This window comes from Pseudomonas sp. LB3P58 (genome assembly GCF_054897895.1).
Genome location: NZ_JBUBVE010000001.1, coordinates 5,675,324 through 5,731,570 on the forward strand (window position 1 = coordinate 5,675,324; position 56,247 = coordinate 5,731,570).

Consider the following 56,247-nt stretch of genomic DNA (forward strand, 5'->3'; position numbering starts at 1 on the left):
TTCCACACTTCGAAAATCAGCAGTGGATTGGCGATGTAGGCGCTCAGGTCGTAAAACAGCACATAACCCAAGCGACCACCGACGATGACGCCCATCGACATCCAGAACACCATGTCGGAGAGTTTCTCCTTGGTCCAGGTCGGGTCGAAGCGGTTCAGCCGGCGCGATGCCAGCAGCCAGGCGCCGCCGATGCCGATCAGGTACATCAAGCCGTACCAGTGGATTTTCAGCGGACCGATGGCCAATGCCACCGGGTCGATCTGCGGGTAAGGCAGCATTGCGACTCCTTGTTAGAGTTGAAACTTTCAAAATTCCCGGGCGACGCTGTCACGCCAGGATTAAGTCAGGATTGCGGTACACGTCAGAGCAAGAAGTTCAGGCCCACGCAGAACAGCAAAGCGGCGAACAGTCTTTTCAGCAACTTCGGCGACAGGCTGTGGGCCAATCGTGCGCCGAGACGGGCAAAGAACATGCTGGTCAGGGCGATCCCCAGCAACGCCGGCAAATAAACAAAACCGAGACTATGGGCCGGCAGCAATGGATCGTGCCAGCCCAGAATCATGAAAAATAATGCACTGGACAAGGCAATCGGCAGGCCGCAGGCGGATGAAGTCGCCACGGCTTGCTGCATCGGTACGCTGCGCCAGGTCAGAAACGGCACCGTCAGCGAGCCGCCACCAATCCCGAAAATCGCCGAGGCCCAGCCAATCACACTGCCGGCCACGGTCAGACCGACTTTACCCGGGACCGTTCGGCTGGCCTTGGGTTTGAAATCCAGTGCCAGTTGCGCAGCGATGACCAGGGCGAAGACGCCAATTATTTTCTGCAAGTTGGGCCCGGAAATCGCTTCAGCCGTCAGCGCGCCGAAACCGGCACCGATGAGAATACCGAGGGTCATCCAGGCAAAAATCGGCCAACGCACAGCACCGCGACGGTGATGTTCGCGAATCGCATTGACCGAGGTAAATATGATTGTCGCCAGGGACGTGCCGACCGCCAGGTGCGTGAGGATCGACGGATCGAACCCTTGCAGCTTGAAACTGTAAACCAGCACCGGAACGATAATGATCCCGCCGCCGACCCCGAACAGCCCGGCCAGCACACCTGCACAGGCGCCGAGCGCCAGATAGAGCAGAAATTCCATGCGCATCCCCAAATGAGAGCGGCATGGTAACGGATGCATGGCCTCAAGCTCCACTGGATGGCGATGGATACCCACACGATGACTGAGTAGAGTGGGCAGAAAACACACAAGGACTACCTTATGTGCCTGATTGTTTTCGCTTGGCGACCGGGTCACGCCCAGCCGCTGATCGTGGCGGCCAACCGCGACGAATTCTATGCCCGGCCCAGCTTGCCCCTGGCGCAATGGCCCGAAGCACCGCACGTGCATGCCGGTCGTGATCTGGAGGCGGGAGGCACCTGGCTCGGTGTTGGCGCCAATGGACGCTTCGCCGCACTGACCAACATCCGCGATCCGCACCAGCCGCCCGCACGCAAGTCGCGGGGTGAACTGGTGGCGAGATTCCTGACCGGCGACATGTCGATAGATGACTACTTGGCGGACGTTGGCGGACGTTCGCTGGAATATGCCGGATTTAATCTGCTGATCGGTAATGCCAACGAACTGTGGCACTTCAATGCCCGGGAGACTGAGGCGGTGATGCTGCCACCGGGGGTTTATGGGTTGTCGAACGCGGGGCTGGATACGCCGTGGCCGAAACTGCTCAAGGCGCGGGCAGCGCTGGAGGAAGTGCTGGACGATCCGCAACCCCAGGCTTTATTGGCGCTGCTGAATGATCCGCAGACGGCGCCATTTGCCGAATTGCCGGATACCGGGGTCGGGTTGGCCACCGAGACGTTGCTGTCGAGTGTGTTTATTGCCAGTCCGACTTATGGGACCCGGGCGAGTACGGCGTTGATTGTTCAGGCGGATGGGACGCGGTGGATGGTTGAGCGGAGTTTTGGGCCGTATGGCGGGCATTTGGGGGAGGTAGAGGTGCGGGTTTAGATTGTGAGGTGTCAGTTAGAACCACCCCTCACCCTAACCCTCTCCCCAGGGGGTAGAGGGGACTGACCGAGTTGTTTTTTTGATATTTTGCGACCGAGGAAATCGAGTCGAGCTCAGGGTTTGAACAGCATGGAGATCGGCTCCCTTTCCCCCTCGCCCCCTTGGGGAGAGGGTTGGGGTGAGGGGTGGCTTCTGAATCCACCGCAGGTTTAGAGGGTCTTGGCCGAAGCCGGATTAATCATCCGCGCCAACCCAAGGTTCTTCAGCGCCAGTTGCAGCGAGCTGTGGATAACTTGCGGGTTGTCGATGGTCATCAGTTCGGCGAGCAATTCCTTGGCCTTGCTCAGGTTGATCTGACGCAACATCCACTTCACTTTCGGTAAGTTGGTGGCGTTCATCGACAGGCTGTCGAAGCCCATCGCCATCAACAGCACCGCCGCCGCCGGGTCACCGGCCATTTCACCGCAGATACTCACTGGCTTGCCTTCGGCATGAGCATCACGCACCACGCTCTGAAGGGCTTGCAGCACCGCTGGGTGCAGGTAGTCGTAGAGGTCGGCTACCCGCGGGTTGTTTCGATCCACCGCCAGCAGGTACTGGGTCAGGTCGTTGGAACCGACCGACAGGAAGTCCACTTGCCGCGCCAGTTCCTTGGTCTGATAAACCGCCGCCGGAATTTCGATCATCACGCCGATCGGCGGCATAGGCACATCGCAGCCTTCGTCGCGGACTTCGCCCCAGGCCCGGTGAATCAGGTGCAGGGCTTCTTCCAGCTCGTGGGTGCCGGAGATCATCGGCAGCAGAATCCGCAGGTTGTTCAAGCCTTCGCTAGCCTTGAGCATGGCGCGGGTCTGCACCAGGAAGATTTCCGGGTGGTCGAGCGTGACGCGAATACCGCGCCAGCCGAGGAACGGGTTGTCTTCCTTGATCGGGAAGTACGACAGCGACTTGTCGCCACCAATGTCCAGGCTACGCATGGTCACCGGTTGTGGGTGGAACGCGGCGAGCTGCTCGCGATAAATCGCCAGCTGCTCTTTTTCACTCGGGAAGCGCTGGTTGATCATGAACGGCACTTCGGTGCGGTACAGACCGACACCCTCAGCGCCACGCTTCTGCGCCCGCGCCACGTCCGCCAGCAGGCCGGTGTTGACCCACAGCGGCATGCGGTGGCCATCGAGGGTCACGCACGGCAAGTCCCGCAGCGCATCCAGCCCGAGGGCCAGTTGCTTCTCTTCCTCGACCACTTCGGCGAACTGCTTGCGCAGCACTTCGCTGGGGTTGGTGTAGACCTCGCCGTGGTAGCCGTCGACGATCATCTGGATGCCGTCGACCTTGGAATACGGCAAGTCGACCAGGCCCATCACCGTCGGGATACCCATGGCTCGCGCCAGGATCGCCACGTGGGAGTTGCCGGAACCGAGTACCGACACCAGACCGACCAGCTTGCCTTCCGGCACTTCGCCGAGCATTGCCGGCGTCAGTTCTTCGCTGATCAGGATGGTGTTGTCGGGGTAGACCAGGGTCTGTTGACGCTCTTCCTGCAGATAAGCCAGCAAGCGCCGGCCGAGGTCTTTGACGTCGGAGGCGCGCTCACGCAGGTAGGCGTCGTCCATCAATTCGAAACGGTTGACGTGTTCGGTGACCACCTGACGCAACGCGCCCTGGGCCCACTGACCGGTCTTGATCACGGTGGTGATTTCGCTGCCGAGCGAGGCATCGTCGAGCATCATCAAGTAGACATCGAACAGCGCGCGCTCTTCCGGGCGCAACTGGTTCGCCAGCTTGGCGGACAAGGCGCGCATGTCGGCGCGCACGCCTTCGATGGCGGTCTTGAACAGCCCGAGTTCGGCGGTGATGTCGGTGATGGTTTTGTCGGGCACCACGTCCAGATCGGCCGGCGGCAGCATGACCACCGCGGTACCGACCGCAGCACCCGGCGAACCCGGTACGCCGATGAACTTGGCTTCCTGAATGCCCTTGCCCTGACGGCCCAGGCCCCGGATCGAACCGGTGGCTTCGGCGTGGGCGATAACGCCGGCGAGCTGCGCGCTCATGGTCACGAGGAAGGCTTCTTCACCTTCGTCGAACTGGCGACGTTCTTTTTGCTGAATGACCAACACGCCGACAACGCGGCGGTGGTGAATGATCGGCGCCCCGAGGAATGAGGCGTAGCGCTCTTCACCGGTCTCGGCGAAGTAGCGGTAGCGCGGGTGATCCGCGGCGTTTTCGAGGTTCAGGGGTTCTTCACGCGTGCCGACCAGGCCAACCAGACCTTCGTTGGGTGCCATGCTGACTTTGCCGATCGAGCGCTTGTTCAAGCCCTCGGTGGCCATCAGCACGAAGCGGTTGGTTTCAGGGTCAAGCAGGTAGACCGAGCAGACCTGGCTGCCCATGGCCTCTTTGACGCGCAACACAATAATCCCCAACGCCGCCTTGAGATCCTTGGCGGAGTTAACTTCCTGGACGATCTTGCGCAGCGTATTGAGCATGGCTCGGGGTCGAACTCCGTCGTCAGTCGCGCGATAAAAGGCGCGGGGCAAGCTCTTTGAGAGCGCGTCGATACACTTCGCGCTTGAATGTCACCACCTGGCCCAACGGATACCAATAACTGACCCAGCGCCAGCCATCGAATTCCGGTTTACCGGTCAAATCCATCCGCACCCGCTGCTCGTTGGAGACCAGGCGCAGGAGAAACCATTTCTGTTTCTGGCCGATGCACAGCGGTTGGCTGTGCGTCCTGACCAGACGTTGCGGCAAACGATAGCGCAACCAGCCCCGGGTGCAGGCGAGAATTTCAACATCTTCGCGCTCAAGCCCCACTTCTTCGTTCAACTCGCGGTACAAGGCGTCTTCCGGCGTCTCCTGGGGGTTGATCCCGCCCTGTGGAAACTGCCAGGCATCTTGATTGATACGGCGAGCCCATAGCACCTGTCCGGCATCATTCGTGAGAATGATCCCGACATTGGGGCGGAAACCATCGGGGTCGATCACGGCAACAACCTCGCAAACGCATGTCGCCGCATTGTTCCACAAAGGTTGTGATAGCAGCAACGAGCCGGTCTACCTTATGTGCACTCTTGTGAAAAGTCCGTATTCTGGACGCCTTTCTACAGACTTTTCAGCGAGTAACTGCAATGCGGCTGGCTTTATTCGACTTGGACAACACGCTCTTGGGCGGTGACAGTGACCACGCCTGGGGCGATTACCTGTGCGAACGCGGCTTCCTCGACGCCGTCGCCTACAAGGCGCGCAACGACGAGTTCTATCAGGATTACCTGGCTGGCAAGCTGGATAACGATGCCTACCTGAACTTTTGTCTGGAAGTGCTCGGCCGCACCGAGATGGCCACGCTGGATCAATGGCACCAGGATTACATGCGCGATTGCATTGAGCCGATCGTGTTGCCCAAGGGTCTCGAACTGCTGGCCAAGCACCGCGAGGCGGGTGACAAACTGGTGATCATCACCGCCACAAACCGTTTTGTTACCGGGCCGATTGCCCAGCGCCTGGGTGTCGAAACCCTGATCGCCACGGAATGTGAAATGGTTGATGGCCGCTACACCGGGCGCAGCACCGACGTCCCGTGCTTCCGCGAAGGCAAGGTGACGCGGTTGAATCGTTGGCTGGAAGAAACCGGGTATTCGTTGGAGGGCAGCTATTTCTACAGCGACTCGATGAATGATTTTCCGCTGCTGGAGCAGGTGACGCATCCAGTGGCTGTCGATCCGGACCCTAACTTGCGCGCTGAAGCGGAGAAGCGTGGCTGGCCGGTAATCAGTCTGCGCGACTAACATCGCCTTCGCGAGCAAGCCCGCTCCCACATTTGATCTGCGTCGTACACAAAATCTGTGTTCGCTGAAGATCTAGTGTGGGAGCGGGCTTGCTCGCGAAGGGGCCGACTCGGTCCCAAGCCTTAAACCGGCTTCGCGCCCATCAGCCCCGCAATGGCGATAAAACAGACGAAGCTGAACAGTGCAAGGGCGAAGGTGAACTTGCCGTTGCCTCCCGGAGCAGTGCGCAACTTGTTAAGCCGCACCAGCAACCAGAACCAGCCCAACGCCGCGACGGTGTAAAGCACACTGGAAGCCAGCAACCACGTCTGCCCCAACGGCCAGCCCACCAGATGCACCATCCACCAGCCGGTAAACGGCATGCTCAGCAGCGCCAGGCCCATCACCAGCCAGATAAAAACCCGCGGCCGCTGCAAGGTCCGCGCAGGAGCAGTCGCATCACCGTTGCGTCGCGTGCGCCAGACCCAGATCGCCAGACCCAGTGCGCTGACCAGCAGCAACACCGTCGCCACCATATGAGCGACTTTCAGGGCGGTTAACGTTTCCATTGTTCGATTTCCTTATGGCCTGGCCATCAGCGTAGCCGCTCAGCCGAGAAACAGCTGATAGGCCGGGTTGTCGCTTTCGTCCCAGTACGGGTAGCCGATTTCTTCCAGCGCTGCGGGCACCAGATGACGTTCATCGTGAGGCACTTGCAGCCCCGCGACCACACGACCATCCGCTGCGCCATGGTTGCGGTAGTGGAACATCGAGATGTTCCAGCGCCCGCCGAGCTTGTTGAGGAAGTTGAACAGCGCACCCGGACGCTCCGGGAATTCGAAGCGCAGAATCACTTCATCAACCACATGAGCCGCACGGCCGCCGACCATGTGGCGGATGTGCAACTTGGCCAACTCGTTGTCGGTCAGGTCGAGTACCGGGAAACCCTGCTCGGTCAGACTGGCCAGCAGCGCACTGCGCGGATCGTTTTCCGGGTGCGTCTGCACGCCAACAAAGATGTGCGCCTCGCTGCCGGTGTTGTAGCGGTAGTTGAATTCGGTGATCTGGCGCTTGCCGATGGCTTCACAGAACGCCTTGAAGCTGCCCGGCTTCTCGGGGATGGTCACGGCGATAATCGCTTCGCGCCCCTCGCCCAGTTCGGCGCGCTCGGCAACGTGGCGCAGGCGGTCGAAGTTGACGTTGGCGCCGGAGTCGATGGCCACGAAGGTATGCCCGGTGACGCCGCGTTGCTCGACGTATTTCTTGATCCCGGCCACGCCCAAGGCGCCGGCAGGTTCAGTGATCGAGCGGGTATCGTCGTAGATGTCCTTGATCGCCGCGCAGATTTCATCGGTGCTGACGGTGATCACTTCATCGACATAGTCTTTGCAGATCTCAAAGGTGTGCTGACCGATCTGCGCCACTGCGACGCCATCGGCGAAGAGGCCCACGGTCGGCAGGATCACGCGCTCGCCAGCGGCCATGGCGGCTTGAAGGCAGTTGGAATCGTCTGGCTCGACGCCGATGATTTTGATTTCAGGCCGCAAGTACTTCACGTACGCCGCGATCCCGGCGATCAACCCGCCACCGCCCACCGGGACGAAGATCGCGTCCAGACGGCCAGGGTGCTGGCGCAGAATCTCCATTGCCACTGTGCCCTGCCCGGCAATGGTGTGGGGATCGTCGTAAGGGTGGATGTAGACGTAGCCTTTTTCGTCGACCAGTTTCAGCGAGTAAGCCAGGGCTTCCGGGAACGAATCCCCGTGCAGCACCACTTTTCCGCCACGGGAACGCACGCCTTCGACTTTGATTTCCGGGGTGGTCTTGGGCATCACGATGGTCGCTTTCACGCCCAACACTTTCGCCGCCAGGGCCAGGCCTTGCGCATGGTTGCCCGCCGAAGCAGTGACGACACCGCGAGCGCGCTCTTCATCGGAAAGCTGCGTGAGCTTGTTGTAGGCGCCGCGAATCTTGAACGAGAACACCGGCTGCAAGTCTTCGCGCTTGAGCCAAATACTGTTGCCCAGCCGCTCGGAGAGCTGGCGGGCAGTCTGCAATGGGGTTTCTACGGCAACGTCATAAACGCGCGAGGTGAGGATCTTTTTGACGTACTGTTCGAGCATCGGAAAGCATCACTGAGCGGGTTGGGCAGGGCCAAGGAGTCTAACCCGGCTTTCGGCCGGGCGACCACACGAATCAAGAGGTTTTAGCCCGGCATGGGTCTATAATGCCGACCTTTCCGTTCTCCCCTTGCCCGCTTCGGAGCCCGCATGACCCAGGATCAACTCAAACAGGCAGTGGCTCAGGCCGCCGTCGACTTCATCCTTCCGAAACTCGACGACAAGAGCATCGTCGGGGTCGGCACCGGCTCCACCGCCAACTGCTTCATCGACGCACTGGCCAAGCACAAAGGCGCGTTCGACGGCGCGGTCGCCAGTTCCGAAGCCACCGCTGCCCGCCTCAAGGGCCACGGCATTCCGGTGTATGAGCTGAACACTGTCAGCGACCTGGAGTTCTACGTCGACGGCGCCGATGAAAGCGACGAGCACCTGAACCTGATCAAGGGCGGCGGCGCAGCCCTGACCCGCGAGAAGATTGTGGCGGCCGTGGCCAAGACCTTCATCTGCATCGCCGACGCCAGCAAACTGGTGCCGGTACTCGGTGCGTTCCCGCTGCCGGTGGAAGTGATCCCGATGGCCCGCAGCCACGTGGCCCGCGAACTGGTGAAGCTGGGCGGCGACCCGGTCTACCGTGAAGGCGTGCTGACCGACAACGGCAACATCATTCTCGACGTGTTCAACATGCAGATCACCAACCCGGTGGAGCTGGAGACGCAAATCAACGCCATCGTCGGCGTGGTCACCAATGGGTTGTTCGCAGCTCGTCCAGCGGATTTGCTGCTGCTGGGCACCAGCGAAGGCGTGAAAACCCTCCGCGCCCAATAAGCCCAACACAGATTTGTGATTGGAACTGATTCCCCTGTGGGAGCGAGCTTGCTCGCGATGAGGCCATGTCAGTCGACAGAGATGTTGAATGACAAACCGATATCGCGAGCAAGCTCGCTCCCACAGTTGTTTTGTGGTGCTTGTTAGTTTTGTGCTGGTTTTTTGAAGACGTAGAACAGGTTCGGCTCGCTCACCAGGTACATCGTACCGTCGTCATCCATGGCGATCCCTTCCGCTTGTGGCACCGTCTTCTGCAACCCCTGACGCCCCTTGTTCAGTGACAGGGTGCTCAGCGGTCGCCCGTCCACATCGAGTTCCAGAATCAGCCGCGACTCATCCGACAACGCCAACAGATGGCCGCTGCGCTCGTCGTATTGCAGGCTGGACAGGTCTCGCACGAACATCCCCGCATCGCGCTTGGGGTTGTTCACTACGTGCACCGCGTAGGATTTTTCCGGGTTGTAATGCGGAAAGCCGTGCACTTCGTAGATCAACATCGGGTCGCGTTCCTTGGCGACAAACAACCGCTTGCCCACCGAGTCGTAAGCCAGGCCTTCGAAGCCCTTGTTGCCGCTCATGTGCACGCCAAGGGTCATCTGCTCGGCATCCGCTGCGTCGAGGAACGTTGTGTCGTTCTCCAGATGAATCTTGATCAGCCGTTGCTGACGCTCGTCAGCGATCACGTAAGTGTCGGCGCTGATGAATTCCACGGCTTCCGGATCGCCAAACCCGACCAGCGCAATGCGTCGAATAATCTGGCCGTCCAGCGACAGTTCGATCAGCTCTGAGTTTTTGTTGGTGACGGTGAACAGGCTTTTGCGCACCGGATCGAAGGTCAGCGCCGAGACATCGTCGTCCAGCCCAGCAATGACTCGCGCCTCGACCGCTACCTGGTACTGATCCAGAGCGATGGACTGACCGTTTGTTGGCTGCCAAAGCGTGTACAGATTGAACCAGGCGCGCTCGAACAGGCGCAGGTACTGGCCGGCCGCAACCAGCGCGATCAACGCTATGACCGACAGGATCAAAAGCAGAGGCTTGGGGCGGGCAAGTCGACGCATTCAGGCCTTATTTCTGCTTTTCGAAGCGATAGAACAGGTTCGGCTCGCTCACCATGTACAGCGTACCCGCCTCGTCCATCGTCACGCCTTCGGCGCGAGGAATGGTTTTCTTCAAACCATTGAAGCCGCCCAGCAAGGTCATGAAGCTGACCTGTTCACCCTTCTCGTCCAGCTCCAGCAACAAGTGGGAATCGGCAGACAGCACCAGGGTGTGGCCAGTGCGCGGGTCGATGGCCAGCGCCGAGAGGTTGCGTATGTCCAGTTCATCACTGGTGAGTTTTTGCTTGTCGCCCTTCAGGATCTGGCTGCCATCGCTTTTCCAGCTAAACAGTGCTGGCGGACGCTCTTCACCCAGCAGGATTTGCTGATTGCGCGAATCCCAGACGATGGCTTCGAAGGCCTTGTTCTGGTCTTTCGAAGGCCCGAGGTCGTACTTCGGGAAGTCGGCGATGTTCAGCTCGCGGGTATCGGCATCGACCTTGACGATGGAGAGCATGTGTTCGCGCTCATCGACGATGGCCAGCAGACCGTTGCCCATCACGGTCACCCCTTCCGGGTTGCTCCAGCCCACCAGCGGCATCTTGCGCAGCACGTCGCCCTGCAGGGTCAGCTCGACGAGGAACGGGTTCTTGCCCATCACCGAGAACAGGGTTTTTGACTGAGGATCGTAAGCCAGGTCCGACGCTTCGTCCTTTTCCATGCCCGGCAGCAGCTTGGCGTCGATCACTGCCCGGTAATCCGGTAGCCAGACACTGGCCTGACGCTCGGCGGGGCTTTCGAAACGCTCGCGCAACCAGAGCACGCCACGGTCATCCCAATGCATGGCAAACGCAACGCCGTACGCGATGGCTGCCACCAGCAAAAGCCAGGAATACCAACGCATGACAAAGCGCGAGCGGCGGGCAGTTTTAAGCTTGGGCAGTGGTTGGGTGGCCATCGAGGGATGCGTTCCAGAAATTCAGGCTAAGGGTAATAGCACAATTGGGACCGGCTAAGACGCCGCAAGTCCCGGAATTATCCGGACAAGATGTGAAAAAAACGGGAAATGGCGGGAAAGCCCTTTTGTGGCCGAACACAAAAACCAATGTGGGAGCGAGCCTGCTCGCGATGAGGCCAGTACATCCAACAATGATGTTGAATGACAGACCGCTATCGCGAGCAGGCTCGCTCCCACAGTTTTTTTGCGGTGATGCGACTAGCGGACGCTGCTGGTGAAGCTGCTGGCGCCTGGCAATTCAATCACCAGTTCATCGCCGACATTCAGCGGACCAACACCCACCGGCGTACCCGTCAGGATCACGTCACCGGCCTGCAGCGAGAAGCAGCCGGCCATGTGCTGGATCATCGGCACGATCGGGTTGAGCATCGCGCTGCTGTTGCCATCCTGGCGCACTTCGCCGTTGATGGTCAGGCGGATGCCGATGTCGGTCAGGTCAGCGAACGTGCTGCCGGACACGAATGGCGCAATCACCGCCGCACCGTCGAAGGACTTGGCGATTTCCCACGGCAGGCCCTTGGCTTTCAGCTCGGCCTGCTTGTCGCGCAGGGTCAGGTCCAGGGCCGGAGCGAAACCGGAGATAGCATCGAGCACTTCTTCACGGCTCGGCTTGGTCGACAAAGGCTTGCCGATCAACACCGCGATTTCCGCTTCGTAATGCACCGAGCCACGTTCGGTCGGAATGCTGAAACCACCTTCCAGCGGCACTACGCAACTGCCCGGCTTAATGAACAGCAGCGGTTCTGTAGGCACCGGGTTGTCCAGTTCCTTGGCGTGTTCGGCGTAGTTACGGCCGATGCACACCACTTTCCCCAACGGGAAGTGAATACGCGTACCGTCGACATAATGGTGCTGATAGCTCATTGACCGACTCCTGTTCCGCAGCTCTTAAATTCAAAAGTCAAACAGCGAAAATTTTGCCCGGGTTCATGATGCCGTTCGGATCGAACACCGCTTTGACCGCTTTCATGTACTCGATCTCAACCGGCGAGCGGCTGTAGGTCAAGTAGTCACGCTTGGTCATGCCCACGCCATGTTCGGCGGAAATCGAGCCGTTGTACTTCTCAACGGTTTCGAACACCCACTTGTTGACGGTCGCGCACTTGGCGAAGAACTCATCCTTGCTCAGGTTTTCCGGCTTGAGGATGTTCAAGTGCAGGTTGCCGTCGCCGATGTGGCCGAACCAGACGATTTCGAAATCCGGGTAGTGTTCGCCGACGATCGCGTCGATTTCCTTCAGGAACGCTGGGACTTTCGACACAGTGACCGAAATGTCGTTCTTGTACGGCGTCCAGTGGGAAATGGTCTCGGAGATGTATTCGCGCAGCTTCCAGAGGTTCTGCAGCTGGGTTTCGCTCTGACTCATCACGCCGTCCAGCACCCAGCCCTGCTCGACGCAGTGCTCGAAGGTTTCCAGGGCGTGGTTGGCCACTTCTTCGGTGGTCGCTTCGAATTCCAGCAATGCGTAGAACGGGCAATCTGTTTCGAATGGCGCTGGCACGTCGCCCCGTCCCATGACCTTGGCCAAGGCTTTATCGGAGAAGAATTCGAATGCGGTCAGGTCGAGTTTGCTCTGGAACGCGTGCAGTACCGGCATGATCGAGTCGAAATCGGTAGTGCCGAGGACCATCGCGGTGAGGTTTTTCGGGGCACGATCCAGACGCATGGTGGCTTCGACCACGAAACCGAGGGTGCCTTCAGCGCCAATGAACAGCTGACGCAGGTCGTAGCCGGTAGCGTTCTTGATCAGGTCTTTGTTCAGTTCCAGCAGATCGCCTTTGCCGGTGACGACTTTCATGCCGGCCACCCAGTTACGGGTCATGCCGTAGCGAATCACCTTGATCCCGCCGGCATTGGTGCCGATATTGCCGCCAATCTGGCTCGAACCTGCGGAGGCGAAATCCACCGGGTAGTACAGGCCTTTTTCTTCGGCGACGTTCTGCAAGTGTTCAGTCACCACACCCGGCTGGCAGACCGCGGTGCGGTCGGTCATGTTCACGTCGAGGATCTGGTTCATGTAGTCGAAGGACACAACGACTTCGCCATTGGCAGCCACGGCCGCGGCGGACAGCCCGGTACGACCGCCGGATGGCACCAGTGCAATTTTGTGCTCATTGGCCCAACGGACAATGGCCTGGACCTGCTCGGTGGTCTTGGGGAACACGATGGCGGTCGGGGCCGGGGCGAAATGCTTGGTCCAATCCTTACCGTAAGCATTCAGGGAGTCGGCATCGGTCAGCACCTTGCCAGGCTCAACCAGGGTCTTCAGCTCTTCAATCAGGGCAGGATTGGTCATCGACAGAACTCTCGAACAATTCATGGTCATCCTGAGAACGCTTCACGTCGCAGGAATGAGTGTTTAGCGGGGTGCATATGCTAGCATACCGACCCCGCAGGATAGTGCCCAACGGCTATTCTGTGGCGACGGCCTTCTTGCCGTCCGGGTCAGCATCTGTTGACCATTTCCTGCCATTTTTCTCCGGGATACAGGTTTACGCAGATGAGCAAGACTTCTCTCGATAAGAGCAAGATCAAGTTCCTTCTTCTCGAAGGCGTCCACCAATCGGCTGTCGACGTCCTCAAGTCGGCGGGCTACACCAGCATCGAGTACCTCACAGGTTCTCTGCCGGAAGCCCAGCTGAAGGAAAAGATCGCTGATGCTCACTTCATCGGCATTCGCTCCCGCACTCAACTGACCGAAGAGATCTTCGATCAGGCGAAGAAACTGGTCGCTGTCGGCTGTTTCTGCATCGGCACCAACCAGGTTGACCTTAATGCTGCCCGCGAACGCGGCATCGCAGTGTTCAACGCTCCGTACTCCAACACTCGCTCCGTTGCCGAGCTGGTGCTGGCCGAAGCGATCCTGTTGCTGCGCGGCATCCCTGAGAAGAACGCTTCCTGCCACCGTGGCGGCTGGATCAAGAGCGCGGCCAACTCCTTCGAAATCCGTGGCAAGAAGCTCGGCATCGTCGGTTACGGCTCGATCGGTACTCAACTGTCGGTCCTGGCTGAAGGCCTGGGCATGCAGGTGTACTTCTACGACACCGTGACCAAGCTGCCATTGGGCAACGCGACTCAGGTCGGTAACCTGACCGAGCTGCTGGGCATGTCCGACATCGTGACCCTGCACGTTCCGGAAACCGCTGCGACCCAGTGGATGATCGGCGAGAAAGAAATCCGTGCGATCAAGAAGGGCGGCATCCTGATCAACGCGGCTCGCGGCACTGTAGTTGAACTGCAAGCGCTGGCGGACGCGATCAAGGACAAGCACCTGATCGGCGCGGCCATCGACGTATTCCCGGTAGAGCCTCGCTCCAACGAAGAAGAGTTCGAAAGCCCGCTGCGTGGCCTGGACAACGTGATCCTGACCCCGCACATCGGCGGTTCCACCGCTGAAGCGCAAGCCAACATCGGTCTGGAAGTGGCTGAAAAACTGGTCAAGTACAGCGACAACGGTACCTCGGTATCGTCGGTGAACTTCCCGGAAGTGGCCCTGCCGGCTCACCCTGGCAAGCACCGTCTGCTGCACATCCACGAGAACATTCCGGGTGTGATGAGCGAGATCAACAAGGTCTTCGCCGAAAACGGCATCAACATTTCCGGTCAGTTCCTGCAGACCAACGAGAAAGTCGGCTACGTCGTGATCGACGTCGACGCCGATTACTCGGAAATTGCCCAAGAGAAGCTGCAGCACATCAACGGCACCATTCGTTGCCGCGTGTTGTTCTGATAGTGACTTGAGTGACAAAAAAAGGAGCCCTTGGGGGCTCCTTTTTCATGGGCGCGGTTCTTTATTCCGAGCAGGTTACTTAACGTTGACGGTGATTTTCTCCGACACGATCGGCGGATCGAACGGCATGTGGCCGCTATCGCCCAGTTCCAGCTGCAAGGTGTGTTTACCCGGCGTCAGCTTTACTTCAGCCTGGGTCTGCGCCTTGCCGAAATGCAGGTGATTGGCATCGTTGGGGATCGGCGAACCGGCGGCCGGCAGTTGATCGACATCGATCAGCAAGTGGTGATGGCCGGTGTTCTTGGTGACATCGCCCGCTGGCGCCAGCGCAATGTTCTCGACAGCGAACTTGACGACGACGGTTTGCGGAACCGTGGCTCCATCCGCAGGAGAAACGATGGACACTTCTGCACCTTTGGGAGCCGGGGTAGCAGCCGTTGCCAGCATCGAAGCCCCCATCAACAGGCCAGCCAATGCTGCTCGTGACATAAAGGTTTTCATTCTCTTCTCCAGTTTTTCCGTAAAATCCGTGTGGCCATGACAACTTCACGGCCATTCGTTGTCGAAGGCACACGACAACCATAGCAAAGCGAGCCTGAACCAGAGCATCGCGATAATGAATTCAAAGGAGTGACCATGCGTTTTCTGCCTGGCCTGATCTGCCTGCTACCCCTTCTGAGCCCTTTGGCTCATGCCGAAATGATTGACGATGTAAACGACCGTGGCGAATTGCGTATTGCCCTTGAGGCTAATACACCGCCCTTCAATTTCAAGGACGATGGCCAACTTTCGGGCTTCGAAGTCGAGTTGGGTCAACTGCTGGCCAACGAGTTGGATGTGCGGGCCGACTTCGTCGTTACCGATTCCGACGACCTGTTGAACGGTGTCGAAAGCGGTAAATACGACATCGCCATCAACCACATAGCAGTGACCCCGGACCTCAAGGATCGTTTCGACTTCAGCGAACCTTACATTCACACCAACGCGCAATTGATCGCGCAGAAGGAAGAGCCACGTTCGATTCTGCTGGTGCAGTCGTTGACGGAACAGAAGCCGAAGGCTGGCCCGGCAGTGAGCCTGGCGATTCCGTTTCAGAAAGGTAACCCGGCGTTTCACGCTAGCCTGGAGAACGCACTGCAGCGGATCAAGGCGGATGGGCGATTGGAGGCACTGGAACAGAAGTGGTTGGGGGCGGATGCGGGTGTGGCGCCCAAGCCTTAAGAATTTTGTCGCTCTTTAGATCCAGCCCCTCACCCTAACCCTCTCCCCAGGGGGCGAGGGGACTGACCGAGGTGTCTGGCGCTATCCATCGACCTGAAAGATGGAGTCGATTATGGATTCAACACAAAGACTTTCAGGTCGCGAAATTTCTTCAGTTCCCCACGATCAGTCCCCTCGCCCCCTGGGGAGAGGGTTAGGGTGAGGGGGTGAATTCTGGATCAGCCCAAAGCATCCAAAGCCACCGCTGCCTCAACCAACTCGAGCTCGCTGAAGACCTGCACGCCATGGCGCCTGAGCAACGCCGCAGTCACTCCCTCGCCACTCACCTTCACACCACTGAACGTCCCGTCATACGTCAACAGATTCCCGCAAGACGGGCTGTTGGCCTTGAGCACGGCAATGCGGATGCCGTGCTTTTGCACCAGTTCCAACGCCTGATAAGCCCCCGAGAGAAACTCGGCGCTGACGTCCTCGCCCTCGGTGGTGATCACTGAGGCGTGGCCATCAAGCACTTCACCACCCTGCCCGCCCGGAATCTCTGCCGCCGCCCTCGGCGTCGGCAAGCCACCGGCAACTTCCGGACACAACGGCACCACCCGACCTTCATCAAGCCACTGCTGAAGCTGATCGAACGGCCCACTGGCCCCGCCGTCGTAACGTACGCGGTGACCCAGCAGACAGCGGCTTACCAGAATTTTTTGCATGATCAGAACGGCTCGTTGCCACGCCGCCGAAACCAGCCGGTCAACGACAGGCGATCCCGGGTCGCGGGCAGGACTTCGTGGGGCACTTCACCCGACAGAAACACCACCAGGCATCCACCTGTGGGCACCACTTCATGTTCGACGCTTTCATCCAGGTACATGCGCAACTGGCCGCCGTGCTCTGGCAGCCAGGCGTCATTGAGATAGACCACCGCCGACACCATGCGCCGGTCGTCGTCGCGAAAACGGTCGACATGCTTGAGGTAGAACGCGCCGGGCGGGTACAGCGCGAAATGGCTTTCGAAATCTTCCAGGCCCAGAAACAAACCGCGATTCATCGCCTCGCGCAAGCTGTCCATCAAATCCAGATAGCTGTCGCACGCCAACGCCTGGCCGGGCTCGATCCACTGGATATGGTCGCCGCGAATCCCCTCGCGAATCTCGGATGTCGACCCGCGTCCCACGGCAGCCGGGGCCAATTCGCCCTCGGCAGCACGTTTGCGGCACTCAGCCGCCAGTTCCCGGGTCAGACCCAGAGGAAGGAAAATATTCTGCTGCGACCAGCCGTGTTCGGCCAGGTCATCGACGATACGTAACAGCAGCGGGTGATCAGAGGGTATTCGCATGCCGCGCATAGTATTCCTGTGCCTGAAAATCCGACAGAGCCGCGCAGCGGGTTGATACGAATTCTCGACAAGGACGAATGCCACACGGAGAATAGTCGCCTGCTGACAGGAGTCCCTATGCGCCGTTTGCTTTTTTCACTGTTGATGTTCTGTGTATTGCCCGCGTGGGCAGACGGCCACGACCAGTTGTACAAGGTCGCCGGTTGGCCAGAACAACGCGCGCATTTCAACGACGCTCTTTCGGCCGCTCAGCAGCGGTACCAGAACAGCCTGCCGCCGGCAGTGTTCCAGGCGCTGGTGAATAACAGCAATCAGCGCTTTGCCCCCCAGGCCGTCGACCAGCGCGCCGAAGCGCAATTACGCAAGACCCTCGCCGACCCGAAACCCGCGCTGACGTTCTTTCAGTCACCCTTGGGCAAGAAAATCGTGGCCGCCGAATTGCTCGCGACCCGTCGCGATCAGCTGGCAAAAAACGCCAAGGGTTTACCCAAGATCCAGGCCAGCGACAGCCGTATGCTGATCATCGGCCATCTGGCCCAGGCCCTGCCCGCCCGCGAGGCTGGTGCTGAAGTCAGCCTGGCGATTGCCGGTGTCGCGGCTGACAGCCTCAGTTCGATGATCCCCGGCCTGCTCGGCGGTGGTCAGGCTCAAGGCATGTTGAACGGTCAGCGTCAGCGCTTGATGGACCAGATCGGCAGCGACCTGAACAACACGCTGTTGTATGTCTATCGCGACCTGTCGGATGAAGAACTGGAAGAGTTCGCGACCTTCGCCGAGTCCACCGAGGGCAAGGCTTATTACCAGGCAGCGTTGGCGGCGATTCGCGCGGGGCTGGCGGTGGGGCAGGATACTTCAACGCTACGCCAGTAATTTTTAGTGCCTGCAAGGGACCCTTCGCGAGCAAGCCCGTTCCCACACTTGATCGCTGCCGTACACAAAATTAGTGTTCGCTGGAGATCTAATGTGGGAGCGGGCTTGCTCGCGAAGGGGCCGCCACAGCCGCTAAAGACTCCGGCCTTTAATCCGCTTGGTCAAAAACCCGAAATACTCCCGCCGCAACGCCAGCGTCTCATTCGCCAGGTGATGCCGCGCCTCAGGCAACATCAACACCTGCGGCCGATCGAACTTGCCCCGCAATACTTCAAGGTTATGCTCCCAGTCCACGGTCATGTCCGCCTGCCCCTGCACAATCAGCGGTCGTCGCATGCTGTACGGTGCGGCTTCGATGCGTTTGATCCAGCGCGACAGCGCACCGACCCAGGCGGTCGGCAAACGTAACGGCTGCAACGGATCGGCTTGCAGAAAGGGAAGAAAATCCGGGTCGTTGGAGTTCTCGCTGAAGCGCCGGGCGATGGCTTTGACGAAAGGCTTGAGCAGGTAATAGCTGAGCTGCGACCAACCCCAGGCCCGCGGCCTTACCAACGGTGACAGCAGAATGACCTGGCCCTGGGCCGGACTGCTGACGCCCTGATTGAGCACATGATCGATCACGATCGCGCCGCCAGTGCTTTGCCCGCACAGGTGCCATGGCTGCGGCAGATCGAGGGATTGCGCTTCGGTGAACAACCCTTGCAGCGTGTCCTGATACTCGGTGAAATCCTTGATGCTGGCCCGTTCGCCACTGGACAACCCGTGTCCCGGCAGGTCGCAGGCAATCACCGCAAAATCCTGATCCAGCGCCCATTCGATCACATGCCGGTAAAGCCCGGTGTGATCGTAAAAACCGTGGAACAAAAACAGTGTCGCCTTCGCCCGCTCCGGCCACCAGACCTGGCTGACCACTTCATAACCATCGACCGCGAAACGTCCAAGGCCACTGCGCACGTTACGTCCCGCAAAATCCAGCCCGTAGAAACGCTGGTAAGCCAGCGCTTCCACCGACAGCGGCTGCCAGTCGGCCAGCGGCCGCAGGCTGGCACGCAGATGATGGGAGTCGAAAGTGGCAGACATGAGCAATTCCAGAACGCGAAACGGACTTTATAGACCTGCGATATTCATCTGTCGCGGCAAGCATGGCAAGCTAGCGCACCTTCGAGGACTGAAATCCATGCGCTCGCCCTACCGCGCCACACTGCTTGCCAGCCTGCTCGCCCTCGTGTGTGCCGGCGTGCTGTGGGCTGCTTACGACTGGTTTGAGGGGCGCTACCTGCGAGCGTTCAGCGAGCACACCGCGGTGTTCTCCGGCGACCCGCTGCGCCTGCCCGACAATCTCGCCGGCCCCGGCGCCATCCGCCTCGTGCACTTCTGGGACCCGGCCTGCCCGTGCAACGTCGGTAACCAACAACACCTGAGCGAACTGGTTGAGCACTATGCACCGCAAGGCGTGGAGTTTTATTCGGTACAAAAGCCTGGCAGCCACGGGCAGTTACCGAGCACCTTAAGCAGCCTGAAAAGCATCGCCGTCCTGCCAGGCTCCGAACAGATCCCCGCGAGCCCGGCCGTGGCGATCTGGGATCGCAGCGGCAAACTGGCGTATTTCGGCCCGTATAGCGAAGGCCTGACCTGCAATTCGAGTAACAGCTTTATCGAACCGATTCTGCAAGCGTTGAGCGAAGGCCGCGCGGTGAATGCCACGCACACACTGGCCGTGGGTTGTTACTGCCCGTGGCCTGTCGACGCAGTGAAGTAAGGCTGACAGGAGACGCGAATCCCTCCTAAGTGCGATGGCCATGTCGGCAAGCCGTGTTAAACAGTGGCGCCAGGGAACTGCTGCCACAGATAACAACAAGGAACCACCATGAAACGTAGCCTGACCGTTCTCGCCCTGCTGATTGTTGCGCTCGCCGCAGGTGCAGGTTGGTACGTCTTCAGCAAGCAGCCGTCACGCCAGGGCATGGTGGAGCTGCAACACCTGCAAGGTTCGGTCACCGTGCGCTACGACGAGCGCGGCATCCCGCACATCCGCGCCGAGAACGAAACCGACCTGTACCGCGCCCTCGGGTACGTGCACGCCCAGGACCGGCTGTTTCAGATGGAAGTCCTGCGCCGCCTCGCCCGCGGCGAGCTGGCCGAGGTACTGGGCCCGAAACTTCTCGACACCGACAAGCTGATGCGCAGCTTGCGCATTCGCGAACGCGCCGACACCTACCTGGCGAACATGGACAAACAGTCGCCGGCCTTTATCGCCATGCAAGCCTATCTGGATGGCATCAACCAGTATCAGGACAGCCACCCAAAACCTGCGGAGTTTGATGTACTGGGCATACCCAAACGCCCGTTCACCGCTCTGGACACCATCAGCATCACCGGTTACATGGCCTACAGTTTTGCCGCAGCGTTTCGCACCGAACCGTTACTGACCTATGTGCGCGATCAACTGGGCGCCAACTACCTGAACGTCTTCGATCTCGACTGGCAGCCCAAGGGCGTGCTGGCGAAAAACCGCAGCGGTGCCATGCCACCCCTCGCCAGTACCGACTGGAAAGACCTCAACGCCCTCGCCCGACTCAGCGAACAGGCACTCGCCGACAACGGCTTGCCGCAGTTCGAGGGCAGCAACGCCTGGGCCGTCTCCGGCAGTCGGACCAAAAGTGGTAAACCGCTGTTGGCCGGCGACCCGCATATCCGTTTTTCCGCGCCGTCGGTGTGGTATGAAGCGCAGCTCTCGGCGCCGGGTTTTGAGCTCTACGGCCACTATCAGGCATTGATGCCGTTCGCCTCCCTCGGGATGAACCGCGACTTCGGCTGGAGCATCACCATGTTCCAGAACGACGACCTCGATCTGATTGCCGAAAAGGTCAATCCGGACAACCCCAATCAGGTCTGGTATCGCGGCAAGTGGGTGGACATGGTGACCAGCGAACAGCAGATTGCGGTCAAGGGCCAGACACCGGTAACCCTGGTGCTGCGCCAGTCGCCGCACGGCCCGATCGTCAACGATGCGCTGGGCAGCGGCGTCGGCAAAACGCCAATCGCCATGTGGTGGGGTTTTCTCGAAAGCCAGAATCCAATCCTTGAGGGCTTCTACCAGCTCAACCGCGCCGACACCCTGGCCAAGGCGCGCAGTGCCTCCGCAAAGGTTCAGGCGCCGGGTCTGAACATCGTCTGGGCCAACGCCAAGGGCGACATCGGCTGGTGGGCAGCGGCGCAATTGCCAAAACGTCCGGCGGGTGTGCGTCCGGGGTTCATCCTCGATGGCAGCACCGCCGACGCGGACAAGGAAGGTTTCTACCCGTTCAGCGCCAACCCACAGGAAGAGAACCCGGCACGCGGTTACATCGTCTCGGCCAACTTCCAGCCGGTGTCGCCGACCGGCATGGAGATTCCCGGTTACTACAACCTGGCCGATCGAGGTCAGCAGCTCAATCGCCAGCTCAGCGACAAAACCATCAAGTGGGATCTGGACGCCAGCCAGAAGCTGCAACTGGGCACCACCACCGCTTACGGCCCGCGCCTGTTGGCGCCGTTGTTGCCGGTACTACGTGAAGTGGTGAGTGATCCCGCCGAGCTCAAGCTGGTGGAGCAACTGGCGCAGTGGAAAGGCGACTACCCGCTCGATTCCACCAGCGCCACGCTGTTCAACCAGTTCCTGTTCAACCTGGCTGACGCGACGATGCACGACGAACTGGGCAATGACTTCTTCGAGACTCTGCTGTCGACCCGGGTGATTGATTCCGCACTGCCTCGCCTGGCCGCGACGGCCGATTCACCGTGGTGGGACAACCGCAACACCCTCGGCAAGGAAACCCGCGCCGATACGGTCAAGGTTGCGTGGCAGGCGAGCATTGCTCACCTCAAAACCACCCTCGGCGCCGATTTCGCGCAATGGCAGTGGGGCAAGGCGCACACCCTGACGCATGGCCATCCGCTGGGGCAGCAAAAGCCGCTGGATCGTATCTTCAATGTCGGCCCGTTCGCGGCACCCGGTACTCACGAAGTACCGAACAACCTCTCGGCCAAAATCGGCCCGGCGCCGTGGCCAGTAACTTATGGTCCCTCGACCCGCCGCCTGATCGACTTCGCCGACCCGACCCACAGCCTGACCGTCAACCCGGTTGGCCAGAGTGGCGTACCGTTCGACAGCCACTATGACGACCAGGCTGAGGCGTATATCGAAGGGATCTACTACCAGGCGCATCTCAACGACGAAGAGGTCACGGCCAACACCCGCAGCACGTTGAAGCTATTGCCAGCGCGGGCTGCGCAGTAGATCGAAATCTCATTGGCTGTTCTATCGCCATCGCGAGCAAGCTCGCTCCCACATTGGAATGCATTCTCCTGTGGGAGCGAGCTTGCTCGCGATGAGGCCCTGACAAGCGACAAAAATGTCAGGTCAAACCATCGCCGCAAAGTTCAGCCTGAACTGCTGTGGCGTCACCCCCAGCCTGCGGTTGAACACACTGCGCATGTGCTGGGCATCGCGAAATCCGCACTGATAGGCCACGGTCTTCAGCGGCGAGTGGGTGCTTTCAAGCAGCACCCGCGCCGCATCCACCCTGGCCCGTTCGACGAATTCCGCCGGGGTGACTTTCGCCTCTTTGGCAAACACCCGGGAAAAGTTGCGGGCACTCATGTTCGCGGCGTTGGCCAGGTCGGCAATTGCCAGGTCGCCCGTCAGGTTGGCCAACACGTAGAGCTGCACCAACGCCACCGCCGAAGTGGGTTCGGCGTGTGGCGTGAGGAATGGGCTGAACTGTGACTGCCCGCCCGAGCGCTGAGTGAACACCACCAGTCGCTTTGCCACGCTCAATGCGACTTCCGGACCGTGATCCCTGGCCAGCAAGTACAGCGACAGATCAATCCCCGCCGTGACACCCGCCGAGGTGTAGAGCTCGCCGTCCTCCACGTAAAGGCGATCCGCCTCAACCTGAGTCGACGGACACAACTGCGCCAGCGCCGCGGCGTCGCCCCAATGGGTGGTGACCGTTCGCCCTTCCAGCAACCCGGCCCGGGCGAGCATGAACGCGCCATTGCAGATCGAGCCAAAGCGTTGCGCCTGCGCGCAGGCATCGCGCAGCCAGGCATCGAATGCCGCACCGAAATCCATGAACGGCAACTGCGGCCCACCGGCCACCAGCAGCAAGTCATAGGCCTCCAGCGCTTCGCTGAAATGCCGATGGGCATTGAGTGACAAACCGTTGGAACACGCCATCACCCCGCGCTCGACGCCGATCACCTCCAGTCGATAGTGATCTGCCGGCTCAAGGAAACGATTGGCTTCGCAAAACACATCCATGGGACCGGTGACGTCCAGAGACTGAACGCCTGCGAACACCACGATGGCAACGGTTTTACTCATGGCAAGATTCGCCTTCCAGGTATTGAAATGAAAGTCGGCGTACATCCCGGATTATCTGGTTCAACCCTAGCCAATCCGCGCCCAACAAGCGAGGTTGGCGCGATATGCATGCTCATTGGCCGGGATCGCAGCCATGGATCGATTGTCCGGTTTCGGAGGGGCGGACAGACTGAACCCATCAGCGCCGCCACGGCGTTCCCCACGAGGACAGCACCATGAGCAGCACCATCGCCGGTATCAAAATCCCCGACAGCGCGTTGGCCAAGGCCACCACAGAATACATTCGTGACGTCGAATCAGACCTGTTGTACCACCACTCGCGCCGGGTGTTTCTGTTCGGTGCCTTGAGCGGTGAACGCAAGCAACTGGCCTACAACCCCGAACTGTTGTACGTCGGCGCGATGTTCCATGACTTGGGTCTGGTGGAAGGTCATCGCACTGACGATGAGCGCTTCGAAGTCGATAGTGCCAACGCTGCCAAAGCGTTCCTCAAACCCTACGGTTTGTCCGACGACGATATCGAGCAAGTGTGGCTATCGATTGCTCTGCACACCACACCGGGCGTGCCGCAACATTTGCGTCCTAACGTAGCGTTAGTCACTGCCGGCGTTGAAATGGATGTGCTGGGCATCGATTACGCAGCGTTCCCCAGCGCGCAACGCGAAGAAGTGGTGCATGCCCACCCGCGTGGCGAAGGGTTCAAGGAATGCATCCTGTGTGCGTTCGCCAATGGCTTCAAACACAAGCCGGACACCACTTTCGGCACCGTAAACGCGGATGTGCTGGTGGATAGCGAGCCAGGCTTCAAACCGATGAACTTCGTCGAGATCATCCGCAAATCCCCTTGGGTGGCATAAGCAAAATGTGGGAGCGAGCTTGCTCGCGATAGCGGACTGTCATTCAACATTTTCGTTGAATGTTACGCCCTCATCGCGAGCAAGCTCGCTCCCACATTGGATCTGGGTTGGCCACACTGTTGTGGTCAACCCGGCATGACTTCAAGCCGCTTCTGGCGCCTGGGCGCGACGCACGTCCGGCTGTTTCCAGGAGTCGGCAGCGCCTTCTTCGATCGCCTGCTGAATCGCACGTTTGCGACTCTCTTCGGCACGACGGCTGAAGAACCAGACCAGGAACGTCATCAGCGATACCGCCAGCAGAATCAGGCTGGCCACGGCGTTGATCTCGGGTTTCACGCCCAGACGTACCGCCGAGAACACTTCCATCGGCAGGGTCGTCGAACCCGGACCGGACACGAAGCTCGCCAGCACCAGGTCATCCAGCGACAGGGCAAACGACATCATGCCGCCAGCCCCCAACGATGGCGCGATCATCGGGATGGTGATCAGGAAGAACACCTTCCACGGCCGTGCACCAAGGTCCATGGCCGCTTCTTCGATGGACAAGTCCAGCTCACGCAAGCGCGCCGAGACCACCACCGCCACATACGCCGCACAGAACGTGGTGTGCGCGATCCAGATGGTGATGATGCCGCGCTCCTGTGGCCAGCCGATCATCTGCGCCATCGCCACGAACAGCAGCAACAGCGACAGACCGGTGATCACTTCAGGCATCACCAGCGGCGCGGTGACCAGGCCGCCGAACAGCGTGCGACCTTTGAAGCGGGTGATACGGGTCAGGACGAACGCGGCCAATGTACCCAGCGCCACCGCCGCCACCGCCGTGTAGCAGGCGATTTCCAGCGAGCGCACCACCGAGCCCATCAGTTGAGTGTTGTCCATCAAGCCGACGTACCACTTGATCGACCAGCCGCCCCACACCGTCACCAGTTTGGAGGCGTTGAACGAGTAGATCACCAGGATCAGCATCGGCGCGTAGATGAACAGTAAACCCAGCACCAGCATCAAGCTTGAGAAACGGAAGCGCTTCATTCTTTACCCTCCATTTCTTTGGCCTGACTGCGGTTGAACAGGATGATCGGCACAATCAGGATCGCCAGCATCACCACCGCCAGGGCAGACGCCACCGGCCAGTCACGGTTGTTGAAGAACTCTTGCCAGAGCACTTTACCGATCATCAGGGTTTCCGGACCGCCGAGGAGTTCCGGGATCACGAACTCGCCGACCACCGGAATGAACACCAGCATGCAGCCCGCGACGATGCCGTTTTTGGACAGCGGTATGGTGATCTTCCAGAAGCTGTTGAACGTGCTCGAACCCAGATCGGATGCGGCTTCCAGCAGGCTGTTGTCGTGCTTCACCAGGTTGGCGTAGAGCGGCAGGATCATGAACGGCAGGTACGAATAAACCACGCCGATGTACACAGCGAGGTTGGTGTTGAGGATCTGCAGCGGTTCGTTGATCCAGCCCATGCTCATCAGGAAACCATTGAGCAGACCGTTGTTGCTGAGGATGCCCATCCACGCGTAAACGCGGATCAGGATCGCGGTCCAGGTCGGCATCATGATCAGCAGCACCAGCACCGTTTGCATCTCTTTACGGGCACTGGCGATGGCGTAGGCCATCGGGTAGCCGATCAGCAAACAGAGGATGGTGCTGATCAGCGCCATCTTCAACGAGCCGAGGTAAGCGGCGATGTACAACTCGTCGCCGGCCAGCATCGCGTAGTTGCTCAGGTTAAGCAGCAACTGCACTTTTTGGTCGAGGTAGCTGTAGATCTCGGTGTACGGCGGAATGGCCACGTCGGCTTCGGCGAAGCTGATCTTCAGTACGATGAAGAACGGCAACATGAAGAACATGAACAGCCAGATGAACGGAACCCCGATGACCAACTGGCGGCCACCGGGAATTATTCGACTGAGTCGACGTTTGAATTTGCGCATGTTCATGAGCGAAGTACCACGCCGCTGTCGTCTTCCCAATACACGTAAACCTGGTCACCCCAGGTTGGGCGCTGGCCACGGCGCTCGGCATTGGCGACGAAAGACTGGACGATCTTGCCGCTCGGCAGTTCGACGTAGAACACCGAGTGGCCACCGAGGTAGGCGATGTCGTGCACCTTGCCGCTGGACCAGTTGTATTCACAGGTCGGCATGGTCGGCGTCACCAGCAGTTTTTCCGGACGGATCGCATAGGTCACGGATTTGTCCTGCACCGACGTGCTGATGCCGTGGCCCACGTAAATCTGGCGGTCCAGGTCCTTGCAGGTGATGGTCGCGTGGCCTTCGGCGTCGTCGATCACTTCACCGTCGAAGATGTTGACGTTGCCGATGAACTCGCAGACCAGGCGACTGGTCGGGGTTTCGTAGATGTCGATCGGGCTGCCGATCTGGGCGATCCAGCCCAGGTGCATGATCGCGATGCGCTCGGCCATGGTCATGGCCTCTTCCTGGTCGTGGGTCACCATGACGCAGGTTACGCCGACCCGCTCGATGATCTCGACAAGCTCAAGCTGCATTTGCGAACGCAGCTTCTTGTCCAGAGCACCCATCGGCTCGTCGAGCAGCAACAGCTTCGGCCGCTTGGCCAACGAACGCGCCAGGGCCACACGCTGACGCTGACCACCGGACAACTGATGCGGCTTGCGTTTGGCGTACTGGCTCATCTGTACAAGCTTGAGCATGTCGGCCACGCGCGCATCGACTTCAGCGGCGGGGATCTTGTCCTGTTTGAGACCGAAGGCAATGTTCTGCGCCACGGTCATGTGCGGGAACAAGGCGTAGGACTGAAACATCATGTTGATCGGTCGCTCGTACGGCGGCATGTCGGTGATGTCTACGCCATCGAGGAAAATGCGCCCCTCCGTGGGCCGTTCGAAGCCTGCGAGCATGCGCAGCAACGTGGATTTGCCCGATCCCGAACCGCCGAGCAGGGCGAAAATCTCGCCTTTCTTGATTTCCAGGGACACATCGTCCACGGCAATCGTCTCGTCGAACTTCTTCGTGACCCGGTCGATTTTGACCAACACCTGTTTAGGTGATTGGTCGCCCTCGAGGGCTTTCTTATAGGCGCCGGAGGCAACTGCCATTTACGAAACTCCCAGAAAAAAAGAGTGCAGTTCGCTCAAGGTGAGCCAACCTTGGATAGTTTGAGCCTTGAAGCTATTTACCCGACTTGACCTTGGTCCAGCTGCGGGTCATCAAACGTTGAATGTTTGGTGGTAACTCGATAGACACGTAAGTCTTGTCGATAACTGCTTGCGGTGGATAAACCGATTCGTCGGTGCGAATGGACTGTTCCATCAGCTTGTCCGACCCTGGGTTAGGGTTGGCGTAACCCACGGAATCACTGACCTGGGCGATCACCTCAGGTTTCAGCAAATAGTTGATGAAGGCATGGGCGTCCTTGACGTTGGCCGCATCCTTGGGGATCGCCAGCATGTCGAACCAGAGCGCGCCGCCCTCTTTCGGAATCGAGTAGGCGATGTTCATGCCCTTGCCGGCTTCAGCCGCGCGGGCCTTGGCCTGGAACATGTCGCCGGAAAAACCGATCGCCACGCAGATGTCGCCGTTGGCCAGGTCCGCGATGTATTTGGAGGAGTGGAAATAGGTCACGTAAGGCCGCACCGCCAGCAACTTGGCTTCGGCCTTTTTGTAGTCTTCGGGGTTGGTGCTGTTAGCGTTCAGGCCCATGTAGTTGAGGACCGTAGGCATCATTTCATCGGCGGAGTCGAGGAACGCCACGCCACAGCTGTGCAGTTTCTTGATGTTCTCCGGTTCGAACACCACATCCCAGGAATCGATCTTGTCGAGGCCAAGCACAGCCTTGACCTTGTCGACGTTGTAACCGATGCCGTTAGTGCCCCACAGATACGGCACGGCGTACTGGTTACCCGGATCGTTTTGCTCCAGGCGCTTGAGCAGCACCGGGTCGAGGTTGGCATAGTTGGTGAGCTTGGACTTGTCGAGTTTCTGGAAAGCGCCCGCCTTGATCTGCTTGCCAAGGAAGTGGTTGGACGGCACGACCACGTCATAACCGGTACGCCCGGCCAGCAACTTGCCTTCCAGGGTTTCGTTAGAGTCGAAGACGTCATACACCGGCTTGATGCCGGTTTCTTTCTGGAAGTCTGCCAGGGTCGTCGAACCGATGTAGTCCGACCAGTTATAAATATGCACGGTGCCAGCCGCCTGGACACTAACGGCAAGCGTCAGTCCGGCGCCGACCAGCAGTGCATTGCGCAACAAAGAAAAAAATGGCACGTGGAGGTCCTCTAAAATTAGTTGGGCCCAAGTTGCCCCGCGTTACATGACAGCCATGGCTGCCTGGCAACAAAACCGGCGCGCAACTTACCCTCGAAAAACCGTTCCAGCAAACTTTATGAAGATCCCTGTAGCCGCTGCCGCAGGCTGCGTTCAACTGCGAAGCCGTTGTGCTGTCGAAAAGCGGAGGTCCTTCGGACCTCAACGCAGCCTGCGGCAGCTGCTACAGGGTTTTACTTATTTACCCGATTTGATCTTGGTCCAACTGCGAGTCAGGATCCGCTGGGTCGCGGCCGGCAAGTCGGCAATCGCGTACAACTTGGCCTGCACGTCCGCCGGCGGGTAGATGCCCGGGTCAGCGGTGATGTCTTTATCAACCAACGGGGTGGCGGCCGCGTTACCGTTCGGGAAGCGCACGGCGTTGGTGATTGCAGCCATGACTTCCGGCTTCTGCAGGTAAGTCATGAACTTGTAGGCGCCTTCGACGTTTTCGGCATCTTTAGGGATGGCGACCATGTCGTAGAAGCTGCCTGCACCTTCTTTCGGAATGTTGTAGCTGACTTTGACCTTGTCACCGGCTTCTGCCGCACGTGACTTGGCCTGGTAGACGTCACCCGAGTAACCCACGGCTACGCAGATGTTGCCGTTGGCCAGGTCGGAGATGTACTTGGACGAGTGGAAGTAGGCAATCGAAGGACGGACTTTCAGCAGCAGGGCTTCGGCCTTGTCGATGTCTTCTTTCTTCTGGCTGTCGGTCGGCAGGCCCAGGTAGTGCAAAGCTGCCGGAATCATCTCGGTTGGCGAATCCAGCAGGCTGATACCGCACGACTTCAGTTTGGCGGCGTTTTCAGGCTTGAAGATCAGGTCCCAGGAGTTGGTCGGTGCGTCGGCCCCCAGTGCAGCCTTGACCTTCTCGGCGTTGAAGCCGATACCGATCGAACCCCACATGTAAGGGAAGGCGTGTTCGTTGCCCGGGTCGCTCACCGATACTGCTTTAAGCAGGTCAGGGTTCAGGTTTTTCCAGTTAGGCAGCTTGGACTTGTCCAGCTTCTGGTAAACGCCGGCCTTGATCTGCTTGGCCAGGAAGTTGTTCGACGGTACGACGATGTCGTAGCCGGACTTGCCTGCCAGCAACTTCGCTTCCAGGGTTTCGTTGCTATCAAAAACGTCGTACACCACCTTGATCCCGGACTCTTTCTCAAAGTTCGCGATGGTGTCCGGTGCGATGTAATCGGACCAGTTGTACACGTGAAGAACTTTATCGTCCGCCTGAACGGCGCCCGCCATCACGCCCATCAGGGACATGGCGAGGAGGGTCTTGCCAGCTATCTTCATACCTAATGCCTTCATGGGTAATGCTCCAATTTTTCTTTTTAACCACGTGTTCAGCGGCCTTTCCTGGGCATCTGAAACAACCGGTAGTCTGGCAAGATCCAAGGCAGGCTTTCAAGGAAAGCCCCATCCTTTGTTTGCGCTGAGCGAAATGCGAACTTCGCACCCCGCTCAGAGCCTAGCACTTAGCCCTGCAATGCACTCAGGGTCAGGTCCAGACACTTGCGTGCCTTGGTCACCAACTCATCGATTTCAGCCGGTGTAATCACCAGTGGCGGAGCAATGATCATGGTGTCGCCGACGGCGCGCATGATCAGGCCGTTTTCGAAGCAGAACGTGCGGCAGATCATACCGGCGCCCTTGCCTTCGTAACGCTTGCGAGTGGCCTTGTCCTGCACCAGCTCGATCGCCCCCAGCAGGCCCACCCCACGCACTTCCCCCACCAACGGGTGATCGTTCAGTTCCCGTAGACGCTTTTGCAAATAGGGTGCCGTTTCTGCATGAACGCGCTCGATAATTTTTTCTTCGCGCAGGATGCGGATGTTTTCCAGTGCCACCGCAGCGGCCACCGGGTGCCCGGAATAGGTGAAGCCGTGGTTGAAATCGCCACCTTCGTTGAGCACCGCAACCACTTCGTCACGCACGATCAGGCCACCCATAGGGATGTAGCCGGACGTCAGGCCTTTGGCGATGGTCATCATGTCGGGTTTGAGGTCGTAGAAATCGCTACCGAACCACTCACCGGTACGGCCGAAACCACAGATCACTTCGTCAGCCACGAACAGAATGTCGTACTTGGCGAGGATTTCCTTGATGCGCGGCCAGTAGGTGTCTGGCGGAATGATCACGCCACCGGCACCCTGGATCGGCTCGGCAATAAAGGCACCGACATTGTCCACGCCGACTTCCAGAATCTTCTCTTCCAGCTGATTGGCCGCCCAGATACCGAACTCTTCCGGTGTCATCTCGCCGCCTTCAGCGAACCAGTACGGCTGCGCGATGTGGACGATGCCCGGGATCGGCAAATCGCCTTGTTCGTGCATGTACGTCATGCCACCCAGGCTCGCGCCGGCCACGGTTGAACCGTGATAACCGTTCTTGCGGCTGATGATGACTTTCTTCTTCGGCTGGCCCTTGATCGCCCAGTAGTGACGAACCATACGCAGCATGGTGTCGTTGCCTTCGGAACCGGAACCGGTGAAGAACACGTGGTTCATGCCTTCAGGCGCGACATCGGAGATGGCCTTGGCCAGTTCCAGCACCGGCGGGTGAGCCGTCTGGAAAAACAGGTTGTAGTAAGGCAGTTCGCGCATTTGTTTACTGGCGGCATCGGCCAGTTCATCGCGACCGTAGCCGATGGCTACGCACCACAGGCCGGCCATGCCGTCGAGGATCTTGTTGCCTTCGCTGTCCCAGAGGTAAACGCCCTTGGCGTTGGTGATGATCCGCGGGCCTTTCTCTTTCAGCTGCTTGAAGTCGCTGAACGGGGCCAGGTGGTGATCGTTGCTCAGGGTTTGCCATTCACGGGTTTTCGGGTTGTTGCTGGTCATGCGAATCTCCTTAAAAAAATCAGGTGAAAGCGCCGCCCAATAACGGCGGCGCCCGGCGCATCAGACGGCGAAGAGCAGGAATTCCCGCTCCCACGAACTGATCACGCGCTTGAAGTTTTCATGCTCGGCCCGCTTGACCGCGACGTAGCCAGTGATGAATTTCTTGCCCAGGTATTTCTCGATGGTCGCGCTGTGTTCCATGCGTTCCAGCGCGTCTTCGATGGTCAGTGGCAGGCGCAGGTTGCGGCGTTCATAGCCACGACCCACCACCGGCGCACTCGGGTTCAAGCCTTCGACCATGCCGATGTAACCGCAGAGCAGGCTCGCGGCAATCGCCAGGTACGGGTTGGCGTCGGCGCCCGGCAGGCGGTTTTCCACCCGACGGTTTTGCGGCCCGGCATCCGGAACCCGCAGGCCCACGGTGCGGTTCTCTTCGCCCCACTCCACGTTCACCGGTGCCGAGGTGTCCGGCAGGAAGCGGCGGAACGAGTTGACGTTCGGCGCGAACAGCGGCAACAGCTCGGGGATCAGTTTCTGCAAACCACCGATGTGATTCAGGAACAGCTGGCTCATGGTCCCGTCTTCATTGGAGAAGACGTTCTTGCCGGTCTCGATGTCGATGATGCTCTGGTGCAAATGCATCGCACTGCCCGGCTCGCCGGTCATCGGCTTGGCCATGAACGTCGCCGCCACGTTGTGCTTGAGCGCGGCTTCGCGCATGGTCCGTTTGAACACCAGGATCTGGTCGGCCAGGGACAGGGCATCGCCGTGACGGAAGTTGATTTCCATCTGCGCCGTGCCGTCCTCGTGGATCAGCGTGTCGAGGTCCAGTTCCTGCAATTCGCACCAGTCATAGACGTCTTCGAACAGCGGATCGAATTCGTTTGCCGCTTCAATCGAGAACGACTGGCGACCGGTTTCCGGGCGACCGGAACGGCCAACCGGCGGTTGCAGCGGGAAGTCCGGGTCTTCGCAGCGCTTGGTCAGGTAGAACTCCATTTCTGGCGCCACGATCGGCTGCCAGCCCTTGTCGGAATAGAGTTTCAGCACCTTTTTGAGCACGTTGCGCGGCGACAGCTCGATCGGGTTGCCTTGCTTGTCGTAGGTGTCGTGGATCACCTGAGCGGTGGGCTCGATGGCCCAAGGCACCAGGAATACCGCGTTCTGGTCGGGACGGCAGATCATGTCGATGTCGGCCGGGTCGAGCAGTTCGTAATAGATGTCGTCTTCGACATAGTCGCCGGTCACGGTCTGCAACAGAACGCTTTCGGGCAGGCGCATGCCTTTTTCGGCAATGAACTTGTTGGTCGGCGAAATCTTGCCCCGGGTGATCCCGGTCAAGTCGGCGATCATGCATTCGACTTCTGTGATCTTGTGGTCTTTCAACCAATCGGTGAGCTGGTCGAGGTTGTTACTCATAAATGCCTCTTAGGCTTGGTTTCCTGACTCTTATAAGTCAGGCGTTGTTTAACGCATCGGCGTCGCGTTGTAATGCGCGCTTACGGCAGGCATCGCCAAATGCCTGGAAGATCGCAAGGTAATCCGGGTTTGAGCTTACCTGCCATTCGGGATGCCATTGCACTCCCAAAGCAAAACCCTTGCCCTGCGGGACCGAGACAGCCTCGATCAACCCGTCAGGAGCCAAGGCCTCGACGCATAGGCCCGGCGCCAGACGTTCAACGCCCTGACCATGAATCGAATTGACCTGTATCTCGCTCGCCAGGCCCAGGCCTGCGAGCACACCACCCGGTTGAATGTGCACCGAGTGACTTGGCGCATACTGTCCTTCAAGCGGTAGGCTATCGTCTTCACGGTGATCCATGAATGGACCGGCTTCGTGGACTTTTTGATGCAGGCTACCGCCGAACGCCACATTCATTTCCTGGAAGCCGCGGCAAATACCGAGTACGGGAATGCCGGCCTCGACTGCGGCGCGGATCAACGGGAGAGTGGTGGCATCGCGTGCAGAATCATGAGCAGTGCCCGGCGCGCTGGCTGGGCCGCTATAGTGAAACGGTTCTATATTGGAAGGAGAGCCTGTAAAGAGGATGCCATCCAGACCGTCCAGAATATCGGACGGTGCCAGCAAATCGGCCAGGGACGGAAGAATCACCGGCAGCCCCTTGGCCGCTGAGGCCACGGCGCGGACGTACTTGTCGCCACTGATGTGATACGCATGCAGACCGATCTGCTTAGAGCAGGCGGTGACGCCGATTAACGGCAGGCGAGACATGAAGCACCCCGGTATTATTGGTGTTATGGGTTTGAATCGAGCTTAGCCTTGTTCATTTTTTTACACAACACCCCCGTAAAAAATACAACACGGCCCGCTCAAGCCCGCAGCTGCTAAATCGCTCAAAGGCATAAAAACGCCCCAAAGTGCCTCAAAAAAGCCCCAAGGGTGCTTTTTTAGGGCAAAAAAGGCCTCGCTTGACTTCGGCATGCCGTTCGGGTTGACTGGAATCCGAAGAGATCAATGATTGATATTTTTAACAACAAAGGTGTTGCATCATGTCGGTACCCCCGCGTGCCGTTCAGCTTAACGAAGCGAACGCGTTCCTTAAGGAACATCCTGAGGTTCTGTACGTTGACCTTCTGATTGCGGATATGAATGGTGTGGTGCGCGGCAAGCGCATTGAACGCACCAGCCTCCACAAGGTTTACGAGAAAGGCATCAACCTGCCGGCCTCTCTATTTGCTCTGGATATCAATGGCTCGACGGTGGAAAGCACCGGCCTGGGTCTGGACATCGGCGATGCTGACCGAATCTGCTATCCAATCCCTGACACCCTGTGCAACGAGCCTTGGCAGAAGCGCCCTACCGCGCAACTGTTAATGACCATGCACGAACTTGAAGGTGAACCTTTCTTCGCGGATCCCCGTGAAGTACTGCGTCAAGTTGTTGCCAAGTTCGACGAGATGGGTCTGACCATCTGCGCCGCGTTCGAACTGGAGTTCTACCTGATCGACCAGGAGAACGTGAACGGTCGCCCACAACCGCCTCGCTCGCCAATCTCCGGCAAACGCCCGCATTCGACACAGGTTTACCTGATCGACGACCTCGACGAATACGTCGACTGCCTCCAGGACATTCTGGAAGGTGCGAAAGAGCAAGGCATCCCTGCCGACGCGATCGTCAAGGAAAGTGCCCCGGCGCAGTTCGAAGTGAACCTGCACCACGTTGCCGACCCGATCAAGGCCTGCGACTACGCGGTCCTGCTCAAGCGTCTGATCAAAAACATCGCCTACGACCATGAAATGGACACCACCTTCATGGCCAAGCCTTACCCGGGCCAGGCGGGCAACGGTCTGCACGTCCACATCTCGATTCTTGATAAAGATGGCAAAAACATTTTTGCCAGTGAGGATCCCGAGCAGAACGCCGCACTGCGTCACGCGATCGGCGGTGTGCTCGAGACCCTACCGGCGCAGATGGCTTTCCTCTGCCCGAACGTTAACTCCTACCGTCGTTTCGGCGCACAGTTCTACGTGCCGAATGCACCGTGCTGGGGTCTGGACAACCGTACTGTTGCGGTACGTGTGCCAACCGGTTCCGCCGACGCGGTCCGTCTGGAGCACCGCGTTGCCGGCGCCGATGCCAACCCGTACCTGCTGATGGCTTCGGTCCTGGCAGGCGTGCACCATGGCCTGACCAACAAGATCGAGCCGGGCGCACCCGTGGAAGGCAACTCCTACGAGCAGAACGAGCAAAGCCTGCCGAACAACCTGCGCGATGCGTTGCGTGAGCTGGACGACAGCGAAGTCATGGCCAAGTACATCGATCCGAAATACATCGATATCTTCGTCGCGTGTAAAGAGAGCGAGCTGGAGGAGTTCGAACACTCCATCTCCGACCTCGAGTACAACTGGTACCTGCATACCGTGTAAGCGGTTGCAGTAAAAACAACGCCGCCGGCCTCACAGCTTGCGGCGTTTTTTTATGTGTTCATAAAGTTGACCGAGTTGGATTCATCGCGAGCAGGCTCGCTCCCACAGGGGGATTTCTGTGCACACAGAATTTATGCTCACTGGAGATCAACTGTGGGAGTGAGCCTGCTCGCGATGGCGTCCTGGCAGACAACACACAACCCTGCTCGTACAATGCCCGCTGCCCCGCAGGAGACACCAATGACCCGACTCGCCACCCCACGCAAACCCCGCGCCCGCAGCCAGGCCCGGATCGATTCAATACTCGATGCCGCCCGCACGCTGCTGGCTGCCGAGGGCGTGGCCAGTCTGTCGATCTATAGCGTCGCCGAACGTGCGGAGATCCCGCCCTCCTCCGTCTACCACTTCTTTGCCAGCGTCCCGGCGCTGCTCGAAGCCCTGACGGCCGACGTCCACGCTGCGTTCCGTGCCTGCCTGCAAGCGCCCATCGACCACGAAGCCCTCAACGGCTGGCGTGATCTGTCGCGACTGGTGGAACAACGCATGCTCGCGATCTACAGCGAAGACGCCGCCGCCCGCCAGCTCATTCTTGCCCAGCACGGACTGACCGAAGTCACCCAGGCCGACCGTCAGCACGACATCGAACTCGGCGACCTGATGCACAAACTCTTCGATCACCACTTCGAGCTGCCGAGACTGCCGACGGACGTTGATGTGTTTGCCCTGGCCATGGAGCTTGGCGACCGCGTCTATGCGCGCTCGGTGCAACAACACGGACAGATCACGCCGCGCATGGCTGAAGAAGGGATGCGGGTATTCGACGCCTACCTAGGGCTGTATTTGCCGCCCTATCTGCCCAAGCGCGCTATAACTGCCTGATCCTCACTGGCTTCACTGACCCCTTCGCGAGCAAGCCCGCTCCCACAGTTGATCTCCAGTGAACATGAATTGTGTGCCCGACACTAATTCAATGTGGGAGCGGGCTTGCTCGCGAAGGCCGCACCGCCGAACTCACTGAATCACGCGCAAAAAACCCCGAAGGGCTAGACCCTCCGGGGTTGTGCGAAATGCACGCGCTTACAACTTGGCGATCGACACCTCAGTGGATTTCACAAACGCGATCACTTCGCTGCCGACCACCAGTTCCAGCTCTTTCACCGAGCGAGTGGTGATCACTGAGGTGACGATACCGGAAGCGGTCTGCACGTCGATTTCGGACAGCACGTCACCGAGTACGATTTCCTTGATGGAGCCTTTGAACTGGTTACGAACGTTGATGGCTTTGATCGTCATGATGTTGATTCCTGTCGTTGGATAAGGCTTGAGTTATTGGGCCCAACGCAATTGCGTAGGCAATGGTGAAACAGGTTCCGGTGCCGGCGGTTCGCCGGGCAACGCCAGTACGCGATTGAGGACTTCGGTTTCCAGCGCCGCCAGCCGATGGGAGCCACGAACCCGAGGGCGCGGCAGCTCAACGTGCAGGTCGAGGCCGACTTCGCCCTCTTCAATCAGGATCACCCGATCGGCAATCGCCACCGCTTCACTGACATCGTGGGTAACCAGCAACACGGTGAAACCGTGCTTCTGCCAAAGCCGTTCGATCAGCTGCTGCATTTCAATTCGGGTCAGTGCGTCCAGCGCACCCAGCGGTTCGTCCAGCAACAGCAAACGTGGTTGATGGATCAGCGCGCGGGCCAGGGCCACACGTTGCTTCTGGCCACCGGACAAGGCGGCCGGCCATTCATTGGCGCGGTCGGCCAGACCGACCGACTCCAACGCTTCCAGCGCTTGCGGACGCCAGTTGCCCTTGAGCCCAAGGCCGACGTTGTCGATGACCTTTTTCCATGGCAGCAAACGCGCTTCCTGGAACATCAATCGGGTGTCTTCCCGCGCCTCACTGAGCGGCGCGGAGCCCGCGAGCAATTCACCTCCCGTGGGTTTGTCGAGACCGGCGAGCAAGCGCAGTAAGGTACTTTTGCCGCAACCGCTCCGACCGACCACGGCGACAAACTGACCGGCCGGGATGTGCAGATCGATCTCACGCAGCACTTGCCGCGAGCCAAAGGTTTTTTGCAGCTTGCGCACTGCCAGCGGAATCCCGCGCAGCAGGCGCGGAGGTTGTTGAGCCGTCATGCCGCACCTCCTTTAACAACCTGATAGGCCGGGTGCCAGCGCAACCACACGCGTTCAAGTCCACGGGCCGCGAGGTCGGCGAGTTTGCCGAGCACCGCGTACAAGAGAATCGCCAGTACCACCACGTCGGTCTGCAAGAACTCCCGGGCATTCATTGCCAGGTAGCCAATGCCGGAGCTGGCGGAAATGGTTTCCGCGACGATCAACGTCAGCCACATGAAGCCCAGCGCGAACCGCACGCCGACCAGAATCGAAGGCAGCGCCCCCGGCAGAATCACCTGACGGAACAGGCTGAAACCGGACAAGCCATAACTGCGGGACATTTCCACCAACGCCGGATCGACGTTGCGGATGCCGTGATAGGTGTTGAGGTAGATCGGGAACAACGTGCCCAACGCCACCAGGAAAATCTTCGCCGACTCGTCGATGCCGAACCACAGGATCACCAGTGGAATCAGCGCCAGGTGCGGCACGTTGCGGATCATCTGCACCGAACTGTCGAGCAGGCGCTCGCCCCATTTCGACAGGCCGGTGATGAAGCCCAAGGTCAGACCGATGCTGCCGCCGATGGCGAAGCCCAGCGCTGCACGCCAGCCGCTGATCGCCAGGTGAGTCCAGATTTCACCGCTGCGCACCAGGCTGACGCCGGCTTCGATGACCGCGATCGGCGCCGGCAGAATCCGTGTCGACAACCAGCCCGCCGACACCGACAACTGCCACACCGCCAGCAGCAAAACAGGTAACGCCCAGGGCGCGAGGCTGTGGATAATTTTCTTCATGGCGCGCCTCAGCTCTGCGACGCGGCTTTGGGGAGAATGTCGTTGGCGACCATCTCACCAAACGGGCTGACGTAACCGGCGCTTTTCGGCAATTCCGGACGTTCGATGTCCAGGTGCGGGAACAGCAATTCGGCGACGCGGTAAGACTCTTCCAGATGTGGGTAACCGGAGAAGATGAACGTGTCGATGCCCAGGTCCGCGTATTCCTTCACGCGAGCGGCCACGGTCGGACCGTCGCCCACTAATGCTGTACCCGCACCGCCACGCACCAGGCCGACACCGGCCCACAGGTTGGGGCTGACTTCCAGGTTGTCACGGCTGCCGCCATGCAGCGCGGCCATGCGTTGCTGGCCCACCGAGTCGAAGCGCGCCAGAGAAGCCTGGGCGCGGGCGATGGTGTCGTCATCCAGATGAGAGATCAGCCGATCAGCCGCTTGCCAGGCTTCGGCATTGGTTTCACGAACGATCACATGCAATCGAATCCCGAAGCGCACGGTGCGCCCAAGCTTCGCGGCTTTGGCACGCACTTGCTCGATCTTCTCGGCAACAGCGGCCGGTGGTTCGCCCCAGGTCAGGACCATTTCGACCTGCTCTGCCGCGAGGTCTTGCGCCGCTTCCGAAGAACCGCCGAAGTACAGCGGCGGACGCGGTTGCTGGATCGGCGGATAAAGCAACTTCGCGCCCTTCACGCTGATGTGCTGACCGTCGTAATCGACGGTTTCGCCTTCCAGCACGCGGCGCCAGATGCGGGTGAATTCCACTGAGGCTTGATAGCGCTCTTCGTGGGTCAGGAACAAACCGTCGCCGGCCAATTCTTCCGGATCACCGCCGGTTACCAGGTTGAACAACGCACGGCCGCCGGACAGGCGATCCAGCGTCGCGGCCTGACGCGCTGCTACCGTCGGGGAAATGATCCCGGGGCGCAGGGCGACGAGGAATTTCAAACGCTGGGTCACCGGGATCAGCGACGCAGCCACCAGCCACGAGTCTTCGCAAGAGCGCCCGGTGGGAATCAGCACCCCGCCGAAGCCCAGACGATCCGCCGCTTGCGCAACTTGTTGCAGATAACCGTGGTCGACGGCGCGAGCGCCTTCGGCGGTGCCAAGGTAATGGCCGTCGCCGTGGGTAGGCAGGAACCAGAAGATATTGAGGCTCATGGAGTGGTCTCCTTAGGGATTCGAATTACTGAGCTTTGGCAACGGCCGCCGGAGGCGTCCAGATCACGTCTTTGATGCTCAGCGGCTTTGGAATCAGCTTGAGCTGATAGAAGGTGTCAGCAATTTTCTGTTGCGCGGCGACCACTTCAGGTGTGAGGAACAGCGCACCGTAGCCTTGGCGTTTCATCGAGGTCAGGGTGATGTCCGCTGGCAGGCCAATCAGTGGCGAAACTTGTTTGGTCACGTCTTCGGGATTGGCCTTGGACCATTCGCCGACGGCGCGCACTTCTTCCACCAGGGTCTTGATCACCTCAGGATTTTTCTGCGCGTATGGCTTGGTCGCGAGGTAGAACTGATGGTTGTCGACGATGCCTTGGCCATCACGCAGGGTGCGTGCTTGCAACTGTTGTTCGGCGGCGGCCTGGTACGGGTCCCAGATCACCCAGGCATCGACGCTGCCACGTTCGAACGCAGCGCGGGCATCGGCCGGCGGCAGAAATACGGTCTGGATGTCGGTGTATTTGAGGCCGGCATCTTCCAGTGCGCGGACCAACAGGTAGTGCACGTTGGAGCCTTTGTTCAGGACGACTTTCTTGCCCTTGAGGTCCTGCACCGATTTGATCGCCGAGTCCTTCGGCACCAGGATTGCTTCGCTGTGCGGCGCTGGTGGTTCGTAGGCGACATAGAGCAGATCGGCGCCGGCGGCTTGAGCGAATACCGGTGGAGTTTCACCTGTAACGCCGAAGTCGATGGAGCCGACGTTCAGGCCTTCGAGCAGTTGCGGGCCGCCGGGGAATTCAGTCCATTGCACGTCCACGCCTTGGGCGGCGAGGCGTTTTTCGAGTGTGCCTTTGGCTTTGAGCAGCACCAAAGTGCCGTATTTTTGATAGCCGATTCGCAACGTCTCGGCTTGTGCTTGAGAGATAACGCCGAAGGACACAGCCGCAGCAAACAGAGCGACCAGACCACGACGCAAAATGACAGTGCGCATAGCGCTCTCCTATTTGCTGTTGGGTTTTGGCTGCACCTGCTTGGCCGTTGGCGGCTGAGTAAGGTGAGTACTTCAAGTTCAGGTGTGGTTTAAGTGCTGGCTTAAATGCTCCAGCGAGCACTCAACAAACGTTCATTCAACAGATTCGGATCGATCGGCTTGGGCCGTCGCGCCATGGCGCTGAAAAACAGTTCCAGTGATTCATTCAGTCTTTCTTCCAGCTCCGGTGCCAACTGCGCCTGGACGCTGCCTTCGCCGTAAGCGATCTGGCTGTCTACGGCGAAAATCCCGTGAAGCATTTCCTGGGCTTTCAACGCCGACAACACCGGCTTGAGCGCGTAATCCACCGCCAACATGTGAGCGATGCTGCCACCGGTGGCCATTGGCAACACCACCTTGTGGGCCAGGGCACGCTCGGGCAGCAGGTCCAATACAGTTTTCAATGCGCCGGAGAACGACGCCTTGTAGACCGGCGTGGCGATCAGCAGGCCATCGGCGTTTTCAATCTGTTGCAGCAGGTCGATCACCTTTGGGCTGTCGAAGCGTGCATGCAGCAAGTCTTCGGCCGGGAAGTCCCGTACCTGGTAACTCACCACTTCCACTCCTTGCTCCTGCAACCAGCGTTGGGAGCGTTCCAGCAGCACCCCGGAACGGGAGCGTTGGCTGGGACTTCCACCGAGTGAGACGACCAGCATTCAGACGATTCCTTGAACGGTGTTGGCGATTCGCAGCTTGCGATCTCGCTTTGATGGAAGTGACCTTAACAGGTGATTGTTATATCCATAAATCATATTTATTCATTTGGTTATTCTTTATAGACCTATGCGAAATGCCTTTCTCCGGGCAAAAAAATAGGCCGTAAAAACGGCCTGAAATCCCCTGCTTTGTGGATGCCTTGAAAAGATCGCAGCCTGCGGCAGCTCCTACGGGTGTACGCCGATCCATGTAGGAGCTGCCGCAGGCTGCGATCTTTTGATCTTCAACGATTCGGCTGCGGCGTCAGACGCAGGTACGGCTTCACCGCGCGATAGCCCTTGGGAAAGCGTTTCTTGATTTCGTCTTCGTCCTTGAGCGACGGCACGATCACCACTTCATCACCGTCCTGCCAGTTGGCCGGGGTGGCCACCTTGTAGTTGTCGGTGAGTTGCAGCGAGTCGATCACGCGCAGAATTTCATGGAAGTTACGGCCGGTGCTCGCCGGGTAGGTGATGGTCAGCCGAACCTTTTTGTTCGGGTCGATCACGAACAGCGAACGCACGGTCAGGGTGTCGTTGGCATTGGGATGGATCAGGTCGTAGAGGTCCGAGACCTTGCGGTCGGCGTCGGCAAGGATCGGGAAGTTGACGAGGGTGTTCTGGGTTTCGTTGATGTCTTCGATCCACTTGTGGTGCGAGTCCACCGGGTCCACGGACAGGGCAATGGCTTTCACACCACGTTGGGCAAATTCGTCCTTGAGCTTGGCAGTGAAGCCCAATTCGGTGGTGCACACCGGGGTGAAATCCGCCGGATGGGAAAACAGCACGCCCCAGCTATCGCCCAGCCATTCGTGGAAACGGAGGGTGCCGGCGCTGGAATCCTGTTCAAAGTCGGGGGCGATATCGCCCAGTCTGAGGCTCATGGTGCTGCTCCTGGTGAGTGCTTGTTGGAGTCAACTGTGCCTGCATTTCTTATTCATTAAAAAGAATAAATATCGATTTGTTTAGATCTTAAATGAATATTAAAAATGTGTTCACTGGACCTCGGCGACGATCGGGACGACCATCGCCCACAAGGTTCGAGAAGGCCTTGAGTTGCTGCACAAAGAGGGAAACTTCGAGGAGGGTTTACGGGGGTGAGCCTGACTTGAAAACGCAAAAGCCCCGCCCGGCGAGATGCCGGGCGGGGCTTTTTATTTCAGTTACGCGAGCGCTATTACAACAGCGGGATCGAGTAGCTGACGATCAGACGGTTTTCGTCCTGGTCGCGTTGGCCTGGGACGTCGTTGCGCCACATGGCGTTTTTCCACGTGAAGCCCAGGTTTTTCAGTGCGCCTTCCTGGACTACGTACGCCAGGGTCAGGTCGCGCTCCCACTCGGAGCGGCCGGAACCGGCCACAGCGGTGCTGGTGCTGCTGATGGTGTCGATGTTGTCACCGCGCAGGTAAACGATGCCGGCAGTAGCGCCTGGCAGACCAACCTTGGCGAAGTCATACGAGTAGCGAGCTTGCCAGGTACGTTCGCCGGCACGGGCGAACTTGGCAATCTGCGAGTCGGTAATGATGTAAGCCGACGAGCCATCACCCTGGTTCAGCCAAGGAAAATCGCTGCTGCCATTGCTGACCTGATAACCACCACCGAAAGTGTGACCGGCAACGGAGTACAGGAACAGGCCGCTGTACAAGTTGTTGTCGACCTTGCCTTTACCCGCTTTGAAGCCTTGGTAGTTACCGGAGCTGAAGTAAGCCGAGTCGTGACCGTTGGCACCGTCATCGGAGCTGTTGAAGTAACGCAAGTCAGACTTCAACACGCCCGGGCCGATGGCCCAGTTGTGAACCAGACCCAGGAAGTGTTGCTTGTAGAAATCTTCCAGGTTGCCGTAGTAGTACTGGGCAGTCAGGTCTTTGGTGATTTTGTAGTCACCACCGCCGTAGATGAACTTGTTGCTGTCACGGCCAGTAGCGGTGGGAGAGTTCGCACCGGCAATCGACAACTCTTCGTTGTTGCTGGAGTTACGACCTTTGGCGTGCTCGATCTGACCACCGACCACGGTCAGGTCCTTGATCTCGTTCGAGGTGATCTGGCCGCCCTGGAAGGTTTGCGGCAGCAGACGGCCATCGTTGGTCACGATAACCGGCAGTTTTGGCTGCAGAGTGCCCAACTTCAGTTCGGTCTGGGAGATCTTGGCTTTGGCAGTCAGGCCCAGGCTGGAGAAGTTATCAACCGCTTCGCCGTTGGACTTGCTTGGGAAAACAGTGCCGCCGTAAGAAGTCGAAGTGGCGCCGTTAGTGCCGCCGCCCGTATCCAGACGCACGCCCAACAGGCCGATAGCGTCGATACCGAAGCCAACGGTACCTTGGGTGTAGCCAGAGATGAAGCGCAGGTCGAAGCCTTGACCCCATTCTTCGTTTTTGCTCTGAACACCGTTGGCCTTGTTGGCAGGAGTGCCAGCAGCACTGTCACGGTTATCGTTATTGATGTAGAAGTTACGCAGCCCCAAAGTAGCTTTGCTGTCTTCGATGAAACCGGCGGCGCCTGCCTGCTGCGCCAAAACCCCTACGGCCACAGCCAGGGCCAAGGTGGACTTGTTCATTTGCTTCGCTCCTATCGTTTCTAATTTTTGAGGTCCTGGGTCGAATGCCCTGGATCCTGAAATGCTCGGTTAGTGCCAGACCGTGTGACTACGGCGATGGCCTGACCCTGTGATTTTGGCCCGCATGATAAACACAAAAAGAATTATTTAATCATTTTTCATGCCATTCAGGCATATAGCTTCGCGCTATTACTCTGAGTCGGGACACAAGGTATCGGCTCAGAAGCCACTCACTTTAGGCGTTTGGCTTAAAAGCTAAAAAGAATAAAAAATTACTACATAAGCTCTATTTGGAATATTGAAAAAACACAAAAAAAAACCTCGCCGGCGGGCGAGGCTTTTTCTGATGGCTATTACAAGAAGCTGTAGGTGTAGTTGAAGATCAGACGGGTCTGGTCTTGATCAAAGGTGCTGGTGTTGCCACGGTAGGTACCGTGACGCAGTGTTGTACCAAACCCTTTAAGTGCACCCGTTTGAATCACGTAGTCAATACGCGCGTCGGTCTCGTGCTCACTCAGGTCTTTACCAGTACCGTTGGTAGCCTTGATGTCTTGACCATTCAAGTACGCAATCGAAGCTTTCAAACCCGGCACGCCCAGTGAGGCGAAGTCATAGGAGTACTGACCGAACGTGGTGTTTTCACCGGCACGGATAAAGCTGCCAACCGTGGCGTCGGTAAACGAGTAGAAACTGGCGCCGCCGGCACCTTCTGGACGACCGCCATCGACAAGGCTGCCTTGGTTCAAGAAAACGAAGCCGCCGTCATCGTTGACACGCTGGTGCCCGAGCAGGAACGCGTTGCCACCCAGGGTGTAGGTGAACATGGCGCTCCAGGTCTTGTTATCAACCTCGCCCGGGTTCTTGGCAAAGCCGTTGTTGTTGTTGAAGCGGTAGCCCACATCGCCGTTCTTACCGTCAGAACTGCTATCGAAATAGCGAATGTCGGTCTTGAAGGATTGGTTAGGGGCGATCGGGTAAACGTGCACCAGGCCGAGGAAGTTCTGCTTGTAGTAGTCTTCCAGGTTCGCATAGTAGTACTGCAGCATGAGGTCTTTGGTGACCTTCCAGTCAGCACCGGCGTATTGGAATTTGTTGCTGTCCTGAGTACCGCCAGCCACTGCCAGGCCAGTTCTGTTGGAGGAGGCGCGACCCGACGCGTGCTCCAGTTGACCCAAGTTGAAGGTCACATTGTCAATTTCCTTCGAGGTGATGGTGCCACCGTCAAAGGTCTGTGGCAGCAAACGGCTGTCGTTCGCGATCAGGATCGGCAAGTTAGGTGCCAGAGCGCCACCTAAGTGGGCCTCGGTCTTCGAGAAGCGGGCCTTGACGTTACCATCTAAACGGCTCCACTCATTCGCCGCCGAACCATCGGAATCGCTAGGGAAGAATGAGTTGTCGTTACCGCTAGGGTGATGCCCCTTGCCGCCATCCAGGTGGATACCGACCAGTGCCTGGGCGTCGATACCGAAACCAACAGTACCTTGGGTAAAACCGGACAGGTAATCGAACTTGAGCCCTTCAGCGGTTTCTCGCTGTCTGTTTTTAGCAACGCTCGGACCTTCACGCATATCAGCGTCGTAATACATGGTGCGAGAGCTGACGGAAGCCTTGCTGTCTTCCAGGAAACCCGCGGCGCCTGCCTGCTGCGCCAAAACCCCAACAGCCACGGCCAACGCCAAGGTCGACTTGTTCATTGTTTCGCTCCTATCGTTTCTAATTCTTGTGTTCCTGGCCTCGGCTCGATGCCCGAGATCCTAAGATGCGCGATTAGCGCCAGACCGTGACTCACAAGTCAATCGTAACTTTGTGTGTCTACGACCATAGTCTAATCCCCAGTAAATTCATTCCTTGCCGGGCCATAAGCCCAAAAAGAATCACCCAATTCTTTTTCATACCGTTTAGGAATTTAGCTCTGCACTTTCCCATTGAACCGGGACGCGGCACCGGCTCATAAGCTAATTCCTAAAGGGTATTTGTTAGCCTTTTTTTAGATCGATTAGCTTTGATGCAATTCACGATCAATCCCTATCGAAAGGCAGCGCCATGACCACCAAACGCGCACTATCCGGTTCAATTGTTACAGTTTGTGTATCGCTAATAATATCTTTTAGCGCTCACGCGGCGAACCTCACGATCGGTTATCAAACCGGCATCGACCCCAGCAAAGTCCCCCAGGCAGACGGACTGTACGAGAAAACCATAGGCCAGAAAATTGACTGGCGTCGTTTCAATAGCGGCCCGGAAGTGGTTACGGCCATTGCTTCCGGCGATGTGCAGATTGGCAACCTCGGCTCCAGTCCGCTGGCAGCCGCTGCTTCGCGCAATCTGCCAATCGTTGCGTTCATTGTTTCCGCCCAAATCAACGCCGCGGAAGCACTCGTGGTGCGCAACGGCAGCGGCATCGATAAACCGGAAGATCTGATCGGCAAGACCATCGCCACACCCTTCGTTTCAACCTCCCACTACAGTTTGCTGGGTGCGCTGAAGCACTGGGGCCTTGATGCCTCGAAAGTCAAAGTAGTGAATTTGCAACCGGCGGAAATCGCGGCAGCCTGGAAGCGTGGTGACATCGATGGTGCGTTTGTCTGGTCACCCGCGCTGGGGGAAATTCGCAAGACCGGCAAGACCTTGACTGACGCGGCACAGGTCGGCCAATGGGGTGCACCGACCTTCGAGGTCTGGGTCGCGCGCAAGGATTACGCCGAGAAGCACCCAGAGGTTGTGGCCAAATTCGCCAAGGTCACGCTGGACTCGTTCGCCGACTATGCCGCACATAAAGACAGCTGGACCGCTGACTCGGTACCGGTGCAAAAAATCGCCAAACTGACCGGTGCCAATGCCGTCGATGTGCCGGAGTTGCTGGCCGGTTCCACGTTCCCGGATGCTAAAGCCCAACAGACCACCGCGCTGCTGGACGGCGGCACGGCGAAGGCGATTGGCGAGACGGCGAAGTTCTTGAAGGAACAAGGGAAGGTTGAAACGGTGCTGCCGGATTATTCGCCGTATGTCAGCGCGAAGTTTGTGCAGGATTAATGATCATTGACCGTCCCCACGCTTTGCGTGGGAACGGTCAGAGCCGGTTCAGAGGGTTTTTTCGAAGATCTTCGAATTACGCTGATAGTTGTACAGCGACGCCCGCGCTGATGGCAGACGTTCAACACTGCTCGGCACAAACCCACGCTCGCGAAACCAGTGAGCGGTCCGGGTCGTCAGTACGAACAAGGTTTTCAGCCCCTGCGCCCGGGCGCGGGTTTCGATGCGCTCCAGCAGTTCGTCACCACGACCGCCATGGCGGTATTCCGGGTTCACCGCCAGACACGCCAACTCCCCCGCATCCGAATCAGCAATCTGATACAGCGCCGCACACGCGATGATCATGCCTTCGCGCTCGACCACACTGAACTGCTCGATCTCACGCTCCAGCACCTCGCGGGAACGCCGCACCAGAATGCCCTGCTCTTCCAGCGGGCTGATCAAGTCCAGCAAACCACCGACGTCTTCGATCGCCGCTTCGCGCACAACCTCGAATTGCTCCTGGGCCACCAGCGTACCGCCACCGTCTCGGGTGAACAGCTCGGTCAGCAGCGCACCGTTTTCGGCGTAGCTGACGATATGACTGCGCGCCACACCGCCGCGACAGGCCTCAGCGGCCGCATCCAGCAGCTCAGCCTGATAGTTGCTGCCCAGACGCTGCAGATGCGCCGGCACTTGTTGCGGACGCAACTCACGCACCAGACGACCGTTTTCATCGATCAAACCCAGGTCGGCGCCGAACAACAGCAGCTTGTCCGCCCCCAGATCGATGGCGGCGCGGGTGGCGACGTCTTCGCAGGCGAGGTTGAAAATCTCACCGGTCGGCGAGTAACCCAGTGGCGACAACAGCACGATGGAACGCTCATCCAGCAGGCGATTGATGCCCTTGCGGTCGACCCGACGCACTTCGCCGGTGTGGTGATAGTCGACGCCTTCGAGCACGCCGATCGGCCGCGCCGTCACCAGGTTGCCGCTGGCCACCCGCAGACGCGAGCCCTGCATCGGCGATGAAGCCATGTCCATCGACAGCCGCGCTTCGATGGCGATGCGCAGCTGGCCCACCGCATCGATCACACACTCCAGCGTCGCGGCATCGGTGATGCGCATCCCGTGGTGGTAATGCGGGGTCAGGCCGCGCGCAGCGAGGCGGGTTTCAATTTGCGGACGGGAACCGTGAACCAGCACCAATCGCACGCCCAGGCTGTGCAACAGCACCATGTCGTGGACGATATTGCCGAAGTTCGGGTGCTCCACACCGTCGCCGGGCAACATGACGACGAAGGTGCAATCGCGGTGGGCGTTGATGTAAGGCGAAGCGTGACGAAGCCAATTAACGTATTCGGGCATGAACCTGGGCCTGTAATAAATAGCAGCCAAAAAATGGGCGAAACAGAAAAACGCACAGCGGGCTGATGGTTATCGTCGGAACAGGCTTGGCGACACGCGCGCTCTCCTCATGAATACGGGTTGGGACACGGGCGATTTATACGAGAGGCGCCGGTGTCAGGCAGTAATGTTCAATCAGTTGACGTAATAGATGCACCGTAGGCTGCAAACGTGACATTTCGAGGTATTCCCCCGGTTGGTGCGCACAGGCGATGTCGCCAGGGCCGAGCACCAGGGTTTCGCAGCCAAGACGCTGAAGATAAGGCGCTTCGGTGCCGAACGCCACTGCTTCGGCACGATGGCCGGTGAGCTTTTCAGCGACCCGGACCAATTCTGCATCCTCGGCCTGCTCGAACGGCGGCACTTCGGGGAACAGCGGCGCGTAATCGATCTTCACCTGATGCCACTCGGCAATGGGCTTGAGCTTCTGCAGAATCTCCGCGCGCAGGGCATTGGGGTCCATGCCCGGCAACGGGCGCAGATCAAACTCCAGCGAACACTGGCCGCAAATGCGGTTGGGGTTATCGCCGCCATGGATGCAGCCGAAATTCAGGGTCGGCGTCGGCACGCTGAACTGTGGATTACGGAATTCACGCTGCCACGCCAACCGCAAACCACGCAGTTCACCGATGGCATCGTGCATGGCTTCGAGGGCGCTGTGGCCAAGGCGCGGATCCGAGGAGTGGCCGCTCTGGCCGAGGATGTCGATGCGCTCCATCATGATGCCTTTGTGCATGCGGATCGGTTTCAGCCCGGTCGGCTCGCCGATCACCGCCGCACGACCGAGCGGACGCCCGGCTTCCGCCAAGGCACGAGCGCCGGACATCGAGCTTTCTTCATCACAGGTAGCAAGGATCAACAGCGGTTGCTTGAACGGTTGATCGAGCAGCGGTATGACGGCTTCGATGGCCAGCGCGAAAAAGCCCTTCATGTCGCAACTGCCCAGACCCACCCAGCGGCCATCGACTTCGGTCAGCTTCAGCGGATCGGTCTGCCATAGCGCGCCATCGAACGGCACGGTGTCACTGTGACCGGCCAGCACCAGGCCACCGGGACCAGAACCGAAACTGGCCAGCAGATTGAATTTGCCGGGGCTGACCTGCTGGATGTCGCAGGTAAAACCCAGATCGCCGAGCCACGTCGCCAGCAAATCAATCACCGGACGGTTGGTTTGATCGAGGCTGGCCTGCGTACAGCTGACGGACGGCGCAGCGATCAGCGCAGCGAACTGATCTTTCATGGATGGCAAAGGCATCGCTGACTCCCAACTCCCGATTTGAACTCCATCATAGAACCATCCGGCGACAGGAATAAACCGTCGCGGCGCGTAGGTTTGGTCAGTGCTGTACACTGCACGACCTTGGCAGCCACACATTCCCCCCGGCTGCGCTCCCGATCCTGGATTTTCCGGCCATGCAGAAAGAAACCGAAATCAAACTCCGCGTCAGCCGAGAAACTCTCGCGGCCCTGCGCGAGCACCCGCTCCTGAAAAAACGCAACAAAAGTGGCTGGGAACGCCGTGAGTTGATGAATCAGTACTTCGACACGCCTGAGCGCGACCTGGCCCGCGCCAAGGTTGCCCTGCGCCTGCGCCGCGACGGCGAAGAAGTGATTCAGACCCTCAAGACCCGCGGCCAGAGCGTTGCCGGTCTGTCCGTGCGTAACGAATACGACTGGAACCTGCCCAAAGCCAAGCTCGACGTGAAGAAACTCGACGGCGAATGCTGGCCCGAAGAACTCGCCGAACTGGAAAAGAAAACCCTGAAGGCGATCTTCACCACCGATTTCGTCCGCGAACGCGCTGAAATCGCTTGGGGCCGTGGCAAGACCAAAGTGGTCATCGAAGCTGCGCTGGACTTCGGCCACGTGGTGGTCGGCAAGCAGAAAGAAGAAATCTGCGAGCTGGAACTGGAACTGCGCGAAGGCGAGCCGGCCGCTCTGCTGGAACTGGCCGCCGAACTGGCCGCGACCCTCGCCCTGATGCCATGTGACATCAGCAAGGCCGAGCGTGGTTATCGCTTGTACGACGCCAACAGCTATTCGTTGAGCCTGCCGGCGCCGCAGATCAGCGCTGAAACCCCGCTGGACGACGCTTTCGCCGCGCTGAGCTGGCACTTGCTGAGCAGCAGCCAGCGCCTGGCCGAGCAGTATCGTTTCAACGGCCACTGGCGCCTGTTGCAGGACTGGGTCGAAAACCTGGCTGAATTGCGCGCGCTGCTGAGCAGCCTGGGTCAAGCCGCGCCACGTCAGTCGACGCACGATCTGCGCGTCGCGCTGGATGCCTTGCTCGAAGACTGGCGCCCGCTGGTGCAAGCCGGTGTCGACGACGAAGACGTACGCAAAGCCGCGCCGGAGCAGTTCCTCGAAGAACTGGAAGATCCGCGTTGGGGCCTGTTCTCGCTGAACACTTCGCGCTGGTTGCTGGCCCGCACCTGGGCTGCCGATCGCAACGTCCGTGGCAATCGCCAGGGCGCTGCGCAATTGGGCAGCTGGTTGCCGCGTTTGCTGGGTGAAGAAGCGACTTCCCTGCAACTGCAGCGTTATCAGCAACAGCCGGAAGACCTGGCCGAGCAACTGCCGCGTATCGAGCGTATCCAGGCCTGGTTACACCACGCCCGCAGCGTGCTGGACATCCCGGAAATGGATCGCCTGTACGGTGAGCTGAAACAGCTTGCTCAATTGGCCAACGAGCCGATCACCGATGAATCGCTGGATGCGCGCAAGCAGCAGGCGATTGCGGTGTATCAGAATCGTGCGTGGAAGATGCTGCTGCGTATGTGATACCGCCTTCGCGAGCAAGCCCGCTCCCACATTTGATCTCGGTCGTACACAAATTCTGTGTCCACTGAAAATCTCATGTGGGAGCGGGCTTGCTCGCGAAGAGGCCAGCACTGTCACCGCAAAACCTCAGACTGGCAAACTCGTCGTGGACTTTATCTCCGACAACGCCACGATCGAATTCACCTCCTGAATCCCCGGCACCATCGACAGCTTCTCGAAGAAAAACCGCTCATACGCCTCGATGTCCGCCGTCACAATCCGCAGCAAGAAATCCACCGACCCCATCAGCACATAACATTCCAGCACTTCGGGAAAGCCGCGAATCGCCTCGGTGAATTCGGTGAAGTTCGAACGCCCGTGAGCGTTGAGTTTGATTTCGGCGAAGATCTGCGTGTTCAGACCGATTTTCTTCCGGTCGAGCAAGGTCACCTGCCCACGAATGATCCCCTCCTCCTTCATCCGCTGAATCCGCCGCCAGCATGGCGACTGCGACAACCCCACCTGTTCCGCAATCTGCGCACTGGAAAGTGAAGCGTCCTCTTGCAGCAACGCGAGAATCTTGCGGTCGTAGCCATCCAGCTCGCTGTGCATAAAAAAACCTTTGATTGATAACTTACCGAATCAAGCAATTCAAACAATCGCCAATAAGCCCAATCATAGATAAGAAATGCCCGGCACCGAATGTAAAAATTCCTCCAGTGATTTTGGAGACCAACCATGCCGCATCTAGAAGCCGTCAACACCCCGCACACCCGCGCCGATGTCTGGAACGTCAGCAACGCCCACTGCCGCGTTCACTATCAAATGCTGGCCGAGGCCGAACCGGATCTGCTGTGCCGAGTGCTCAACCTGTTCGCTTTGCAGTTTCTGACGCCGCAACAGGTCAACGTGCAGAGGATGGACGATCTGCTGTCGATCGACATCGTGATGGACGGCCTGAGCTGGCATCGCGCCCAGGTGATTGCGGAAAAATTACGTAACCTGATCAGCGTCTGTTCGGTTGAGCTGCAAGCGGCTGATTGCGCGTGGGATGAACCGGCTCAGGCGGCAGGCTGAAAAAACTCGACACGGCTTCGTCGCGTAGTGGCCCAACGGTCTGCGGCTCCGCGACTATCCTTTGCGAACTGTTGTTCATGAGGAGCCCGCATGTCCGTTCAACTTGCCATTCAGGACCGCTGGCTGGATCTCAATGATTTGCTGCGTGAACTGGTCGCCCAAGGTTTCATCAGTCAGGACTCGGCCGAACACGCGCTCAATGCTCGACGCCGTCACGCCGCGAATGGCCAGATGCACCCGCTGGAATTCATCGCCAGCCAACTTCTGGACGATCTCAGCCGTCCCGGCAAACACCTCGACCTGGAAAGCCTGACGCTTTGGCTGTCGCAGCAGGCCGGCCAGCCTTACTTGCGCATCGACCCGCTGAAAATCAACGTGGCGGCGATTACGCCGCTGATGTCCTACGCCTTTGCCCAGCGCCACAAGATTCTTGCGGTGTCTATCGACCGCGACGCAGTCACCGTGGCCAGCGCCCAGCCCTACGTCACCGGCTGGGAAGCCGACCTGACCCACGTGCTGAAACTGCCGATCAAGCGTGTGGTGGCCAACCCGGTCGACATCCAGCGTTTCAGTGTGGAGTTTTTCCGCCTGGCCAAATCGGTCAGCGGCGCGACCAATGCCGATCAGCAGATGAACACGCTGGGCAACTTCGAGCAGTTGCTCAACCTCGGCGCCAGCGACCAGGAACCCGACGCCAACGACGCGCACATCGTCAACATCGTCGACTGGTTGTTCCAGTACGCGTTCCAGCAACGCGCCAGCGATATCCACATCGAACCCCGGCGCGAACAAGGCACGGTGCGCTTTCGCATCGACGGCGTGCTGCACAACGTCTATCAATTCCCGCCACAAGTGACCATGGCCATCGTCAGCCGCCTGAAAAGCCTCGGGCGGATGAACGTCGCGGAAAAGCGCAAACCCCAGGACGGCCGGGTCAAGACCAAAACCCCGGACGGTGGCGAAGTCGAGTTGCGGCTATCGACATTGCCTACTGCATTCGGCGAAAAAATGGTCATGCGGATCTTCGATCCGGAAGTACTGCTCAAGGATTTCGATCAGCTGGGCTTCTCCGCCGACGATCTGCGCCGCTGGCAAGACATGACTAGCCAGCCCAACGGCATCATTCTGGTCACCGGCCCGACCGGTTCCGGCAAGACCACCACGCTGTACACCACCCTGAAAAAACTGGCGACGCCGGAGGTCAACCTCTGCACCATCGAAGACCCGATCGAAATGGTCGAGCCGGCGTTCAACCAGATGCAGGTCCAACACAACATCGACCTGACCTTCGCCGCCGGTGTGCGCGCACTGATGCGACAGGATCCGGACATCATCATGATCGGTGAGATCCGCGATCTGGAAACCGCTGAAATGGCGATCCAGGCTGCGCTCACTGGCCACTTGGTGCTGTCGACGCTGCACACCAACGATGCGCCGAGCGCGATCAGCCGCTTGCTGGAGCTGGGCGTGCCGCATTACCTGATCAAAGCCACGGTGCTCGGCGTCATGGCCCAGCGCCTGGTCCGTACCTTGTGCCCGCATTGCAAGGCACCGCTGACCCTGGGTGAAGAAGACTGGCAAACCTTGACCCGACCTTGGCAGGCACCGTTGCCGAACAACGCACATCGCGCCATCGGTTGCCTTGAATGCCGCGATACCGGTTACCGCGGCCGCGCCGGGGTCTACGAAATCATGCAGCTGACGGACGGCGTCAAAGCGCTGATCAACCCCGACACCGATTTGCTGGCGGTGCGGCGTCAGGCGTTCAAGGAAGGCATGCGCAGTTTGCGGTTGTCAGGAGCGCAGAAAGTCGCAGCGGGTTTGACGACGATTGAGGAGGTGCTGCGAGTAACGCCGCAGAGCGAACAAAAGTAGGCGCGGCCGTCATGGAACTCGATTGGGGGATTGGCAATCAAACGCCGTAGTTAACCCAGTGGAGTCACCCAATATGCGTCTCAAACTTGCTGTCGCTACCATCGCCTTGTTGTCCCTTCCTGTCGGTTCGGCGATGGCCGATAGCTTTTGGCGTAACGTCATCTCATCCGGTGCGACCACCGGTTCGACCTACCTGACCTTCAAGGATCACAAGCTGATCGTTGCCGCCCAGGACGATGCTGGCAGCTTTGTCGCCAGTGACGGCGGCATTCGCGGTCCATACCTGGAGGCCGCGATGCAGAAAGTCCGCGCCGACAACCCTGGCCTGCAGGCCACGGACATGGAACTGGCGAACGCGATCCTGGCGAAGAACGCCGTGGCTTCGGAATAAGATTTACTGCTGAACAAAAATGCCGCTCCCATGAGCGGCATTTTTTTGCCCGCTGCAAAACCCCTGTGGGAGCGGGCTTGCTCGCGAAGGGGCCATAACATTCAACATTGATGTCGACTGTCAGTACGCTTTCGCGAGCAAGCCCGCTCCCACACTCGATTGGCGTTTCCCGGGGGATCAGCGGTAATCGTCCACCGGGACACATGCACAAAACAAATTGCGGTCACCGTAGACATTGTCCACCCGGTTCACCACCGGCCAGTACTTATGCGCCTTGGTATGAGCATCCGGCGTCACTGCCTGCTCGATGCTGTAGGGCCGCTCCCAAACCCCGGTGATATCCGCCAGGGTATGCGGTGAACGTTTCAGTGGGTTGTCATCGGCCGGCCAGTTACCGTTTTGCACCTCGGTGATTTCCGCGCGGATACTCAGCATCGCCCCGATAAACCGGTCCAGCTCTGCCTTCGATTCACTTTCGGTCGGTTCCACCATCAACGTCCCCGGCACCGGAAATGACATGGTCGGCGCATGGAAGCCATAGTCCATCAGGCGCTTGGCGACGTCCTCCTCGCTGATCCCGGTCAGCGCCTTGAGTGGCCGCAGGTCAAGAATGCATTCGTGAGCCACCCGCTCGTTGCGCCCGGTGTAAAGCACCGGAAACGCCCCGGACAAATGCTGCGCCAGGTAATTCGCGGCGAGGATCGCCACCTCACTGGCATCCGCCAATTGCGGCCCCATCATCGCGATGTACATCCAGCTGATCGGCAGGATGCTCGCACTGCCCCAGGGCGCTGCGCTGACTGCGCCGTTCTGCGCCAATGGCCCGTCGATCGGCACCACCGGGTGATTGGCCACGAATGGCGCCAGATGCGCCCGCACACCAATCGGCCCCATGCCCGGCCCGCCGCCACCGTGGGGAATGCAGAAAGTTTTGTGCAGGTTCATATGGGACACGTCGGCACCAATGTCCGCCGGGCGCGCCAGTCCGACCTGAGCGTTGAGGTTGGCGCCATCCATGTACACCTGGCCGCCGTGGCTGTGGATAACTTCGCAGATTTCGCTGATGCCTTCTTCGTACACGCCATGGGTCGAAGGATACGTCGCCATCAGGCAGGCGAGTTTGTCTCCGGCCTCTGCGGCTTTGCCTTTGAGGTCATCCAGATCAACGTTGCCCGCCTCGTCGCATTCGACGATCACCACCCGCATACCGGCCATCTGCGCCGACGCCGGGTTGGTGCCGTGGGCCGAGGACGGGATCAGGCAGATATCCCGGGCACCTTGATGGCGACTCTCGTGATATTTGCGGATCGCCAGCAACCCGGCGTACTCGCCTTGGGCGCCAGAGTTGGGTTGCATACAGATCGCGTCGAAACCGGTAATCGCGCAGAGCCAGCGCTCCAGCTCTTCGATCATCAACGAATAACCGACCGCCTGCTCTTTCGGCACAAACGGGTGCAGGTTGGCGAACTGCGGCCACGTGATCGGAATCATCTCGCTGGTAGCATTGAGCTTCATGGTGCAAGAGCCCAGCGGGATCATCGATTGATTGAGCGCCAGGTCCTTGTTCTCCAGTTGCTTGAGGTAGCGCAGCATCTCGGTTTCGCTGTGATGAGCGCTGAACACCGGGTGACGCAGATAAGGCGAGGTACGCAGCAAACCTGCGGGAATGCCGGAAGTAAGGACTTCAGCATCCAGTTCATCGACGTTGAGCCCATGATCGGCACCGAGGAACACATCAAACAACTTCGCGACTGTGGACTCGTCAGAGGTTTCGTCGAGGCTCAGCCCCAACTGCCCGCGTCCGAGGATGCGCAAGTTGATCTGCGCGGCCTGGGCGCTTTCGATGATTGCTGTCTGAGTACCACCGACCTCCAGCGTCAGCGTGTCGAAAAAGTGTGTGTTGAGGCGGGTGATGCCGTGGCGCTCCAGGCCAGCGGCGAGGATGCTGGTCAGCCGATGGACGCGCTGGGCAATGCGTTTGAGCCCTTCCGGACCGTGGTAGACCGCATAGAAACTGGCCATGTTGGCCAGCAGCACCTGAGCGGTGCAAATGTTCGAGTTGGCTTTCTCCCGGCGAATATGTTGCTCGCGGGTTTGCAGGGCCATGCGCAAAGCGACGTTGCCGCGAGCGTCCTTCGACACGCCGATGATCCGCCCGGGAATCGCCCGCTTGTACTCATCGCGACTG

General features: G+C 59.1%; 52 protein-coding genes (2 of these 52 only partly in view). 16 read left to right on the plus strand and 36 right to left on the minus strand.

The annotated features are described in order from the left end of the window. Together lgt and ACYZTZ_RS26495 are read right to left on the minus strand one after the other, a co-directional pair. Positions 1-278 carry the 5' portion of a prolipoprotein diacylglyceryl transferase gene (gene lgt / locus ACYZTZ_RS26490; RefSeq protein ID WP_056738876.1) on the minus strand. The gene continues 529 nt to the left of window position 1, outside the view, so only the first 278 of its 807 coding nucleotides appear in the window; it begins with the start codon at positions 276-278; its stop codon lies beyond the left edge, outside the window. Positions 279-361: 83 nt separating this feature from the next. Beyond that, positions 362-1,144: a sulfite exporter TauE/SafE family protein gene (locus ACYZTZ_RS26495; protein WP_033060544.1), complete on the minus strand. Its 783-nt coding sequence runs from the start codon at positions 1,142-1,144 to the stop codon at positions 362-364. Between the two features lie 120 nt (positions 1,145-1,264). Here ACYZTZ_RS26495 and ACYZTZ_RS26500 point away from each other — a divergent pair, with 120 nt between their 5' ends. Next, a complete protein-coding gene (locus ACYZTZ_RS26500; protein WP_462000139.1) occupies positions 1,265-2,011 on the plus strand; it encodes an NRDE family protein in 747 nt (248 codons plus the stop codon). 209 nt (positions 2,012-2,220) lie between these two features. Here the strand turns inward: ACYZTZ_RS26500 and ptsP are convergent, their stop codons facing one another. Next, a complete protein-coding gene (gene ptsP, locus ACYZTZ_RS26505) occupies positions 2,221-4,500 on the minus strand; it encodes a phosphoenolpyruvate--protein phosphotransferase (protein ID WP_056738869.1) in 2,280 nt (759 codons plus the stop codon). A gap of 22 nt (positions 4,501-4,522) precedes the next feature. Further along, on the minus strand, positions 4,523-5,002 hold the full coding sequence (locus ACYZTZ_RS26510) for an RNA pyrophosphohydrolase (protein ID WP_008150514.1): 480 nt from the start codon (positions 5,000-5,002) through the stop codon (positions 4,523-4,525). 143 nt (positions 5,003-5,145) lie between these two features. Between ACYZTZ_RS26510 and ACYZTZ_RS26515 the strand changes: the two genes are divergently transcribed. After that, positions 5,146-5,802, plus strand: a complete 657-nt coding sequence (locus ACYZTZ_RS26515; RefSeq protein WP_462000140.1) for a histidinol-phosphatase — start codon at positions 5,146-5,148, stop codon at positions 5,800-5,802. A 122-nt stretch (positions 5,803-5,924) separates the two neighbouring features. Here ACYZTZ_RS26515 and ACYZTZ_RS26520 read toward each other — a convergent pair whose 3' ends face one another. Together ACYZTZ_RS26520 and ilvA are read right to left on the minus strand one after the other, a co-directional pair. After that, positions 5,925-6,350 carry a DUF2269 domain-containing protein gene (locus ACYZTZ_RS26520; protein WP_462000141.1) on the minus strand — a complete coding sequence of 142 codons (426 nt, stop codon included), beginning with the start codon at positions 6,348-6,350 and terminating at the stop codon, positions 5,925-5,927. Positions 6,351-6,389: 39 nt separating this feature from the next. Then, on the minus strand, positions 6,390-7,904 hold the full coding sequence (ilvA, locus tag ACYZTZ_RS26525) for a threonine ammonia-lyase, biosynthetic (RefSeq protein ID WP_462000142.1): 1,515 nt from the start codon (positions 7,902-7,904) through the stop codon (positions 6,390-6,392). 147 nt (positions 7,905-8,051) lie between these two features. Between ilvA and rpiA the strand changes: the two genes are divergently transcribed. Further along, positions 8,052-8,726, plus strand: a complete 675-nt coding sequence (gene rpiA / locus ACYZTZ_RS26530; protein WP_111448403.1) for a ribose-5-phosphate isomerase RpiA — start codon at positions 8,052-8,054, stop codon at positions 8,724-8,726. Between the two features lie 143 nt (positions 8,727-8,869). Here the strand turns inward: rpiA and ACYZTZ_RS26535 are convergent, their stop codons facing one another. The 4 genes from ACYZTZ_RS26535 to ACYZTZ_RS26550 all read right to left on the minus strand — a co-directional run bounded on the left by ACYZTZ_RS26535 (position 8,870) and on the right by ACYZTZ_RS26550 (position 13,080). Beyond that, the gene (locus ACYZTZ_RS26535) at positions 8,870-9,787 is read right to left on the minus strand and encodes an SdiA-regulated domain-containing protein (RefSeq protein WP_462000143.1); all 918 of its coding nucleotides are present in this window, start codon (positions 9,785-9,787) and stop codon (positions 8,870-8,872) included. A gap of 7 nt (positions 9,788-9,794) precedes the next feature. Next, entirely contained in the window at positions 9,795-10,724 is a 930-nt protein-coding gene (locus tag ACYZTZ_RS26540) for an SdiA-regulated domain-containing protein (RefSeq protein WP_462000144.1), read from the minus strand. Positions 10,725-10,982: 258 nt separating this feature from the next. Further along, positions 10,983-11,648: a fumarylacetoacetate hydrolase family protein gene (locus ACYZTZ_RS26545; protein WP_462000145.1), complete on the minus strand. Its 666-nt coding sequence runs from the start codon at positions 11,646-11,648 to the stop codon at positions 10,983-10,985. A gap of 37 nt (positions 11,649-11,685) precedes the next feature. After that, the gene (locus ACYZTZ_RS26550; protein ID WP_462000146.1) at positions 11,686-13,080 is read right to left on the minus strand and encodes an FAD-binding oxidoreductase; all 1,395 of its coding nucleotides are present in this window, start codon (positions 13,078-13,080) and stop codon (positions 11,686-11,688) included. 204 nt (positions 13,081-13,284) lie between these two features. On the opposite strand from ACYZTZ_RS26550, the gene serA reads away from it, so the two are divergent. Then, positions 13,285-14,514, plus strand: coding sequence for a phosphoglycerate dehydrogenase (serA, locus tag ACYZTZ_RS26555; protein ID WP_046045168.1), 1,230 nt, complete (start codon positions 13,285-13,287; stop codon positions 14,512-14,514). A gap of 75 nt (positions 14,515-14,589) precedes the next feature. Here serA and ACYZTZ_RS26560 read toward each other — a convergent pair whose 3' ends face one another. Then, entirely contained in the window at positions 14,590-15,015 is a 426-nt protein-coding gene (locus tag ACYZTZ_RS26560) for a DUF4399 domain-containing protein (RefSeq protein ID WP_462000147.1), read from the minus strand. 135 nt (positions 15,016-15,150) lie between these two features. Here ACYZTZ_RS26560 and ACYZTZ_RS26565 point away from each other — a divergent pair, with 135 nt between their 5' ends. Beyond that, a complete protein-coding gene (locus tag ACYZTZ_RS26565) occupies positions 15,151-15,735 on the plus strand; it encodes a transporter substrate-binding domain-containing protein (protein WP_462000148.1) in 585 nt (194 codons plus the stop codon). A 218-nt stretch (positions 15,736-15,953) separates the two neighbouring features. On the opposite strand, the gene ACYZTZ_RS26570 is transcribed toward ACYZTZ_RS26565, so the two are convergent. Next, positions 15,954-16,439: a 2-thiouracil desulfurase family protein gene (locus ACYZTZ_RS26570; protein WP_462000149.1), complete on the minus strand. Its 486-nt coding sequence runs from the start codon at positions 16,437-16,439 to the stop codon at positions 15,954-15,956. 2 nt (positions 16,440-16,441) lie between these two features. Next, a complete protein-coding gene (locus tag ACYZTZ_RS26575) occupies positions 16,442-17,074 on the minus strand; it encodes a 2OG-Fe(II) oxygenase (RefSeq protein ID WP_462000150.1) in 633 nt (210 codons plus the stop codon). Between the two features lie 108 nt (positions 17,075-17,182). Between ACYZTZ_RS26575 and ACYZTZ_RS26580 the strand changes: the two genes are divergently transcribed. Further along, a complete protein-coding gene (locus ACYZTZ_RS26580; protein ID WP_462000151.1) occupies positions 17,183-17,935 on the plus strand; it encodes a DUF2059 domain-containing protein in 753 nt (250 codons plus the stop codon). Positions 17,936-18,067: 132 nt separating this feature from the next. Here the strand turns inward: ACYZTZ_RS26580 and bipL are convergent, their stop codons facing one another. After that, the gene (gene bipL / locus ACYZTZ_RS26585) at positions 18,068-19,015 is read right to left on the minus strand and encodes a phospholipase BipL (protein ID WP_462000152.1); all 948 of its coding nucleotides are present in this window, start codon (positions 19,013-19,015) and stop codon (positions 18,068-18,070) included. A gap of 97 nt (positions 19,016-19,112) precedes the next feature. Between bipL and ACYZTZ_RS26590 the strand changes: the two genes are divergently transcribed. Together ACYZTZ_RS26590 and ACYZTZ_RS26595 are read left to right on the plus strand one after the other, a co-directional pair. Then, the gene (locus tag ACYZTZ_RS26590; protein WP_046045161.1) at positions 19,113-19,694 is read left to right on the plus strand and encodes a DUF6436 domain-containing protein; all 582 of its coding nucleotides are present in this window, start codon (positions 19,113-19,115) and stop codon (positions 19,692-19,694) included. Between the two features lie 108 nt (positions 19,695-19,802). Next, positions 19,803-22,214, plus strand: coding sequence for a penicillin acylase family protein (locus ACYZTZ_RS26595; protein WP_462000153.1), 2,412 nt, complete (start codon positions 19,803-19,805; stop codon positions 22,212-22,214). A 123-nt stretch (positions 22,215-22,337) separates the two neighbouring features. On the opposite strand, the gene ACYZTZ_RS26600 is transcribed toward ACYZTZ_RS26595, so the two are convergent. Further along, the gene (locus tag ACYZTZ_RS26600; RefSeq protein ID WP_056739111.1) at positions 22,338-23,303 is read right to left on the minus strand and encodes a GlxA family transcriptional regulator; all 966 of its coding nucleotides are present in this window, start codon (positions 23,301-23,303) and stop codon (positions 22,338-22,340) included. Positions 23,304-23,518: 215 nt separating this feature from the next. Between ACYZTZ_RS26600 and ACYZTZ_RS26605 the strand changes: the two genes are divergently transcribed. Then, positions 23,519-24,160 (plus strand): HD domain-containing protein, encoded by a 642-nt coding sequence (locus ACYZTZ_RS26605; protein ID WP_046045159.1) that lies wholly within the window; start codon positions 23,519-23,521, stop codon positions 24,158-24,160. A gap of 141 nt (positions 24,161-24,301) precedes the next feature. On the opposite strand, the gene ACYZTZ_RS26610 is transcribed toward ACYZTZ_RS26605, so the two are convergent. The 8 genes from ACYZTZ_RS26610 to ACYZTZ_RS26645 all read right to left on the minus strand — a co-directional run bounded on the left by ACYZTZ_RS26610 (position 24,302) and on the right by ACYZTZ_RS26645 (position 33,534). Further along, complete coding sequence (locus tag ACYZTZ_RS26610; RefSeq protein ID WP_046045158.1) at positions 24,302-25,192, minus strand: ABC transporter permease subunit; 891 nt, start codon at positions 25,190-25,192, stop codon at positions 24,302-24,304. After that, positions 25,189-26,109 (minus strand): ABC transporter permease subunit, encoded by a 921-nt coding sequence (locus ACYZTZ_RS26615; protein ID WP_462000154.1) that lies wholly within the window; start codon positions 26,107-26,109, stop codon positions 25,189-25,191. The genes ACYZTZ_RS26610 and ACYZTZ_RS26615 overlap by 4 nt, the downstream gene beginning before the upstream one ends. After that, positions 26,106-27,248, minus strand: a complete 1,143-nt coding sequence (locus ACYZTZ_RS26620) for an ABC transporter ATP-binding protein (protein WP_046045156.1) — start codon at positions 27,246-27,248, stop codon at positions 26,106-26,108. Before ACYZTZ_RS26620 ends, ACYZTZ_RS26615 begins: the two co-directional genes overlap by 4 nt. A gap of 73 nt (positions 27,249-27,321) precedes the next feature. Continuing rightward, positions 27,322-28,419 (minus strand): polyamine ABC transporter substrate-binding protein, encoded by a 1,098-nt coding sequence (locus ACYZTZ_RS26625; protein WP_046045155.1) that lies wholly within the window; start codon positions 28,417-28,419, stop codon positions 27,322-27,324. A 237-nt stretch (positions 28,420-28,656) separates the two neighbouring features. Next, complete coding sequence (locus ACYZTZ_RS26630; protein ID WP_046045154.1) at positions 28,657-29,754, minus strand: polyamine ABC transporter substrate-binding protein; 1,098 nt, start codon at positions 29,752-29,754, stop codon at positions 28,657-28,659. A 182-nt stretch (positions 29,755-29,936) separates the two neighbouring features. After that, entirely contained in the window at positions 29,937-31,301 is a 1,365-nt protein-coding gene (locus tag ACYZTZ_RS26635; protein WP_462000155.1) for an aspartate aminotransferase family protein, read from the minus strand. Positions 31,302-31,361: 60 nt separating this feature from the next. Continuing rightward, complete coding sequence (locus ACYZTZ_RS26640) at positions 31,362-32,720, minus strand: glutamine synthetase family protein (RefSeq protein ID WP_046045152.1); 1,359 nt, start codon at positions 32,718-32,720, stop codon at positions 31,362-31,364. A 37-nt stretch (positions 32,721-32,757) separates the two neighbouring features. Then, positions 32,758-33,534: a gamma-glutamyl-gamma-aminobutyrate hydrolase family protein gene (locus tag ACYZTZ_RS26645; protein ID WP_462000156.1), complete on the minus strand. Its 777-nt coding sequence runs from the start codon at positions 33,532-33,534 to the stop codon at positions 32,758-32,760. A 278-nt stretch (positions 33,535-33,812) separates the two neighbouring features. Between ACYZTZ_RS26645 and ACYZTZ_RS26650 the strand changes: the two genes are divergently transcribed. Together ACYZTZ_RS26650 and ACYZTZ_RS26655 are read left to right on the plus strand one after the other, a co-directional pair. Continuing rightward, positions 33,813-35,189: a glutamine synthetase family protein gene (locus ACYZTZ_RS26650; RefSeq protein ID WP_008150449.1), complete on the plus strand. Its 1,377-nt coding sequence runs from the start codon at positions 33,813-33,815 to the stop codon at positions 35,187-35,189. A gap of 240 nt (positions 35,190-35,429) precedes the next feature. Next, positions 35,430-36,068: a TetR/AcrR family transcriptional regulator gene (locus tag ACYZTZ_RS26655; protein ID WP_462000157.1), complete on the plus strand. Its 639-nt coding sequence runs from the start codon at positions 35,430-35,432 to the stop codon at positions 36,066-36,068. A 198-nt stretch (positions 36,069-36,266) separates the two neighbouring features. On the opposite strand, the gene ACYZTZ_RS26660 is transcribed toward ACYZTZ_RS26655, so the two are convergent. From ACYZTZ_RS26660 to ACYZTZ_RS26700, 9 genes are all read right to left on the minus strand, one after another. Continuing rightward, entirely contained in the window at positions 36,267-36,482 is a 216-nt protein-coding gene (locus tag ACYZTZ_RS26660; RefSeq protein WP_003229256.1) for a TOBE domain-containing protein, read from the minus strand. 33 nt (positions 36,483-36,515) lie between these two features. Then, entirely contained in the window at positions 36,516-37,322 is an 807-nt protein-coding gene (ssuB, locus tag ACYZTZ_RS26665) for an aliphatic sulfonates ABC transporter ATP-binding protein (protein WP_123368564.1), read from the minus strand. Continuing rightward, the gene (ssuC, locus tag ACYZTZ_RS26670) at positions 37,319-38,101 is read right to left on the minus strand and encodes an aliphatic sulfonate ABC transporter permease SsuC (protein WP_046045148.1); all 783 of its coding nucleotides are present in this window, start codon (positions 38,099-38,101) and stop codon (positions 37,319-37,321) included. Before ssuC ends, ssuB begins: the two co-directional genes overlap by 4 nt. Before the next feature lie 8 nt (positions 38,102-38,109). Beyond that, on the minus strand, positions 38,110-39,258 hold the full coding sequence (gene ssuD / locus ACYZTZ_RS26675) for an FMNH2-dependent alkanesulfonate monooxygenase (protein ID WP_008026018.1): 1,149 nt from the start codon (positions 39,256-39,258) through the stop codon (positions 38,110-38,112). Between the two features lie 25 nt (positions 39,259-39,283). After that, positions 39,284-40,249 carry a sulfonate ABC transporter substrate-binding protein gene (locus tag ACYZTZ_RS26680; protein WP_462000158.1) on the minus strand — a complete coding sequence of 322 codons (966 nt, stop codon included), beginning with the start codon at positions 40,247-40,249 and terminating at the stop codon, positions 39,284-39,286. Positions 40,250-40,350: 101 nt separating this feature from the next. Beyond that, entirely contained in the window at positions 40,351-40,944 is a 594-nt protein-coding gene (gene ssuE, locus ACYZTZ_RS26685) for an NADPH-dependent FMN reductase (protein WP_008150435.1), read from the minus strand. Positions 40,945-41,228: 284 nt separating this feature from the next. Beyond that, positions 41,229-41,867 carry a peroxiredoxin gene (locus ACYZTZ_RS26690; RefSeq protein WP_129440176.1) on the minus strand — a complete coding sequence of 213 codons (639 nt, stop codon included), beginning with the start codon at positions 41,865-41,867 and terminating at the stop codon, positions 41,229-41,231. A 293-nt stretch (positions 41,868-42,160) separates the two neighbouring features. Beyond that, a complete protein-coding gene (locus ACYZTZ_RS26695; RefSeq protein WP_462000159.1) occupies positions 42,161-43,537 on the minus strand; it encodes an OprD family porin in 1,377 nt (458 codons plus the stop codon). 353 nt (positions 43,538-43,890) lie between these two features. Beyond that, entirely contained in the window at positions 43,891-45,231 is a 1,341-nt protein-coding gene (locus tag ACYZTZ_RS26700; protein WP_056738817.1) for an OprD family outer membrane porin, read from the minus strand. A gap of 349 nt (positions 45,232-45,580) precedes the next feature. Here ACYZTZ_RS26700 and tauA point away from each other — a divergent pair, with 349 nt between their 5' ends. Beyond that, positions 45,581-46,570 carry a taurine ABC transporter substrate-binding protein gene (gene tauA, locus ACYZTZ_RS26705; protein WP_056738816.1) on the plus strand — a complete coding sequence of 330 codons (990 nt, stop codon included), beginning with the start codon at positions 45,581-45,583 and terminating at the stop codon, positions 46,568-46,570. A gap of 48 nt (positions 46,571-46,618) precedes the next feature. Here the strand turns inward: tauA and argA are convergent, their stop codons facing one another. Together argA and argE are read right to left on the minus strand one after the other, a co-directional pair. Then, positions 46,619-47,917: an amino-acid N-acetyltransferase gene (gene argA, locus ACYZTZ_RS26710; protein ID WP_046045140.1), complete on the minus strand. Its 1,299-nt coding sequence runs from the start codon at positions 47,915-47,917 to the stop codon at positions 46,619-46,621. A gap of 136 nt (positions 47,918-48,053) precedes the next feature. Next, entirely contained in the window at positions 48,054-49,211 is a 1,158-nt protein-coding gene (argE, locus tag ACYZTZ_RS26715; protein WP_462000160.1) for an acetylornithine deacetylase, read from the minus strand. 158 nt (positions 49,212-49,369) lie between these two features. Between argE and ACYZTZ_RS26720 the strand changes: the two genes are divergently transcribed. After that, a complete protein-coding gene (locus tag ACYZTZ_RS26720; protein WP_462000161.1) occupies positions 49,370-50,737 on the plus strand; it encodes a CYTH domain-containing protein in 1,368 nt (455 codons plus the stop codon). A gap of 126 nt (positions 50,738-50,863) precedes the next feature. Here ACYZTZ_RS26720 and ACYZTZ_RS26725 read toward each other — a convergent pair whose 3' ends face one another. Continuing rightward, positions 50,864-51,328 (minus strand): Lrp/AsnC family transcriptional regulator, encoded by a 465-nt coding sequence (locus ACYZTZ_RS26725; protein WP_046045137.1) that lies wholly within the window; start codon positions 51,326-51,328, stop codon positions 50,864-50,866. A 126-nt stretch (positions 51,329-51,454) separates the two neighbouring features. On the opposite strand from ACYZTZ_RS26725, the gene ACYZTZ_RS26730 reads away from it, so the two are divergent. The 3 genes from ACYZTZ_RS26730 (at position 51,455) to ACYZTZ_RS26740 (ending at position 54,059) form a co-directional block, all read left to right on the plus strand. Then, positions 51,455-51,793 (plus strand): hypothetical protein, encoded by a 339-nt coding sequence (locus ACYZTZ_RS26730; RefSeq protein WP_462000162.1) that lies wholly within the window; start codon positions 51,455-51,457, stop codon positions 51,791-51,793. A 90-nt stretch (positions 51,794-51,883) separates the two neighbouring features. Further along, on the plus strand, positions 51,884-53,668 hold the full coding sequence (locus tag ACYZTZ_RS26735) for a GspE/PulE family protein (RefSeq protein WP_462000163.1): 1,785 nt from the start codon (positions 51,884-51,886) through the stop codon (positions 53,666-53,668). A 73-nt stretch (positions 53,669-53,741) separates the two neighbouring features. After that, the gene (locus tag ACYZTZ_RS26740) at positions 53,742-54,059 is read left to right on the plus strand and encodes a DUF2388 domain-containing protein (RefSeq protein ID WP_010466645.1); all 318 of its coding nucleotides are present in this window, start codon (positions 53,742-53,744) and stop codon (positions 54,057-54,059) included. Positions 54,060-54,236: 177 nt separating this feature from the next. Here the strand turns inward: ACYZTZ_RS26740 and gcvP are convergent, their stop codons facing one another. After that, positions 54,237-56,247, minus strand: the 3' portion of a protein-coding gene (gene gcvP, locus ACYZTZ_RS26745) for an aminomethyl-transferring glycine dehydrogenase (protein ID WP_462000164.1). The gene runs 863 nt beyond the window's last position; only the last 2,011 of its 2,874 coding nucleotides appear in the window; its start codon lies beyond the right edge, outside the window; its stop codon occupies positions 54,237-54,239.

Bases quoted from the DNA above. Each gene is read 5' to 3' on its own strand.
- ACYZTZ_RS26495 (WP_033060544.1), bottom strand. From the start codon at position 1,144: ATGGAATTTCTGCTCTATCTGGCGCTCGGCGCCTGTGCAGGTGTGCTG.
- ACYZTZ_RS26500 (WP_462000139.1), top strand. From the start codon at position 1,265: ATGTGCCTGATTGTTTTCGCTTGGCGACCGGGTCACGCCCAGCCGCTG.
- ptsP (WP_056738869.1), bottom strand. From the start codon at position 4,500: ATGCTCAATACGCTGCGCAAGATCGTCCAGGAAGTTAACTCCGCCAAG.
- ACYZTZ_RS26515 (WP_462000140.1), top strand. From the start codon at position 5,146: ATGCGGCTGGCTTTATTCGACTTGGACAACACGCTCTTGGGCGGTGAC.
- ACYZTZ_RS26520 (WP_462000141.1), bottom strand. From the start codon at position 6,350: ATGGAAACGTTAACCGCCCTGAAAGTCGCTCATATGGTGGCGACGGTG.
- ilvA (WP_462000142.1), bottom strand. From the start codon at position 7,904: ATGCTCGAACAGTACGTCAAAAAGATCCTCACCTCGCGCGTTTATGAC.
- rpiA (WP_111448403.1), top strand. From the start codon at position 8,052: ATGACCCAGGATCAACTCAAACAGGCAGTGGCTCAGGCCGCCGTCGAC.
- ACYZTZ_RS26535 (WP_462000143.1), bottom strand. From the start codon at position 9,787: ATGCGTCGACTTGCCCGCCCCAAGCCTCTGCTTTTGATCCTGTCGGTC.
- ACYZTZ_RS26540 (WP_462000144.1), bottom strand. From the start codon at position 10,724: ATGGCCACCCAACCACTGCCCAAGCTTAAAACTGCCCGCCGCTCGCGC.
- ACYZTZ_RS26545 (WP_462000145.1), bottom strand. From the start codon at position 11,648: ATGAGCTATCAGCACCATTATGTCGACGGTACGCGTATTCACTTCCCG.
- ACYZTZ_RS26550 (WP_462000146.1), bottom strand. From the start codon at position 13,080: ATGACCAATCCTGCCCTGATTGAAGAGCTGAAGACCCTGGTTGAGCCT.
- serA (WP_046045168.1), top strand. From the start codon at position 13,285: ATGAGCAAGACTTCTCTCGATAAGAGCAAGATCAAGTTCCTTCTTCTC.
- ACYZTZ_RS26560 (WP_462000147.1), bottom strand. From the start codon at position 15,015: ATGAAAACCTTTATGTCACGAGCAGCATTGGCTGGCCTGTTGATGGGG.
- ACYZTZ_RS26565 (WP_462000148.1), top strand. From the start codon at position 15,151: ATGCGTTTTCTGCCTGGCCTGATCTGCCTGCTACCCCTTCTGAGCCCT.
- ACYZTZ_RS26570 (WP_462000149.1), bottom strand. From the start codon at position 16,439: ATGCAAAAAATTCTGGTAAGCCGCTGTCTGCTGGGTCACCGCGTACGT.
- ACYZTZ_RS26575 (WP_462000150.1), bottom strand. From the start codon at position 17,074: ATGCGCGGCATGCGAATACCCTCTGATCACCCGCTGCTGTTACGTATC.
- ACYZTZ_RS26580 (WP_462000151.1), top strand. From the start codon at position 17,183: ATGCGCCGTTTGCTTTTTTCACTGTTGATGTTCTGTGTATTGCCCGCG.
- bipL (WP_462000152.1), bottom strand. From the start codon at position 19,015: ATGTCTGCCACTTTCGACTCCCATCATCTGCGTGCCAGCCTGCGGCCG.
- ACYZTZ_RS26590 (WP_046045161.1), top strand. From the start codon at position 19,113: ATGCGCTCGCCCTACCGCGCCACACTGCTTGCCAGCCTGCTCGCCCTC.
- ACYZTZ_RS26595 (WP_462000153.1), top strand. From the start codon at position 19,803: ATGAAACGTAGCCTGACCGTTCTCGCCCTGCTGATTGTTGCGCTCGCC.
- ACYZTZ_RS26600 (WP_056739111.1), bottom strand. From the start codon at position 23,303: ATGAGTAAAACCGTTGCCATCGTGGTGTTCGCAGGCGTTCAGTCTCTG.
- ACYZTZ_RS26605 (WP_046045159.1), top strand. From the start codon at position 23,519: ATGAGCAGCACCATCGCCGGTATCAAAATCCCCGACAGCGCGTTGGCC.
- ACYZTZ_RS26610 (WP_046045158.1), bottom strand. From the start codon at position 25,192: ATGAAGCGCTTCCGTTTCTCAAGCTTGATGCTGGTGCTGGGTTTACTG.
- ACYZTZ_RS26615 (WP_462000154.1), bottom strand. From the start codon at position 26,109: ATGAACATGCGCAAATTCAAACGTCGACTCAGTCGAATAATTCCCGGT.
- ACYZTZ_RS26620 (WP_046045156.1), bottom strand. From the start codon at position 27,248: ATGGCAGTTGCCTCCGGCGCCTATAAGAAAGCCCTCGAGGGCGACCAA.
- ACYZTZ_RS26630 (WP_046045154.1), bottom strand. From the start codon at position 29,754: ATGAAGATAGCTGGCAAGACCCTCCTCGCCATGTCCCTGATGGGCGTG.
- ACYZTZ_RS26635 (WP_462000155.1), bottom strand. From the start codon at position 31,301: ATGACCAGCAACAACCCGAAAACCCGTGAATGGCAAACCCTGAGCAAC.
- ACYZTZ_RS26640 (WP_046045152.1), bottom strand. From the start codon at position 32,720: ATGAGTAACAACCTCGACCAGCTCACCGATTGGTTGAAAGACCACAAG.
- ACYZTZ_RS26645 (WP_462000156.1), bottom strand. From the start codon at position 33,534: ATGTCTCGCCTGCCGTTAATCGGCGTCACCGCCTGCTCTAAGCAGATC.
- ACYZTZ_RS26650 (WP_008150449.1), top strand. From the start codon at position 33,813: ATGTCGGTACCCCCGCGTGCCGTTCAGCTTAACGAAGCGAACGCGTTC.
- ACYZTZ_RS26655 (WP_462000157.1), top strand. From the start codon at position 35,430: ATGACCCGACTCGCCACCCCACGCAAACCCCGCGCCCGCAGCCAGGCC.
- ACYZTZ_RS26660 (WP_003229256.1), bottom strand. From the start codon at position 36,482: ATGACGATCAAAGCCATCAACGTTCGTAACCAGTTCAAAGGCTCCATC.
- ssuB (WP_123368564.1), bottom strand. From the start codon at position 37,322: ATGACGGCTCAACAACCTCCGCGCCTGCTGCGCGGGATTCCGCTGGCA.
- ssuC (WP_046045148.1), bottom strand. From the start codon at position 38,101: ATGAAGAAAATTATCCACAGCCTCGCGCCCTGGGCGTTACCTGTTTTG.
- ssuD (WP_008026018.1), bottom strand. From the start codon at position 39,258: ATGAGCCTCAATATCTTCTGGTTCCTGCCTACCCACGGCGACGGCCAT.
- ACYZTZ_RS26680 (WP_462000158.1), bottom strand. From the start codon at position 40,249: ATGCGCACTGTCATTTTGCGTCGTGGTCTGGTCGCTCTGTTTGCTGCG.
- ssuE (WP_008150435.1), bottom strand. From the start codon at position 40,944: ATGCTGGTCGTCTCACTCGGTGGAAGTCCCAGCCAACGCTCCCGTTCC.
- ACYZTZ_RS26690 (WP_129440176.1), bottom strand. From the start codon at position 41,867: ATGAGCCTCAGACTGGGCGATATCGCCCCCGACTTTGAACAGGATTCC.
- ACYZTZ_RS26695 (WP_462000159.1), bottom strand. From the start codon at position 43,537: ATGAACAAGTCCACCTTGGCCCTGGCTGTGGCCGTAGGGGTTTTGGCG.
- ACYZTZ_RS26700 (WP_056738817.1), bottom strand. From the start codon at position 45,231: ATGAACAAGTCGACCTTGGCGTTGGCCGTGGCTGTTGGGGTTTTGGCG.
- tauA (WP_056738816.1), top strand. From the start codon at position 45,581: ATGACCACCAAACGCGCACTATCCGGTTCAATTGTTACAGTTTGTGTA.
- argA (WP_046045140.1), bottom strand. From the start codon at position 47,917: ATGCCCGAATACGTTAATTGGCTTCGTCACGCTTCGCCTTACATCAAC.
- argE (WP_462000160.1), bottom strand. From the start codon at position 49,211: ATGCCTTTGCCATCCATGAAAGATCAGTTCGCTGCGCTGATCGCTGCG.
- ACYZTZ_RS26720 (WP_462000161.1), top strand. From the start codon at position 49,370: ATGCAGAAAGAAACCGAAATCAAACTCCGCGTCAGCCGAGAAACTCTC.
- ACYZTZ_RS26725 (WP_046045137.1), bottom strand. From the start codon at position 51,328: ATGCACAGCGAGCTGGATGGCTACGACCGCAAGATTCTCGCGTTGCTG.
- ACYZTZ_RS26730 (WP_462000162.1), top strand. From the start codon at position 51,455: ATGCCGCATCTAGAAGCCGTCAACACCCCGCACACCCGCGCCGATGTC.
- ACYZTZ_RS26735 (WP_462000163.1), top strand. From the start codon at position 51,884: ATGTCCGTTCAACTTGCCATTCAGGACCGCTGGCTGGATCTCAATGAT.
- ACYZTZ_RS26740 (WP_010466645.1), top strand. From the start codon at position 53,742: ATGCGTCTCAAACTTGCTGTCGCTACCATCGCCTTGTTGTCCCTTCCT.